The sequence below is a fragment of the Mycolicibacterium pulveris genome, assembly GCF_010725725.1.
GTDB lineage: Bacteria > Actinomycetota > Actinomycetes > Mycobacteriales > Mycobacteriaceae > Mycobacterium > Mycobacterium pulveris.
In genome coordinates, this window is sequence record NZ_AP022599.1 from 1,928,075 (window position 1) to 1,984,123 (window position 56,049).

A 56,049-nucleotide genomic window follows, 5' to 3' on the forward strand; every position below is an offset into this window, starting at 1 on the left:
GCGCGGCGCCGCGGCGCCCACCCGGGCCATCAAGTCGAAGAATGCGCGCCCGCGCTGATCGGCGAAGGTCAGGTAGGCGTCGGGATTCCACATGCCGTCAGTGTCGCCGACCGCGTTACCATGCGGAAGTGACCACTTCGGATACCGCCCCGGTGGATCCGCCCATTCCTGTTCCCGATGTTCCCGGCGACGACGCCGGCGCACGCGGTTTGCCACGCCGCGTCGACCTCACGTGGCGTCAGCGCCTGATCGTCGACTCCTCGGCGGCGGCCGACCTCGCGTTGCGCACGGGGATCGCCTCGATGATCGGCGCATCGATGCTGCCCACGATCGTCGGCGCCGCGTTAGGGTCTCACTCCCGCGCGGAGCGCGACCACTTGCGCTTCTACGGCGAGCTGGCCGGCGAAAAGGACCCCCGGCTGTCGTTTCCCGCGCCGACGGTCACCCCGCGGATCTCGTCGCGACCTGCCAATCCGGTCGCGGAGTGGATCGCCAAGGGCCAGGTCCACAACATCCGGTTCAACAGCAGCTTCGAGGCGGTCAACCCCGCCTTGCGCGAGCAGTGCCGTGCCTATCAACGCAACAACGTGGTGCACGCTCAGCACTGGCGCCACGACGACGGGCCGCATCCGACGCTGTGCCTGATCCACGGTTTCATGGGATCGGCCTACCTGTTCAACGGGTTGTTCTTCTCACTGCCGTGGTTCTACCGGTCCGGCTACGACGTGCTGCTGCTCACGCTGCCGTTCCACGGCCGCCGCGCGGAGCGGTTCTCGCCGTTCTCCGGATACGGCTACTTCGCGCACGGCTTCGCAGGTTTCGCCGAGGCGATGGCCCAGGCCGTGCACGACTTCCGTTCTCTGGTCGACTATCTGGAGTACACCGGGGTGGACCGCATCGCGCTGACCGGCATGTCGCTGGGCGGCTACACCGCGGCATTGCTCGCCTGCGTCGACGACCGTCTTCAGGCGGTGATTCCGAATGTCCCGGTGGTCACCCCGGATCGCACGGCCGAGGAGTGGTTTCCGGCCAACCAGGTCATGCGGTTACGCAACCTACTTGCCCGCACCGACGACGAACTGTCTGGCGCCGCAACGATGTATTCCTCGCCGTTGAACTACGCGCCGTTGGTGCCCAAGGACCGCCGTCTGATCATCACCGGTCTCGGTGATCGGCTGGCTCCGCCCGAGCAGGCCGAGATGCTGTGGAAACACTGGGATCGCTGTGCGTTTCACTGGTTTCCGGGCAACCACGTGTTGCACGTCAGCCAGCCGGACTACTTGCGGCGGATGACCCGCTTCATGCGGCCGTTCATGCTCGGCTGAGATCGCCGGACGAGCCGACCCGCCAGTCGATTCGCTGCAGCAGCCCCTCCGGCAGCGGGCCGGCCGGGGTGCCGAGCCGCTCCGCGGTCCGCGGGTCCAGCGCGTTGAGCAACGGTCGCTGGATGCCCGGATGCGCGACGAGGCCCGGTAGCGGTACACCGCGAACCGCCTCTGGGGTGCGGAAGGCACACACCGCGGTGACGGTGGGATGTGTTGCGGTGCCGCTGAACTCCACCGCGGTCCAGGTTTCGGTCGGCCGTGACCACACGTCGCCGAGCCGGTCGCCGAACCGGTCGTCGACCGGAATCCCGTAGGCCGATACCACACCGCGCTCGTCGTGCACGCCGCGCCACCTCTCCCGGCCCGGACCCGCCGGCGGTTCGGCCACGTCGACGATGCTGGCGGTCAGCCCGGTCTCGCGCAGGTGATCGGCCAACCGTCGGCCGACGACCTCGGTGGTGGCCAACAGCGGCAGATCCGGCGACCGGGCCATCAACGCGGTGAGGTTGTCGGCGGCGTTGAGCGTCATGCTGATCCACGTCGTGCGGACACCGGCCTGGTCCCGGCTGGTGACACGCACCTTCTGGCAGCGGACCCCGAACCGCTCGACGTATCCGGCCACCAGCGGCAATGACAGTCCCACAGCGTCGGGATCCTCGACCCGCAACAGCACCGTGGCTTCGTTGGAGGGTTGCGGCTTGGGCGTGGAGTGGTTTCGGCGCCACATGCCAAGCCGTCGCGCGATCCTGGTCGTCAGGAAAAGCCCACGCCACCTGGCGAACACCACAATCACCACGCCCGCGGCCACCCCGAGTACCCAGCGCTCGGTGGTCGACTCCCATGGATACGCCATCGCCGCGGCGACAATCGCCACCAGCGCCAACGCCAGTCGAACGGTCACGTCGAAGTCCTCCCAGATATGGACTGTGCCACGGTGTTTCGCTTACGGTGCGCGGCGACCACCGCGGTGACGGCGGCGGCCACGGCCAGCACACCGGTGCCGACGAACGCGACCGTGCGCGGTGTGGGATCGGCCGGCGGCGGCTGCGGCGGCGCGGCAACGGGTTTCGGTTCGGCCGCCGCTCCGTCACCGGCACCGCTGACGTCCCATGTCAACGCCGCGACCGGGTCGACCAGGCCCGCGCCGGTCAAGTTCGACGGCGCGCGAGCGGCGCCTTGGGCGCTGGCCGTCAGCCGGTCGATCACCTGTTGCGCGGTCAGCTCGGGAAATCGGCTGCGCACCAACGCGGCAGCGCCTGCGACGTAGGCCGAGGCGAAGCTCGAACTGTTGAGGCCGAACAGTTCGCCGCGGTCGTTGGGCAGGGCGTTGGCCAGGCCCCCGCCTTCGGCGTTGCCGACGGAGGCGATGTTCTCGCCGGGTGCCGCGATGCCCACCCACGGGCCGGCCATCGTGAAATCGGACGGCTGCCCCGCGGTGTTCACCGATCCCACCGACAGCACGAACGGCTGCCACCAGGACGGGATCGACACCGACGTGACACCGGCCCAGTTACGTGGGTCCTCAGGACGCCCGGGATCGGAAAGCGGATTGGACGGACATGCCGAGCCGGGATTCAATCCGGCCCGGTTGTTGCCCGCCGCGGCGACGATCACCGCGTCCTTGTCGACCGCGGCGTAGCGCAGCGCCGCACCGAGGTCGTTCTGGTCGACGGTCTCGTTCGCAGGCAGGCAGGTGACCGCGGAGATGTTGATGACGCGGGCGCCCAGGTCCGCCGCGCGGACGACGGCCCGGGCCAGCGTCGCCACGTCGTGAGCGACGCGCGCGGTGGCCGGGTTCTCACCGGTGTCGCGCGGCGCGAACCGCGCCGAGGTCGAACGGATGGCCAGCACCCGCGCACCCGGCGCGACACCCGAGAACCCGTCGGGGCCGGGTTGGCCGGCGATGATGCCGGCCACCAGTGTCCCGTGTCCGTCGCAGTCGGACCGTCCGTCGGTGGACTCGACGAAGTCGCCGCCCGGCTCGACGTTCGGCAGCCGCGGCCCGGGCTGCACCCCGGTGTCGATGACCGCGACGAGTTGGCCCTCCCCGCGGCTGAACGTCCACGCGTCGTCGAGGTCGAGCATCGCCTGGTTCGGGCTGACCGCGCCGGGGTCGGTGCCGGGCAACACCCCGCCGGCGACGCACGCGCCACGCTGAGCCATCGGCTGCACCGGCCCTGGGCTGCCGGACGGCGCCGGCAGCGCGGGGTCGATCTCCGGTGGGCTGATCGCCAGCGCCGCAGGACAACTCAGCACCGCGACGGCCAGCGAGACCGTCGCGGCGACGACGGCCCGCAGCGTGGTACCGATCACCGAAGCCTCATCGGTTCAGCACCCAGGCGAACAGCCCGACCAGATAGGCCAACACCGGGATCAGCGAGGCGTCCACGGCCGAGGCCAGGAACCCGACCAGGCGCCGCATCGGCAGCGAGTAGGTGTCCGGCGAAGCCACCCGCGGGACCAGTGCGGCGAGCACCAACACCGCCGTGGACGCGGCCAACGCCGCGAGCGCCCACCACGCCGCGGTGTGGCGGCCGTCGGCGACGAACACGACCAGGAACGCGACCGCCATGAGGAACGGCTGGCTCAGCAACCACGCCTTGCACGGGGCCGAGTCCCACACCCTGGCCTTCAGCACCGTGCCCAGCGCGACCGCCCCGACGACGTACCACGCCCAGTTCGAGACGCCCTGCGGTGCAGCCAGTATCACCGCGCCCGCGGTGATCAGCACGACACCGCCTGCGATGAAGCCGGTCTGGTGCGAGTCGCTGATCCGCACCCGCCGCGGCAGGTCGCGAAGCACGGCGATCGACGGCGCCGACGGGGCGGGGTCCCCGGGGGCGGGGATCACCGGCACGGGCAGCCGCGCCCACAGCGCCGACAGTTGCGGCGCCTGCACGATCACCAGCAGCGCCAGCACGATCAGCACCGAGCTGATCACGACCGAGTTCAACGACCAGATCGAGGCGGCTGCCGCGGTGATCAGCGCACCCAGCCCGACGACGCCGGTCGCGGTGAACAGCGCGATATGACGCTCGGCGACGGTGATGGACACGATCGACCACGCCGTGACACCGGCAGCGGCGAGCAGCACCTGCGACGGCCCGAACTCCCCGGGCACCGCCAGCGCGAGCGCCGCGGCGATCGGCGCCAACGCCGTCACCGACATGGCCGTGGCGAACCGGGGGAACAAGGCCCTGGTCAGAAGGGCGGCAAGAACCGCCACGATCGCGATGCCCGCGGCGGCGAAAAGGCCCGCGTCGCCTCCGATGACGATGCGATGCAGCGTCGCCAGCCCGGTGGCGACCAGGGTCAGTCCGATCACCGCGATGCCCGCGCCTCGGGCGATGTGCGCCGCACCCCAGGGCTTTTCGCGCGCCGCGGAGAAGATCACCGACGCGTCGCCGATGTCCTCGACGATGCGCGGCGCCGCGGGGCCCGCCGGGATGGGCTGCAGGGCGAGCAGATCGCCGTCCACGACGCCGACGGTGTCCAGTGTCGCGTCGAGGCTGAACGGTGCACCGCCGATCGGCGCGAGCGAGAGCGGCGCAGGTGCGTGTTTCGCGTCGCCGTCGTCGGGCATCGCCATCCGCCGCACCGCGGGCAGGATCTCGCGCAGCGGAAGTTCGGTGGGCAGCACCATGTCGGTGATGCGGCCGCTGTCGCCGTCGCCGACGGCGAGTACGGCGACGCGAACGATCGACATCGCCTTCATCGCGGTGCTGCCGTTCAATGAACTGGGTGACGCCATGTCTGGTGTTCCGTTCTCTGGTCGAGATCGAAGTCTCGGGTCAACTGCAACTGCGGGAACCACGCGCCGTCGGGCAGCGTCGCGGTCAGCCGCTCGATCGCGGTCGCGATCGCAAAGGGAGTGCCGGGGGTGAACGTCGACACCCATTCGCCGTCGAAGGCACGCGACGGGTACACCAGCACGCGGCCCGCGCTGGTGTCGACGACGCTAACCCCGACGTCGGTGCTGACGCGGTGCCCGTCGCGATGGTCACCGGCCACGATCTCGACGTAGCTGCGGTCAGGTGCGTAGGCGGCCTCCACCACCGGTAGGGCCGATGCCGGAAGGCCTAGGAAGTCAACGACTTCGGCCAGTGTCGCGCCGTTGCGCACCTGCTCGTCGGCGCGGGCACCGATGCGCGCGGGGATGGTGAACTCCTCGAAGGTGGCCGGCGACCGCCCCGAAAGCCCCGCGGTCAACACCGGTACCAACGCCTGCGGATGGTCGACGTCGAGCGCGGTGAAGGTGACCAGCCCCTCACTGCGCAGCGCCACGATCGTGGCATCGTCGTGACCCCGCGCGACGTGTCCGCGCAGCATGTTTCCCGCTCCCCTGACGAACCGCAGCTCCAGCCAGCGTCGCGGCCGACATGTCGCGGTGATCCATTGCCGGACAGCGGGATTGACGACCCCGTCCCCGGTCATCAGCCCCAGCTCCATCAGCTCCGCGGACAGCCTGGTCTCCACCTCCCTACGTGCCGCGGGGTCGCTGTAGGGCGGCGTGATGGCGAGCACCCAGGGGAAGCTCCCGACGTTCAACAGGTCGGCGATGAACCAGGCCTGCTCCGCGGTCAGTTCGGCGGCGTTAGCGGACACCGACGGTCAGCCACCCCACTTGGCGCCTTCGGCCGCGTCGCGGGCGCTCATCGACATGGTGTTGGTCTCGTGGGTGGCCGCCATCGCACGATATGCGCGGACCAGCTCCTCGAGCGCGGCGTTCCACTGCGCCTGCCACGCCTGATAGGTCATGCCGGTGTCGCCCTGCCAGGCGGCGGCCAGCGCGGCTTGCTCGTTGGCGATGTCGGCGCCGATGCCGTGCATCGCGCCGGCGTAGCCGGACATCTCCCCCGCATGCGCCAGCATCGCGGGGTAGTTGTACATGATCTGGGACATCAGATCCTGCCTCTCGTCGGTTCGTCGATCAGATGGCGGTGTAGGTGCTCGCCGCGGCGGCGTCTTCGGCGACGTAGGTGCCCGCGGCGTCGCCGAGGTTGACCTGCGCGATGTCGAGCAGCGAGTTGATCTTCGCGGAGACCTCGATGAACCGGGCGTGCGCGGCCTGGAACGCGGCGCTCGATTCGCCCATGTGGAACGCCTGGGCCGACTGGGCGGCCTGTTCGGCCTGGGCCATCGTGCTGCGCATCAGCGCCGCCTTGGCGGCGAACGCGGCCTCCGATGAGACCAGCTGCGGGATATGAGCATCCAAGAGGCTCATGGCTTTTCCTTTCGGTTTGTCGTCGTCGGACGGTTGTGCTCGGTCGGTCTTCTCAGGTTCGCGACCCCCCTTCGGGATCCCAGTCGCCGGGCAGCAGCGGTTCGGTCGGCCCGCCGCCGAACGGGTCCCCGGCCAGTTCGGTCAGGCCGGTCGCTTGTTCGGTCTCGGGTTTGGTTGCCGCGCCCGTGAAACCGACTGCACCCGCGCCCTTCTCGGAGGCGCTCATCCGCGGCTTGGCAACCGGCTCCGGCGGTGTGTCCTCGGGGTCGGGTTCGTAGTCCATGTAGGCGTCGGCGTACTGGCGTTCGTGCACCGGCGCCGCACGGCGCCGCCGCGCCTTACGTTTCGCCAGCGACGACGCCGCAGCCGAGGCCGCCGCCGACGCGGCGATGTCAGAGGCGGGCGCCTTGGCTCCGGTCCCTTCCCGCAGGGTGGGGGTGAAGCCCTCGTCGGGGCCGGGGCCGGCCACGGCGTAGGGCACCGCCGGGGCCGTGGCCGCCGCGGCCGCCCCGCCGGCGGGTGCCGCACCCGCGGCCACGGATGCGGCAGGAGCCGCAGGCGCGGCGGGCACGGTCGGCGCGACCGCCGCCACCGGCATCGGGTCGGCGCGCTGCGCGGGGGCGGGCGCCGACGCGGGTGCCTGCTGCGGGGCGGGGGCGGCTTCGGGCACGGGCGGCGCCGGCGAATTGAGGTACTGGTGCAGGAAGTACCCGCCGATGCCCAGCGCCAACGGCGCCATCCACGTCGTCAGCAGCAGGTTCGGATAGGTCACCGACGCACCCACCCATGAAACCGCTTGGTAGGCAACGGCGAACAAGAACGGACCGTAGGCCACCAGGGTCGGGCCCGGGTTGGTCAGCAGCCCGACGATCAGCTGCTGGGTGTTGCCGATCGGGTCGGCCATGAAGTTGATGATCGGTTCGAACAGCTGATAGGTGTACTGCCCGTAGGCCTGGAAGATCTGTCCGACGAACCGCAGCAGCTGCGCGATGATGTCCGAGTTGGCCAGCGCCGAACCGGAATCGGCCGCGGTCAGCTGCGCCAGGGACTGTTGCGCCGTCGCCGCCGAGGCACCGGCCTCCCCCACCCCGGGGGTGAGGACGAAGGGGGCGGGCGGCGTGGTCGGCGTGGCCGCCACCGCTGCCCCCGCCACCGCCTGATACGTGCTCATCGTCGTCGCGGCCTGAATCCACATCCGGACGTAGTCGGCTTCGTTCAGCGCGATCGGAATCGTGTTGATACCGAGGAAGTTGGTGGCGACCAGCACGGCGTGGGTGGCGTGGTTCATGGCCAGCTCAGCCAACGTGGGCATGGTCACCAACGCCGTCGAATACGCGGCCGCGGCGGCCTCGTGCTGAGCGGCGCTCGCCGCGCTGTTGGCGCTGGCCTGGGCGAGCCAGGCCAGATACGGGGCGTGCGCCGCGAGGTACTGCTCGGCGCTGGGCCCCTCCCAGGCACCGCTCTGCACGGCACCGAGCAGACTGGTCAGTTCCGCTGCGGCAGTGGAGTACTCGGTGGCCAACGACTGCCACGCCCCCGCGGCGGCCAACAGCGAGCCCGGTCCGGGGCCGCTGCTCAGCATCGCTGAATGCACCTCCGGAGGAAGCGCCATCCAAATGGGGGCGGTCATGGTCAGCTACCCGACACCAGATACGACGCGGCGGCCATCGCATCGCCGGCGGCGTAGCTTGCCCCGGACTCGCCGACGCCGACACCGGCACGTCCGAGCTCCTCGACCCCTTGGGCCGCCATCGTGTTGTGGGCCGCTCCGTGGGAGCTGAAGCCGGCGGCGGTCTGCAGCGAGACCGCGTCGGCGGCGGGCGGCACTACGGCGGTGACAAGAGGTGCGGCCGCGGCGTGGGCGGCGGCCAGCCGTGCGGTCAGCCCCTCGACGGCGGCGCTGGCCGCGGTCAGGCCTTCGGGAACAACGCGCAGGGTCATCGGTTGAACTCCCTTCCTGTGTCTCTCGGATTGCCGGCAACCGCGTCTGCGAGGGGGTTGACGAGTTGCAGGAATGTGGCGTCGTCACCGTCGTCGTCAAGCAGCATCGCCCGACCGGCGGGCAGCCGGCGGAACCGATGGCCCCTGATCTTGCCGCTGTCCTGCGGGTTGCCGGACAGCATGAGGATGGCGGCCTGCAGCTCGTTGAGCCGGCGCAGCAGCGGCGCGGTCATCAACGCGTGCGCCGAGCCGGTGGCGCGGGCGGTGACGACGACCCGCAGCCCCAGTTCGCTGGCCTGCGAAAGCAATCCGAGCAGCGGCGTCCACGGCCGTTGCCCGACGAACGGGCCGCTGACGGCGGGTGCGTCGGGGATCTGGTCGACGTCGTCGACGATCAGGTAGTGGGTGTGGCCGTTCTCCCCTGACCGATGGCTCCACTCGGCGAGCTGCTGCGGCGTCAAACCCGAGGGCGGGCGCCGCTTTTCGAGGAGGCCGGCCAAACCGAGCATGGCGGGGGTGACCCGGTCGATGTTCGGGGTGTATTCGTTGTCGGCGAACAGCGGTTCGTCCACCAGATGCAGGCGCCGGTCGATCACGGTGAACGCCACCTGATCGGCGGTGGAGTGCTCGCGAATCGTCCGGATGAGGTGCCGTAGCAGCGTGGTCTTGCCCGATTTGCTGTCGCCGAACACCATCAGCAGCGGGTTGCCGGCGAAGTCCACCGCCACCGGCGCCAGGTCCTCCTCGCGCTGGCCGATGACCACCCGCTCGGGCGCGGGATACAGCGGCGCGACCGTCTCGGGGGCCAGATCGTGCGGAAGCAGCCGCACGGGTGGCGCGGTGACGCCCGGGTGGCGGGCGTTGATCACCGCGATGTCGGCGAGATCCGGTTCGGCGAACAGGAAGTGTTCGGCCCCCATCGTCAGGCCGCGGCCCGGTTGATCGGCGGGCACCGACTCGGCGGGCCGACGCAGCGCACCGGTGATGCGCACGTTGCTGTCGCGCGGGTCGGACAGCTTGAGTTCCAGCCGCAGACCGAGCCCGTCACGCATGGCCAACGGCACCTCGAGCCAGTTCGGCGTCGTTACCACGACGTGGATGCCGTAGGCCATCCCGGTGTTGACCAGCTCGGTGACCTTGGCCAGCAACGGGTTCCGCGTGTTGAACATGTCGGTGTTGTCACGGCTGAAGGCGTACAGGTTGTCGATGACGAGAAACACCTCGCCGTACTCGTCGCGCTCACCCGAACCGTTGTGTCCGCGTGCCTGGCGGGCCCGCAGCAGCTGTTCCAGCTCGCCGAAGGTGCGCCGGATCCGCTCGGGTTCCAGCGGCGACGCCACGCTGCCGACGTGGGCCAGGTCCTCCAACGGACGCAGTTGGCCCCCGCCGTAGTCCAGGCAGTAGAACGTGACCTCACGCGGTGAGTGCAGCGCGGCGGCCGACAGGATGAAGGTCTGCAGCGCGGTCGTCTTGCCGGATTTCGGCCCGCCGTGGATCAGCACGTTGGCCGCTGCCGACGTCGCGTCGAAGATCAGCTGGTCGCGGCGCATCGCGAACGGCCGGTCGATTTCGCCCAGCGGCCAACGCCATTGGCCTTCGGGCACGCCCGCGCGAGCCAACAGCCCGTCGAGCGGGATGGGCTCGTCCAGCGGTGGCAGCCACAGCTGGGGCGCCTTGGGGCCGTAGTGCTCGAGCTGATCGCCGATGGTGGCGATGAGCTTGCGCGGCGGCCGATCCTCGTGCGCGGCGGGTTCTACGACGGTCACGGTGTCGCCAGGAGCCTCCACGTGCGCCGCGGTGAACAGCTGAGGTGTCGGAACCGACTGCACCACAACCGATTTCTCGACCCTGGGTGGATCATAGATGCCGTCGACATAGGTGCTGCGGAACTTGACCGGCGCTGCGCCGGGGTTCGGCACCAGGTAACCCTCGCCCTTGTGCTCGGGACCGGCCTCGATGTGGAATGCGTCCTCCACGCCGATGATCTGGCGGCTGACGGCGGGGCTGGCGACCTTCAGGCCGATCCGGTACGACGTGTTCTTGTCGATGTCTTTGATCCGCCCCACATCCAGCGTCTGGGACGCGAACAGGATGTGGATGCGGAACGAGCGACCCTTGCGCGCCACGTAGTCGAAAAGGTCGGCGTACTCGGAGTGGTCGGCCAGCATCAGCGAGAACTCGTCGGCGACCACCAGCAGTGTGGGCAGCGGGGGCAGGTCGTGGCCCGCGGCTATCGCCGCCTCGTATTCGAGCACCGAGCTGAACGCGCTGCCCTGCACCCGGCGGCCGGCCTCCATCAGCAGCTGTTCGCGTCGCGCCACCTCGCCGCGCAGGGTGTCGGCGAAACGATCCGCCAGCGAACGTTTCTCGGCCATGTTGGAGATGACCGCGACCACCTGGGGGAAGTTTCGGAAGATGTCGGCGCCGGCCTCACCCTTGAAGTCGGCGTAGATGACGATCAGCCGGTCGGCCGAGTGGGTGGTCAACAGCGACAACAGGATCGACATCAGGGTCTGCGACTTGCCCGATCCGGTCATGCCGATCATCAGCCCGTGCGGGCCCATGCCGCCTTCGGCCTCGTCCTTGAGGTCGAAGATCAGCGGGTCGCCGGTCGCCGTCACGCCGATGGGCACCCGTAGCTCTTCGTCACGCGGCCGCGGCGCCCACAGGCTGGCCACGTCCAGCGCGGCGGCGTCGGGGATGCCGAGCAGCGTGGTGAACGTCGCCACCCCGGCGTTGCTCGTGCGGGCGTGGTTGGGGTTGGAGTCCCACCGCGAAAGCCGCCGCGCGACGTGGCGCGCGGTCGCCACGTCGAGCCGGTCCGCGGCATCGACACAGGGCTGCCAGCCACCGCTCTGCCAGCGCTCGAGCCGGCCGTCGACCAGGCGCAGGAACGGCCGCTCCGGGTCGACGTACTGCTCACGGTGCGGGGGTTCCGTGGAACGGTGCACCACAGTCACCCCTGACAGCCCGCCGCGGGGCACCAGCGCGGCGGGATCGACATCGGCATCGTCGACGACGATCAGCAGGTGTTTGACGCCGGTCTCCGCCGTCGCGCCGAACGGGGCCCGGTCCTCGAGCGCCGGCGCGAGCAGCGACCGCAGTTCGGCCACGTCGCCGCTCAGATAGCGGGCCGGGCCGGCACCGTCGACGGCTCCCGGAACGTCGTTGTGCGGCAACCATTTCAGCCACGACCATTCCGGGTCTTCGATGTGCGGTGACAGCAGCGCCACCCCGAGCACAGCGGGGTCGTGCCAGGTCACCGCCTGGGTGATCCAGGCGCGCAGCGCTGCCCGGACGTCATCGGGTTCGCCGAGCACGCTCAGTCGCGACACCTTGGCCAGGTCCAGACCCGACGGCACCGCACGCACAGTGCGCTGCACGTCGAGCAGGCCGCGCAACGTGGTGTGCGAAACCGGTTCGAGGTCGATCTCGTTCGCGATGTCCTTCACCCGCAGCGCCGCGTTGAGCGGCGCATCGTGTAATCCGGTCCGTACCACCAGGAAATCGGGGTCGCCGGGGTCGCGTTCCCATTGCCGCCGGGTGCCGGGGATGTCGGCGAGCAGGGTGGGATCCGGATGCGACCACTCCAGGGCCGCGCGCTGTTCCGCTGCGTGCGCGCGCACGTTGTCCCGCACCACGGACAGGTAGCGCAGGTAGTCGGCTCGCTCGGCGTCGACCTCCTCGGTGCGCATCTTGTTGTCGGTTCCGCGGTAGAGCGCGGTCGCCGCCAGCAGCAGGACGAACGGGAAGAACAGTGTGGTCGGCGAGATCAGCCGCATGCCGGTGGCCACCAGCGCCACGATCATGCCGACGATGAGGATGACGATCAGATAGGGCAGCACCCGGCGCAGCAGCGACGGCGGCACCAACCGCGGCAGCTCCGGCGGTGGCTCGATGGTGATGGTGCCCTTGCGCATCGGCGGCGGTGGGATCCGGCGGCGCGCTTCGAAGATGAGCCGGCTCACGCGTCGTCCTCCCCCCGCTCTTCGGCGCGGTGCTTGCGGGTTTCGCTCACGGGGACTCCCTCACGACGGCAGGTCGGGGGTCGGCGGCCAGCCCGTCGTGGGCCAGCAACGCGTCGGCGGACGACAGCGTCGGGCCCGGTGCGAACTGGCTCAGCATCGACCAAGGTATCGGCAGCGCCGGCGGGTTGAGCCCGAGCGCGGCGAGGGTGTCCTCGTCACCGTCGGTGTCGAGGCCGTACCGCACCCCGGTGTCGGCGAGCCAGAAGTACGCGCCGCCGCTCTCGACGAGGTAGCCGCTGCCCGGGGTGATCACGACGCGGTCGGCGGTCCCGCCGGATCCGGCCCCCACCAAAGGTACGCTGTGCAGCTCTTCGGAAACGGGAAGAGTTACACCGGAACGTAGTTCGAGCGTGCCACCGGTGGCGTCGGCGGGCCGGGTCCACTGTGCACACGTCAGCGGTGCGGAGTCGGCGTCGACCAGCGTGAGCTGCTGGCGCGGGTATGTCGAGTCGTCGATGACGCCGGCGACCGGAAGACGGGAGATCTGGTCGGCGCCGAGCCGGGGCGGCTGATCTAGGCCGAATGAGTTGGTGTTGCGCAGGATCGCGGCGACCACCGGCGAAATGGGTTGTAGCCCTTCGCTGAGCACCGCGTAGTGGCGCAGTGTGTTGTCCGCGTCGTAGGACGCGACGACGGCCCCGACCGGCGCGGCGACCGGCATCTCGAAGCGAGGCGGCTCACCGGCCCCGGGGATCGCGGGCGCGCTCAGCATGGGGGCTTCGGGTATCGCGTTGAACAGGCCGGGCGCGATGGGGCGGGCATCCGGTGTGGCGACGCCGAACCCGAGCGCGCTGGTGACGGCGCGGTCGTTCAGATCGATCGGGCTGCGCCTGCCGTTCCACAGCAGCCAGGTGCCCGCCTTCGGCCCGTTCGCGTTGGTGACCAGTACGGCCTTGCCGTCGGCCAGCACACCCGCCCGTTCGCCGCCGTCGGTCAGCGGGCCCGCGATCAGCGTCACACCTGTGGCTGGTCCCGAAATACCGTCGCACACAGTCCAATCAGCGTCGCGCGCGGCATTCTGCACCATGCGTTCCGGCGCACCGGGAATGCCGACCAAGTTGCCGCGCGGGAACTGGTCGAGCTCGCCGCTCTTCACCATCGTGGGGTTGTCGGGACGGCCCGCGATCAGCCGGGCGGACGTCAGGTTCAGCACCGGGTGCAGGGTGTCGCCCAGGCGGACGTAAAGCGCGGACGTCGTGCGGTCGGCGAGGATCGCGTCGTTACCGGGCTCGCCTCCAGGCCTGATGAGCGAGAAGACGAAGCAGCCGGCCAGCCCGGTGATCAGCACCAGCGCACCGACCAATACCGAACGCGACTGGGTGCGCAGCGGATCGACGAGCATGCGGGTGTCGTGCAGCGCGACACCGGATGCGATGCGGCGCATGATAAATCGCCATCCCGAGACCTGATGGCGGGTGACGAAGCCGCGTCGGTAGACGACATGGTCCGGGTTGTGGTTGGTCGGTGTGCGCGAGCTGAATCCGCGGCGGTCCGCGCCGTGGTTGTCGGGAGTGCTCATTCGGGCACCGTCAGGCCGAGTCCACGCAGCAACGGCATCGCTGATCTGGTCACGTCCTCGTCGGTGATCGTCATCAACTGTTCATCGGTGAACTCGACGGAATCGGAGTGATCGAGCCGGTATTCACGTTCCTCCTCGGAGCGCTCGACCAGGTTGCGGACGAAGCGACCGTTGCCCGCGATGTCCAGGTTGCGTCGGGCCACGCCGTTGGAGTCCGGCGTGGTGCCCTCGGCGAGCTTCGCGAACAGCGACTCCATGTGGGCGAGCGCGGCCGGTTCGAAGATGCTGTCGCGCTTCTCGGCCATGCGGACCGCGATCTCGACGAGCTCGTGCGGTGTGTACGAAGGGAAGTCGATGCTGCGGGTGAATCGGGACCGCAGCCCCTCGTTGGTGTCGAGGAACGCGTCGAGATCCTTGCGGTAGCCGGCGATGATCACGACCAGCCGTTCACGGTCGTTCTCCATGCGCGCCAGCAGCGTGTCGATGGCCACCAGCCCGAAGTCGTTCTTGGCGCCGGTCGACACCAGCGCGTACGCCTCGTCGAGGAACAGCACGCCGTCCAGCGCGTTGTCGATGATGGCGTTGGTCTTGGCCTCGGTCTCGCCGATGTGCTGACCGATCAGGTCGGCACGATGGACCTCGCGTACCGTCTCTTTTCTGAGAATGCCCAGGCCGCAATAGATTTTGGCGACGACGCGCGCGATCGTCGTCTTACCGGTGCCGGGCGGTCCGGCGAACACCAGGTGGTTGGTGCGGTTGGCGACCGTCAGCCCGCGTTCCTGGCGGCGGATCGCCATGGCGACCGAGCTCTTGAGCCGGGCCACCTGATACTTGACCTCTTCGAGACCGATGAACTCGGCGAGTTCGGCCTCGGCCTCGACCAGCAGGTGTGCCTTGCGTTCCTTGGCGCCGGGGTCGACGAATTCGCTTTCGTCGGGCTCGGTCTGCGGATCCCACGGGTCGGTGCGCGCCTCGATGCGCGCCGCCGTCGTCGGCACGATGCCATACGAGCTGTCCGACAAGGCCAGCTCGACCTGTTCGTTCTCGGGGTTCGCGGCGTAGAGCTCGGCCAGCACGTCGGCCGCGTCGAGGTCCTCGCCCTGTGCGCGCAGCGACAGCGCCTTGACCAGGGTGCCGTCCACCGTGGCGACGTCGATGGGGCCGGCCGGCTCTTCGAGATAGGACAGCGCGGGGGCGAACATGCCCAGCCGGGCCAGCGATGTGCCGAGGGCGGTGCGCACCGCGTGGGCGTAGGTCTCGTCCAGCGTCGAGTGGTTGACGATCGGGCTCAGCAGCCGCACGACGTCTGACCAGCGCTCGGTGCGGTAGTACATCGCGACCCGCACCCAGCGGGCCTGTTGCCAGTCGGGCCGTTTGGTGATGAGCGGTTCGACGAGCTCGTCCGCGCCGGCGAAATCGCCTGCGTCGCTCAGCGCGACGGCGTAGGCCAGCGCGAAGTCGTCCGCCGTGGCCGCGCTGAACTGGAGGTACAGCCCGGTGTCGTAGGTGAACGCCAGATCGCCTTCGGCGAGCTCGATCTGACGCTGCAGCACCCCGGCCGTCTCGACGGTCCGCCACACCGCCTCGATGACCCTGATGCTGGTGTCCCCGGCGGCGGCCAGTCCCGTCCAGGCGTCGCACTGCTCGTGGGCGATGCGGGTGAGTTCCGCGAACCCCGCGCGCGCGGCGGCGAGGTCGGTCGGACGTCGCCGGTCGTGGACGGACAGTCCCAGATCCCGGCAACACGTGGCGAACCGGCTGACGACATCGCGGTCGACCCGGGCCGCAGCGGCAATTCCCGTCGAAAGGGGCATGCCCCGTCGTCTCCCTCAAGCCTCGATATGGCAACGCAAACTTCGGCTGAAGTTAGCATTGCATAAGCTAACTTGTCGAGACGTACGGTCCGGCCGCCGCAGTGAGAGACCTCACCCTTTTATCGCACTGACCAGGCAAATCGTGTTCGTCATCAAACCCGCTTCGGAGTCGGGCGGTGGAACGGGCCTGCCGCTCGCGCGCAGCGCCTCGGGTAGCGGCGTCGGGTGCGCGCGCCAGCCACGCGCGCCGAACCATTCGGCGGCGGGTTCATGTTGTTCGTTGTAGACCAGCGTGAAGAAAGCGTTCTCGCCGCCTGCGCGCTCCTCTTCCCGCTTGGCCTCGAACGCGGCGGAGTCCATCGGCGAGGCCTCTTCGACGGCGACGTGGCTGCCCGCCGCCGACAGCGCGTCGATACCGCTGAACAGTTGCCGCTGCGCTGTGGCGGGCAGATAGATCAGCAGCCCCTCGGCGATCCACGCCGACGGTGCCGATGTGTCGAATCCGTTGTCGCGCAGGGCCTGCGGCCAGTCCTCTCGGAGATCCATCGCGACTTCGCGGCGGTCGGCCTTCGGCGTGTGCTCGGCGAGCACCTCACGCTTGAACTTCAGCACCTCGGGTTGGTCCAGTTCGTACACCGCCGTGGCGTCGGGCCAGTCCAGCCGGTACGCGCGGGAGTCCAGGCCGGCGGCCAGCAGCACCACCTGGCGCACGCCGGCGGCGGCCGCGGCGCGGAAGTAGTCGTCGAAGTACTTGGTCCGAACGCCCTGGAAGTTCACGAAGTCGACACCGAAGTCGGACTTCAGCGGATGGCCGGGGGCGGCGCCGTCGAGCAGGGCGGCCCACTGCCCGCCCACCGCGCGACAGAAGATCTCGGCGAACGGGTCGACGGCTACCGGGTCGGGCTTCTTCGCCTCCAGCGCCCGCGCCGCGGCCACGAACAGGGCGGTGGAGCCGACGCTGGTCGTAATGTCCCAACTGTCGTCGTCGGTGCGCACACTGCGGTTATACGCCCCCGGCGGCTCACACCAGCGGGCGGCCGGTCCGGATGCGCCAGTCCAAATCCTTGAGCAGCACGTTGAACGGGAACTGCCGGACGAACCGCGGCAGCAGGTTGTTGACGGTGCGCAGCACCGCGATCACCCGGTGGAAGCGGCGCTGCTTGTCGGCGTTCCACTCGATCTTCATCTCGTCGCGGAACCGCTGAGGCAGAAAGCCCCCGGTGATCAGCAGGTTGAACTCGTCGATCCGGCGCTGGATGGGGCCCGGCAGCTTGACCCCGCGGATGCGGCCCGCGGCGATCGGCCACAGGTACTCGCGCACCGCGTCGTCGATGTGCACCTTCTCCAGCGACTCCTGCCAGTACTTGTCGAAGGCCGCGCGGTCCTTCGGCCACATGTCCTCGGGGACCTGCAGCGTGGTGCCCAGCGTGATGCCCTCTTGGTAGTGATGCTCGGCCGTCTCCTCGTCCATCTCACCGACGAAGAGCCGGTAGACGTCGACGCCGCCCTTGTACAGGCAGGCCCCCACCCACAGCTGCAGGTCTTTGTCGAAGGCGTTGTACTTCACCGGGCTGTCGTCGAGCGAGTACACCTGGGCGTGGGCCCGGTTGACCGCACGCCGGAAGGCGGCCTTCTGCTCGTCGGTGCCCTGGGTCGCGACCGCGAGATAGGTGAACGTGGTGCGCGCCCGCTTGATCGGATGGCGGTCCACCCGCCCGCTCTCGACCCGGCTCTCCATCACGCCGTAGCCGACGCCCGGGCGGGCGAGCTGCATGATCACGTTGGCCGGGCCCGCCAGCAGCGCGATGCCCATCAGCCCGTCGTCGAAACCGGCTCCGCGCCTGGGTTTGGCGACCGGGGCCGGCCGGGGCGCATCGCTGACCGCCCGCTCGACGTGCTGGATCGGCTCGCTGACCGTCATGCTCACCCCTGTTCGGCAATTGTGAGAACGTCTGTTTCCTAATATTGCCGCAACCGTTCGACTGGTGTCAAGATGTTGGGCATGGCACCGGTCAGGCCCTACCGCGGCGTCGACGCCGCCGATCGCCTCGCCGGGCGCCGACGCCGGCTGCTCGACGCAGGCCTGGATCTGCTGGGCGCCGCCGATCAGGACCCGGCCGAGCTGACCGTGCGTGCCATCTGCGCGCAGGCCGGGCTGGGGGTGCGCTACTTCTACGAGAGCTTCTCGGACAAGGACGACTTCGTCGGCGCGGTGTTCGACAGCGTGGTCGCCGACCTCGCCACCACCACGCAGGCCGCCGTCGCGTCGGCACCGCCCGAGGAACAGGCCCGTGCCGGCATGGCCAACATCGTGCGCAGCATCACCGCCGACGCCCGGGTGGGCCGGCTGCTGTTCAGCGTCGAGTTGTCCAACACGGTGATCGTGCGCAAGCGCGCGGAGTCGACGGCGCTGTTCGCGGGGCTGCTGTTTCAGCACGCCGGCGCGCTGGGCGCCGCAGACGACGACCGCATCAGGGCCAGCGCGCATTTCGCGGTCGGCGGGGTCGGTCAGACGATCAGCGCGTGGCTGTCCGGCGACGTGGATCTCGAGCCCGACCAACTCGTCGAGCAGCTGGCGGCGACCCTCGAGGTGCTCGCGGGCCTGACCTAACCCGCCCCGAGATCGACGTTCTGGCGAGTTTCTCTCGCACTTTCCCGCCCGTTTGTCCCTTTGGGCGAGAAGCGGCGGTCGGCTGCGGTCTTTGGGGCGGTCGTCGTGTCCTGTTCGGTGAATTCCTTGGTCCAGCAGGCGAACTCGAGGGTGATGCCGTCGGGGTCGTGGAAGTAGAACGACCGCACGTACACGCCGGGATGCACGGTCGGCGACACCTGCATCTCGCTCTCGTCGTGGTTGAGCACCGGGCCGACGCGCACTCCCTTGTCCTTGAGCTTCTGGCGATACTCGTCGAACTTCTCGGCAGGCACGTGAAACGCCAGGTGGTTCATCGTGCTGACCGCGCTGACGATGTCCCCGATGCCGGGAATGGCCGCAGGCGAGGAGATGCCCGGAACCCGGTCCGGCGCGTCGGCGAACCAGAAGAACGCCACACAGTCGCCGTTGCCGGCGTCGAAGAAGAAGTGCTGCCCCATGCCGCCGGGCAGGTCCAGCGACTTGATCAGCGGCATGCCGAGCACATTGCTGTAGAAGTCGACGGTCTTCTCCATGTCCGAACAGACCAGCGCCACATGGTTGATGCCGCCGAGCTCGAATTCGGAGTTGGGGTTGTCGGGCTTGATCATGCCGCGCCTCCTCGGGCGAACCTCTGGCCAAGAACGCAAACTGAATCTAACATCAGGTTCAGTTTCGAGCAATGGCCCGCGAAGGAGTCCGCCCGAATGACCATCACGCCGCGCATGCCGCTACCGACCGTGCGCGGCAGGCAGACCAAGGCGGCCATCGACGCCGCGGCCCGTTCGGTGATCGCGCGCAAAGGCATTCTGGCCACGACGATTTCGGACATCGCCGCCGAGGCGGGCCGGTCGACGGCGTCGTTCTACAACTATTACGACTCCAAGGAGGCCATGGTCCGCGAGTGGGCCGTGCGGTTCCGCGACGAAGCCAGGGAACGCGCCCGCGCCGCGACCCAACCCGGGCTGACCAACTGGGAGCGGTCCTACCAGGCGGCCGCCGCGCACTGGACCACCTACCGCCACCGGCTGGCCGAGATGATCAGCGTCTCCCAGCTGGCAATGGTCAACGACGACTTCGCACAGTACTGGCAGGACATCTGCGCGCTGCCGATCGGCTTGATCACCAAGATGATCAAACACGCTCAGCGGCAAGGCTTCTGCCGCAACGACGATCCCCACCTGACCGCGGTGGCGTTGGTGTCGATGCTCAACCAGTTCTGCTACACGCAGCTGTCGGGCGACGGGAAGGACCCCGACGACGAGGCGTGCATCACCACGCTGGCCAACATCTTCTACCGGACGATCTACTTCAAGGGGCTCACATGAGCAGAACGGCGAGCGCCGGCGCGCCGGGCGTCACCCGCGAGTTCATCGGACTCGATTCCTCGACCGCCCGGCGGGCGGGTGCGGGCGGACATCCCTGCCAGGGCCTGTACCACCGCGGGGTGGGACGCAAACCCAAGGTGGCGATGATCGCCACGCATTACCAGATCGATTTCTCCGAACACTATCTCGCCGACTACATGGCCACCCGCGGCATCGGGTTCCTGGGCTGGAACACCCGCTACCGCGGCTTCGAGAGCAGTTTCCTGCTCGATCACGCACTGGTCGACATCGGCGTCGGGGTCCGCTGGCTGCGCGAAGTCGCTGGGGTGGAAACGATTGTGCTGCTCGGCAATTCCGGCGGCGGGTCGCTGATGGCGGCCTACCAGGCGCAGGCGGTCGACCCGCATGTCACCCCCCTGCTCGGAATGCGGCCCGCGGCCGGCCTCAACGAGCTACCGCCGGCCGACGGCTACATCGCCAGCGCCGCACACCCCGGCAGGCCGGACGTGCTCACCGCCTGGATGGACGGCGCGGTGGTCGACGAGAACGACCCTGTCGCAACCGATCCCGACCTGGACTTGTTCAACGAGGACAACGGGCCACCGTACTCACCGGAGTTCGTCGAGCGTTTCCGCGCGGCCCAGATCGCCCGCAACCACGCGATCACCGACTGGGCCGAAACCGAACTCAAGCGGGTGCGCGCGGCCGGCTTCTCGGACCGCCCGTTCACGGTGATGCGGACCTGGGCGGACCCGCGCATGGTCGACCCGACCCTGGAACCAACCAAGCGTCCGGCCAACATGTGCTACGCCGGTCTCCCTGTGAAGGCCAACCGCTCGGCGCACGGCATCGCCGCGGCGTGCACGCTGCGCAACTGGATCGGCATGTGGAGCCTGCGCCACGCGCAGACGCGCGCCGAACCGCACCTCGCCCGCATCGACTGCCCCGCACTGGTGATCAACGCCGAACAGGACACCGGCGTGTTCCCGTCGGACGCCCGGCGTATCTATGACGCGTTGGCAAGCACCGACAAGACACTGTGTTCGGTCGACACCGACCATTACTTCACCACGCCGGGGGCCCGCAGCGAGAAGGCCGACCTGATCGCCCGATGGATCGCGAAGCGATGGCGCTGACTGTCGGCTCTTCGCGAGAGCGCTCATCGCTGACAATCCTTGCCCACTTCTCACCGGGCGACAAAGTCACCGAATTCCTCGCGCCGCACACCGATTGGCTCGACATCCGCTACTGCGCGGAGGACGACGACGACACGTTCTACCGCGAGCTGCCCGACGCCGAGGTGATCTGGCACGTGCTGCGCCCGATCTCCGGTGCCGACCTCGAGAAGGGCAGGCGGCTGCGGCTGGTGCACAAGATGGGCGCCGGCGTCAACACCATCGACGTCGACACCGCGACCCGACTGGGTATCGCGGTGGCCAACATGCCGGGGGCCAACGCGGCGTCGGTGGCCGAGGGCACCGTGCTGCTGATGCTGGCCGCGCTGCGCCGGCTGATCGAACTGGACCGGGCCACCCGCGAAGGCCGGGGCTGGCCGTCGGACCCCGGCCTCGGCGAGACGGTACGCGACATCGGCGGCTGCACGGTCGGGCTCGTCGGCTACGGCAACATCGCCAAGAGGGTGGAGCGGATCGTCGTCGCGATGGGCACCCCGCCGGCGGAGGTGCTGCACACCAGCACCCGAGACGACGGACATCCCAACTGGCGCCCGCTGCCCGAGCTGCTGGCCGCCAGCGACATCGTCTCGCTGCACCTGCCGCTGACCAACCAGTCGCTGGGCCTGCTCGACGCGACCGCGCTGGCGCGGATGAAACCCGAAGCGGTGCTGGTGAACACCTCGCGCGGCGCGATCGTCGACGAGATCGCGTTGACCGAGGCGCTGCGGGCCCGCCGGATCGCCGCGGCCGGCCTGGACGTCTTCGCCACCGAACCGGTCTCACCGGACAACCCGCTGCTGGCGCTGGACAACGTGGTGCTCACCCCCCACGTGACCTGGTACACCGTCGACACGATGCGCCGCTATCTCACCCACGCCGTGGACAACTGTCGACGGCTGCGCGACGGGGAGGAACTGCTCAACGTGGTCAACCCGGTCGAGGGGGTGACCGATTAACGCGCCGCCGCCGCAGCCGCGCACCGTGCGCAAGGTCGGCGTGCGCCTCGTGCCGTTCTTGATGGCGCTGTACTTCGTCAACTATCTGGACCGAACCAACCTCGGCATCGCGAAGGCCAGCATCAGCGAGGACCTGCAGCTGTCGGCGACCATGTTCGGGTTCGCGGCGGGCATCTTCTTCATCGGATACGTACTGGTGGAGGTGCCGTCGAACCTCGCGCTGCATCGGATCGGTGCCCGGCGCTGGCTGGCCCGCATCGCGGTGTCGTGGGGAATCATCGTGGTGGCCATCGGGTTTGCGCCCAACGCCGCGACGCTGCTGGTGCTGCGCTTTCTGCTCGGGGTGGCCGAAGCCGGGTTGTTTCCCGGCGTGATCTTCTACCTGAGCCGCTGGTTTCCCGCCGCGTACCGGGCCCGCGTCGTCGCGATGTTCATGCTGGCCACCCCGATCGCCGCCGCCGTCGGCACGCCCCTGGCGGCCTGGTTGATCCACGTCGGCGACGACATGTTCGGCGCGGGCTGGCAGTTCATGATGATCTGCTGCGGCGTCCCCGCGGTGGTGCTCGGGGTGGTGTGCTGGTTCTACCTCACCGACCGCCCCACCGACGCGCACTGGCTCACCGGCGAGGAACGCCGCTGGCTGGTCGAGGTGATGGCCGCCGAGGAGAATGAGGTCACCGAGCGCTTCGGCTTCTCGCTACGACGCGCGCTGGGCAGCCCACCGGTGTGGGCGCTGGCGGTGGTCTATTTCGGCATCGCCTACGGCCTGTACGCGCTGGCGTTCTTCCTGCCGTCGATCATCTCCGGATTCCAGCAGAGCTTCGGGTTGACGCTGTCGATCCTGCAGGTCGGGATGATCACCGCGATCCCCTATGCGTGCGCGGCGATCGGGATGTACGTGTGGTCGCGGCACGCCGATCGCACCGCCGAACACGTGTGGCATGTGGGAATCCCCGTGCTGATCGGGGGACTGACCATCCCGGTCGCGCTGTACCTGGACGGTCCGGTGCCGGTGATGATCGCGGTCACGGTGGTCGCGGTCGGGGTGTTCGCCGCGATCCCCAGTTTCTGGGCGTTGCCGTCGCGGTTTCTGACCGGCGTGGCCGCCGCCGGCGCGATCGCGTTGATCAACTCCCTGGGCAACCTCGGCGGCTTCGCCGCGCCGTATGTGACCGGCGCGCTGGTGGACCTCACCGGCAGCGAGCGGGCCGGAATGTGGGCGGTCGGCGCGGTGATGGTGCTGTCCGCGACGGTGATGGTCGCATTACGCGCGACGCCCGCCGGTGACCGACGGCCGCAAGGTAGCCTCGGTCCCAACCCACCGGTTAGTTTGGGGTCAGAAGACACGAGGGAAGGCAACCATGCCGATCGCAATCACGACTGAGCACAACGACCTCGCCGACTCGGTGCGGTCCCTGGTGGAGCGGGTGGCGCCGTCGGAGGTGCTGCACGAAGCTCTGGAGACGCCCATTCCCAACCCGCCGCCCTACTGGAAGACGGCGGCCGAGCAGGGCCTGCAGGGCGTGCACCTCGCGGAATCGGTCGGCGGACAAGGGTTCGGCATCCTCGAGCTGGCCATCGTGTTGGCCGAGTTCGGCTACGGCGCGGTGCCCGGGCCCTTCGTGCCGTCGGCGATCGCCAGCGCGCTCATCTCGGCGCACGACGCCGACGCCAAGCTGCTGAACGACCTCGCGTCGGGCAACGCGATCGCGACCTACGCCATCGACTCCGGGCTGACCGCCACCCGCCACGGCGAGGACGATTCGGCGAGCCTGGTCATCCGCGGCGAGGTCCGCGCGGTGCCCACCGCCGCGCAGGCCTCGGTACTGGTGCTGCCCGTGGCCGGGCTCGAGGAAGGCACCAGCGGCTCCAAGTGGGTGGTGCTCGACGCCGACCAGCTCGAGATCGAACCCGTCAAGAGCGTCGATCCGCTGCGCCCGGTGGCGCACGTGCGCGCCAACGCGGTCGAGGTCGGCGACGACCGGGTGCTGCACAACCTGAACCCGACGCTGGCCCGCGCGCTGATCACGACGCTGCTGTCCGCCGAGTGCATCGGGGTGGCCCGCTGGGCCACCGATACCGCGTCGGAGTATGCCAAGATCCGCGAGCAGTTCGGCCGCCCGATCGGGCAGTTCCAGGCCGTCAAGCACAAGTGCGCGAACATGATCGCCGAGACCGAGCGGGCCACCGCAGCGGTCTGGGACGCGGCCCGCGCGATCGACGAGGCGCGCGAGGGCGGCGAGAACAGCGCGCAGGAAAGCGCTTTCGAGTTCGCCGCGGCCGTCGCCGCGACGCTGGCCCCGGTGGCCGCCCAGACCTGCGCCCAGGACTGCATCCAGGTACACGGCGGCATCGGCTTCACCTGGGAGCACGACACCAACGTCTACTACCGGCGGGCGCTGGTGCTGGTGGCGTCCTTCGGCCGTCTGGCCGACTACCCGCAGCAGGTGGTCGACGTCGCGACCAGCACCGGGATGCGCGAGCTCAACATCGACCTCGACCCGGAGACGGAAAAGCTTCGCGACGAGATCCGCGCGGAAGTCGCTGCGCTGAAAGCAATTCCGCGTGAAGAACGCAACACCGCGATCGCGGAAGGCGGCTGGGTGCAGCCGCACCTGCCCAAACCGTGGGGGCGCTCGGCCGGGCCGGTCGAGCAGATCATCATCGCCCAGGAGTTCGAGACCGGACGGGTCAGACGCCCGGCCATGGGCATCGCGGCCTGGATCATCCCGTCGATCGTGGCGTTCGGCACCGACGAGCAGAAGCAGCGCTTCCTGCCACCGACGTTCCGCGGCGAAACGATCTGGTGCCAGCTGTTTTCCGAGCCAGGGGCCGGCTCGGACCTGGCCAGTCTGACCACCAAGGCCATCAAGGTCGACGGCGGCTGGCGGATCACCGGGCAGAAGATCTGGACGACAGGCGCGCAGCACTCGCACTGGGGTGCGCTGCTGGCACGCACGGACACCAGCGCTCCGAAACACAACGGCATCACCTACTTCCTGCTCGACATGAAGAGCAAGGGCGTGGAGGTCAAGCCGTTGCGGGAGCTGACCGGTAACGCGATGTTCAACACCGTGTTCCTCGACGACGTCTTCGTTCCCGACGACATGGTCCTCGGCGAGGTGAACCGGGGCTGGGAGGTCAGCCGCAACACGCTGACCGCCGAGCGGGTTTCGATCGGCAGCAGCGAGCCGCCGTTCTTGGCCAACCTCAACGGGTTCGTGGAGTTCATCAGGGACGGCCAGTTCGACCAGATCGAGCAGAACCACGCCGGTCACCTGATCGCCGAGGGCTACGCGGCCAAGGTGCTCAACATGCGCTCGACGCTGCTCACCCTCGCCGGCGGCGACCCGATGCCCGCCGCGGCCATCTCCAAGCTGTTGTCGATGAAGACGGGCCAGGGCTACGCCGAGTTCGCGGTGGCGTCCTTCGGTACCGACGGCGCGATCGCCGAGCCCGGTGAGATCCAGGGCAGGTGGCTGGAGTACCTGCTCGGCAGCCGGGCCACCACGATCTACGGCGGCACCACCGAGGTGCAGCTCAACATCATCGCCGAGCGGCTGCTCGGGCTGCCCCGGGATCCGTAACAGCGCCGAAAATGGCTTGGCTGCGGGGGTAGCCTGACGTCATGAGTGCCCTCAAAGCCCGATTGGCCGCCGCCGCGGCCGCGGTCGGGGTTCTCGTGGCGCCCTCGATGCTGGTCGATCAGCCCGCGGCGCAGCACGAAGCCGCACCCTGCTACAACGGCATCGTGCCGGGAAACCCGTGGGCGACGTCGTGCAACTTCGGCCCGCGCCCGCCGAAAGTGCGCGGCGGACTGCCCGATCAGACCGCGGTGATCGCCTGCCGCGGCTGGCCCGGCTGCCTGTCCTGGTACATCAACGGCCCGTGATGATCGTTTAGCAACGGCGGCTACGGAAACTCCTTGAACATGACCAACGACGTTGAGAAGCGGTTCGACCGCCCAGGTGCGTTTCGAGCTGCCGCCACCTACGCCGCTGTTGTGGTCGTGATCGCGGCTGCCGCGTTCGCGATCTACGCGTTCATCGACCGGACGTCGGTGGTCGGAGCCTCGACCGTGCCCGCGATCCTGCTGGTCGGCGGTATCGGCGCGTTCGTCAGGACCTACAAACTGTGGAAGGAAAAGACCGGCGGCTGGGTGGCGTGGCAGGGCGCCGGCTGGTTCCTGCTCATCCTGATGCTGGTCTGCCTGTCCGTTCCCGGCGCGGCGTTGATGTCGTCCAATTGAGCTGACCGCGAGAAGACGCGAAAACCCCTAAAACACCCCATTTTCGGGGGTGCTCACGTCTGCTCGCCGGGGTCGTCGGCGCCGCCGACTCAGGTCTTATCGTCGGCGCCGCCGACGGGCATCTCCCGGAGCTCGCGTTTGAGGATCTTGCCGGTCGGGTTGCGGGGCAGCTCATCGAGGAAGACCACCTCACGCGGCACCTTGTACCGCGCCAGGTGATCGCGTACGTAGTGCTTGATGTCGTCCTCGCCGATGTCGGCGCCCTCGGCCTTGACCACGAAGGCCCGCAGCCGCTGGCCCCACTCCTTGTCGTCCACGCCGAGCGCGGTGGCCTCCACGACATCGGGGTGACCGCTGATGAGGTCCTCGACCTCGGCGGGGAACACGTTCTCGCCGCCGGACACGATCATCTCGTCGTCGCGGCCGCTGACGTAGAGCAGGCCGTCCTCGTCGAAATAGCCGACGTCGCCGGAGGACATCAGCCCGTCGACGATCTGCTTGTGGCCGCCGCCGGTGTAGCCCTCGAACGGGAAGAAGTTGCCGACGAAGATCCGGCCGACCTCGCCCTGCGGCAGTTCCTTGCCGTCGTCGTCGAGGATCTTGACCTTGACCCCCTTGACCACGGGCCCGACGGTGGCCGGGTTCTTCTGCAGATCCTGGGGCCGCGCGATCGTCGCGAACGCGATCTCGGTGGAGCCGTACAGGTTGTAGACGACCGGTCCGAGTGCCTCCATGGCGCGGGTGGCCAGCTCGGCGCCGAGCTGCGAACCCGACACGAACACGATGCGCAGCGACGACAGGTCCGGTTTGCGCTCCATGCCCTCGAGGGTGTCGAGCATGCGCGACAACATGACCGGCACCACCACGATCGCCGTCACCTTGTGCTTCTCGATGTCCTCGAGCACGGTGGCGGGTTTGAAACGGCGCCGCAGTACCAGCGTGGTGCCCAGCATCATCGCGATGGTGGCGTGCAGGAACCCGAGCGCGTGAAACATCGGCGCGGGGAGCGACGTCACCTCGTTGGCCTTGAACGGCACGTGCGAGAGCACCCCGCCGATCGGCGCCAGCGTGGGCGGTGTGCTTCGGTTGGCGCCCTTAGGTGTTCCGGTGGTGCCGCTGGTCAAGATGATGACCGACGAGTGCTTGGTGGCCTTGGGCGCCGGCCGCGAGGTGCTGCGGGCGATGACGTCGGCAAGCGTCTCGTCGGTGCTTCCCGACGGCTCCTGTTTATCGGGGTTCTTGCCGAGCGCCCGCAGTTTCCCAAGGGGCGGTTCGGCTTTGGCGACCGCAGCGGTGTACTCGTCGTCGTAGATGATCAGCTTGGCGCCCTCGCGCTCGGAGACCTCCTTGATCTGCGGGCCCGAGAACTCGCTGTTGAGCATGATGACGCGCGCGCCGACGCGGGCGGCGCCGTAGAACGCGATGAGGAACCAGCGGTGGTTGCGCGCCAGGATGGCGACCCCGTCGCCGCCCTTGACGCCCATCGCCAGCAGTCCGTTGGCCACGGCGTGTGCCGCGTTGTCGAGTTCGCCGAAGGTGATCTCGCCGTCGTCGTCGATCACCGCCGCCCGGTCCGGGGTGCGGCGCGCGTTGAGCGCCGGGATCATCCCGAACTCCCCCCAGCGCCGGATGTCGGCAACCATCGCGGCGATGTTCTGCGGCGGCTCGAGCCTGAACGCTCCGGCACCGAACATCTTGATCAAGTAGTGCAATTCAGCCGAACCGCGTTCGAGAAGCTGCTGCGCTTTGGCGGCGGCCTGCATCGGGACATCTGTCAGCTTGGGCATACCGCCACAATATGTGACTTACGTCGCACGGCGGCCGGAATGCTGTGCGGAACTACCATGGCGGCATGGCCGGTCCGCTCGCGCTCGAGGTGGACGGCCGGCAGGTCCGTGTCACCCATCCGGACAAGGTGATTTTCCCGGATCTCGGCGTCACCAAGCTCGACCTGATCCACTACTACCTCGCGGTCGCCGACGGTGCCCTGCGCGGCGTGGCCGGCCGGCCGATGATCCTCAAGCGGTTCGTCAAGGGCATCACCGAGGAGGCGGTCTTTCAGAAACGCGCACCCGCGAACCGACCCGATTTCGTCGACGTGGCGGAGCTGAAGTACGCGTCGGGGACCTCGGCGGTAGAAGCGGTCATCTCCGACGCGGCCGGGCTGGTGTGGGCGGTGAACCTCGGCTGCGTCGACTTCAACCCGCACCCGGTACGTGCCGACGACCTGGCCCACCCCGACGAGTTGCGCGTCGACCTGGACCCGATGCCCGGGGTGACGTGGCGGCAGATCGTCGACGTGGCGCTGGTCGCCCGCGAGGTGCTCGAGGACCACGGTCTGACGGCGTGGCCCAAGACCTCGGGGTCGCGCGGCTTCCACATCTACGCGCGCATCCAGCGGAGGTGGCCGTTCAAGTTCGTCCGCCTGGCCGCGCAGGCCGTCGCGCGTGAGGTCGAACGGCGGGTGCCGGAACTCGCGACCGCCCGCTGGTGGAAGGAGGAACGCGAGGGGGTGTTCGTCGACTTCAACCAGAACGCCTTCGACCGCACGGTCGCCTCGGCGTACTCGGTACGCGCCACACCGGACGCGCGGGTGTCCACCCCGCTGCGGTGGGACGAGGTACCCGACTGCGACCCGGCGGCGTTCACCATCGCGACCGTGCCGCAGCGGTTCGAGGCGTCCGGCGACCCGTGGGAGGGAATGGACGATTCGCCCGGTTCACTGGACCCGCTGCTCGACCTGGCCGACCGCCTCGGCCCCGCCGAGAAGGCGCCGCGCGGAGCAAAGAAGGGCACGGGCCGGCGGGTGTCCTCGAAACCCCTCATCGAGATCGCGCGGACCAAAACCAAGGACGAAGCGCTGGCAGCGCTCGAACAGTGGCGCCGACGTTACCCGTCGGTAGCCGAAAAGCTCCAGCCCGCAGATGTTCTCGTCGACGGTATGCGCGGGCCCAGTTCGATCTGGTACCGGGTCAGGATCAACCTGCAACATGTACCGGAAAAGCAGCGGCCGTCGCAGGAACCGTTGCTCGCCGACTACAGCCCGTGGGAGAACTACTCGGGCCCGCAGTGGCTGCGCCGCGACTGACGATTTGCTGCTCCGGCCGAAAACGGCTTCTTACCAAAGTATTAGCCACCGCTCCCGGTTGCCTTAAATTGGCCGCCTACCTTGGTCTTCAAGTTGAGGACCTCGAGAGGAGGCAGTGGTGTACGGAAATCCGTCATTCGACTGCGCTGGGGCCCAGATTCACGCGGTTTGTCGGCAACTGGCCACAGTGGTCACCATCGACGGTGTCATCGACAACGACAACATTGAGCGGGTGACGGCGTTCGCCAAGCGCTTCGTGCTCGCCGAGAAGGCCTTCCTGCTCGACCTCAGCGGTGTGACTTCGTTTACGCCGCAGTGTGTTTCACTGCTCTACGCCCTTGACGAAAGCTGCTACGACGCCGAGGTGGAATGGTCGATGGTGACCAGCGCCGCCGTGGAGAACGCACTGGGCGGTGTCGCCGCCGGCTTCCCCGTCGCGGCCTCTGTCCACGACGCCCTTCATCAATTCGCCGCGGGTATCGACGAGCGCCGCCGCCTGCTGCCGTTGCTGACCAAGAAGACCGCCTAGCGGGAAAGGCCGATCACCGTGCTACTCGATATTCGCTGGCTGGGATACCTGGTCGGCTGGCGTCATGCGCCGGCCAAACGGGAGCATGCGCTGGATCGTTGACGGCATGAACGTCATCGGGTCGCGCCCCGACGGTTGGTGGCGCGACCGCGCTCAGGCGATGACGACCCTCGTCGGTCACCTGGAGCGATGGGCACCCGAAGGCGACCAGGTCACCGTGGTGTTCGAACGCCCGCCGTCGCCGCCGATCGAGTCGTCCGTCATCACCGTCACCCACGCGCCGCGGGCCGCGGCGAACTCCGCCGACGACGAGATCGTGCGATTGCTGCTGGCCGACGAGCACCCGGCCGACGTCGTCGTCGCCACCTCGGATCGCACGCTGGCCGAACGCGCCCGGGCGGCCGGTGCGTCCGCCTATCCGGCGGAAAGGCTGCGCGACCTCGTCGATCCGCGCTAGCGACCGGCCGGCGCCCAGTCGGGTGAGCGGCCGAGGTGCAGCAGCAACCGGTCGAGGTCGCTTGTCGCCACCCCGGCATCAAGCGCGCAGGCGAACGGCGAGTTCGGTGCTGTGCGGATCTCGCCGTCGGGCACGGCCAGCGCCAGCGGCAACACGGCGCTCAGCACGTCGGCGGAGGGGGTGAACGCCACGCCGAGCGAACGGGCGACGTCCCAGCCGTGCACGACGTAGTCGACGAAGTGAAATCCGATGGCCATCGTGCCGGGAAACGTTGCGCCAGGTCCGAATTCGGGCATCGCGAAGCCGGCTTCGAGCACGCCGTCGGCATCGAACGCGGTGAGCACATCGGCGGCCGCCGCTGCGTATGCGCCTGCGGGATCGGCACGGACGGCGTCGACCACGGTCGCGGGGTCCCACACCGCCAGGTCGGCGCCGCCGCCGCGGGCCGACGCGGCGAACCCGCGGTGCTGGACGGTCATATGGGCCAACAAGTCGGCGAGGTCCCAACCCGCACACGGCGTCGGGCGGTGCAGGTCGCCGACCGTCACCGCGGCGACGACGTCGACGGACGCGGTCACGGCGTGGCGATGGAGCGGGCGGATATCGATAACATTCGTATGCATACACCTACGATATGCGTATGTAGATGATTGGTCAATGCTTAATATTTCGGTGATGTCCGAGGCCCGTCGCCCCGACCTGGGGGTGCTGCTCGCTCCGCTGATCCGGGAGCTGATCGTCGCCGAACGGCCCGTTTTGGCCGCGCACGGGCTTTCGATGTGGGGGTACAGCGTGCTGCTCGCCCTCGACAACTCGCCGGTGCGCACGCAGGCCGCGCTGGCCGCCGCGATCGGCGCCGACAAGACGCGGATCATTCCGACCCTCGACGAGCTGCAGGCCAAGGGCTATATCGAGCGACGGCCCGATCCGGACGACCGCCGGGTGCGGTTGCTCGCCATCACCGAAGCGGGCCGGGCCGTCAAGGACGCCGCGCAGGCCGACATCCAGCGCGGCGAGGAGCGGTGGCTGTCGGTCCTCTCGCCCGAGGAGCGAAGGGTGTTCCTGCGCGCGCTCGCCAAGATGACGCGTGTCGGCGGCGACCCCTAGGCTCGACGGATGAGCCGCCTCGACCGCTTCTTCGAGGTCTCGGGGCGGGGGTCGACGGTCGCGCGTGAGCTTCGAGGCGGATTGGTCACGTTCATCGCGATGGCCTACATCATCGTGTTGAACCCGATCATCCTCGGCGGCACCGACGACGTCAGCGGCGACAGCCTGGACTTCGCTCAAGTGTCGGCCGTGACGGCGCTGGCCGCGGGGGCGATGACCATCGTGTTCGGCGTCGTGGCTCGGTTGCCGTTCGCGTTCGCCGCCGGGCTCGGCATCAACTCGTTCGTCGCGACCACCCTGGTCGACTCGCTGACCTGGGCCGAGGCCATGGGCCTTGTCGTCATCAACGGCCTGATCATCGTGCTGCTGGCCGCGACCGGCCTGCGCAGGCTGGTGTTCGACGCGGTGCCGATGCCGCTCAAGCTCGCGATCACGGCGGGCATCGGGTTGTTCATCCTGTTCATCGGCTTGGTCGACGCCGGTTTCATCGCCTCCACCGGCGAGCCCTCGCCTCCGGTGGGGCTGGGCAGCGACGGCGGCGGTTCGATCGGCACGGTGCCGACGGTGGTGTTCATCGGGACGCTGCTGCTGACCGCGATCCTGGTCGCCCGGCGGATACCGGGCGGCATCCTGATCGGGCTGGCCGCGGGCACCGCGGCCGCCGTGATCATCGAGGCGATCTGGCACCTGGGCTCGGCGGCCGAAAAGCCCGGAGGGTGGTCGTTGTCGGTGCCGACGCTTTCGGGTTCACCGTTCGCGCTACCCGACCTGTCTCTGGTCGGCGCGGTCAGCCTGGACAGCTTCGGGCGCATCGGCGCGATCGCCGCGGTGATGTTCGTGTTCACCCTGGTGTTCGCGAACTTCTTCGATGCGATGGGCACCTTCACCGGCTTGTCCCGTGAGGCCGGGCTCGCCGATGAGAAGGGCACGTTTCCGAGGCTGCGCTCGGCGCTGATCGTGGAAGGGGCCGGCGCGGTCGTCGGCGGTGCCACGTCGGCGTCGTCGAACACCGTCTTCGTCGAATCGGGCGCGGGAATCGGCGAGGGCGCGCGCACCGGGCTGGCGAACCTGGTCACCGGCGCGCTGTTCCTTCTGGCGATGTTCATCTCGCCGGTCGCATCGATCGTGCCGACCGAGGTCGCCGCCGCCGCGCTGGTGGTGGTCGGGGTGATGATGGCGTCGCACCTGCGCAACATCGACCTCACGGAGTTCTCGGTGACGCTTCCGGTGGTGCTCACCGTCGTCACGATGCCGTTCTCCTACTCGATCGCCAACGGCATCGGGGTCGGCTTCATCGCCTGGGTCGTATTACGTTCGGCCGCAGGTAAATTCCGCGAGATCAGCCCGCTGCTGTGGATCGTCGCCGCGGGGTTTGGCCTCTACTTCGCCCGCGGCTGGGTCGAGTCGCTGATCGGGATGTGACCCGCGGGCTCAGCCGTCGGCGTCCGCGTCGGCGTTGCGTTTCTGCTTCTCGGCCTCGGCCAGCCCCTCCATCTGGTCGGCCTGGGCGCGCTTGTTGGCGGCGGCGACGCGCTTGTCCGCCGAATCGCTGAGCTTCACGTTGGCGGCCGCGGCGGCCTGCTGCTCGGCCCTGGAGATCTCGGCGCGTTGTTGCTGCTTGGCCGAATCCACCGACTGCTTCCGGCGCGCAGCGGTTTCATCTGCCCGCTTGCCGCCGCCGGCGATTCGTTGCTCGGCGTTCTCCACCGCCGCCCGATTGCGCCGCTGAGCACCGGTCTGCGCCTGCCTGATCTGTCGATCCTTTTCGGCGCGGGCCTGCCGTTTGGTGTGGGCGGCCTGCTCGCGAGTCTGTTTGAGCTCGGTGTTGGACTGCTTGACCCGCTCGGTGGCCGTCTCCTCCAGCTGCACCGCGCGGCGCAGCGCGTCGCTGCGCTCGAGCAGCGCGGTACCCCGCTGTTCGACCTCCGGGGCGTCGAGCACGCTGCCCACGGTGACGTCGAGCTTGCCGAGCGAACGCTCATAGAACAGCCGCGCGGGAGCCTCGGCGTCCATCTTGGCGACCACCCGATCCTCGATCACCTGCAGCGGAAACCGGGCGAGCTGGTACTGAAAGCGCAGTACCGCGAACGGAACGTCGGTGATCTTCATCGTCAGCTTCCTTCCTGGTCGCGCGGCACGCCTGCGTCCTCGGCCAGTTCCTCGGCCCGCCGGCGGGCGCGGGCGGCGTCGGCGCGGTCGTGTGCGGACGCCCGCACCGACGACCACTGATCGTCGAGCGCCTCGTCGGTTTTTGCTTGGGCGCCCAAGGTTTCGGCGCGTTCCTTCGCCCTGGCCTCCTGGACCTGGCGCTGCGCGTCGAGTTCGGCCTGTCGCCGCTGGGCGGCCAGGTCCTGGTGCGCGGCCTCGGTTACCGCGCGTTTGTCCGCGGCCCGCTGCCGCTCCGCCCGCTGCTTATCGGCCGCGGCCTGCTGCTCGACCTCGGTGCGCTCCGCGGCGCCCTCCAGGTGTGCTTCCGCGGCCTCTGTCCGGGCCTGCTGCGCCTGGGCTTCCGCCACTGATTCGGTGGTGCTGGCTTCCTTGCGCTTGCGCGCTTCGGTCTGTTCGAGCTGGCCTTCGGCGGTCAGCGAATCGTTGCCGGTGACAGCACCGGCGATCTCCTTCGCCTTGCCCTTCACCGCCGCGATCAGCCCCTTACGTGCCTGGCCGGCCTTGTTGTGCTGGGACACTGAAACTCCTCCTGAGATGTCTACCGGACGGGTTTCACCGATCCCGCCGTCGTCAAACGCGATGTGCCAAGCGCCACTACACGTGGCGTTTGTCGTCGGGTGCGTTGCGGGTGCGGCCGAGAACCAGTCCCAACGCGAGCATTCCGACGGCCAAGCCGAGGTGCAGCCAGTTGTCGGCGGTGTTGAGCGGCACGAAGTTGGCGGCGGAATCGAGGTCGATGATCAGCCCGTACAGCCACAGCACCGCGTAGACGACGCCCCCGCCGAGCAGGAAGCCGCGCGCGCCGTTGAAGGTGCCCGACAGCGCCAGCCCCAGCACGCCGAACAGCAGGTGCACGATGTTGTGCAGCGCCGAGACGTTGAACACACCCAACAGCGCCGCCTCGGAATGGTGACCCGCGAACGTCAGCGTGTCGTAGTTGGTGGTGACTCCCGGAATGAAGCCGAGGACGCCCACGAGCAGGAAAACCGCGCCCACCGCGATCGCGGCCCACTGCACCGGCGCCCTACCCGCCGTGGGCGCGGCCGCGGGGCTGCCTTGGGTACCTGGAGTTGCCATGGTCGCCGGATAGCCGATCACGGGCTGTTGAAACCCACACCCGAGGTTTGGCTGGTCGCGGCATCGGTAACTTCCGCGCCATGGATGAGGTGTGGGAATGCGTGGTCGTCGGCGGCGGCGCGGCGGGGTTGAGCGCGGCGCTGGTGTTGGGACGGGCGCGCCGACGCACCTTGCTGGTCGACGCGGGCCAGCCGAGCAATTCGGTGGCGACGGCGATCGGCGGGCTGTTGGGACACGACCGACGCCCGCCCGCCGAGCTGTATGAGATCGGGCGCCGCGAGCTCGCCGAGTATCCGAGCGTGCGCCACCGCGAAGGCGAGGTGGTCAGCGGCACGCCGGACGGCGACCGGTTTCTGCTCGAACTCGACGACGGCGAGCAGATAGCGGCCAAGCGGGTGGTGCTGGCCACCGGAATGCAGTACTGCCCGCCCGATCTTCCCGGGCTGGCCACGCTGTGGGGCAAGTCGGTGTTTCAATGCCCCTTCTGTCACGGCTGGGAGATGCGGGACAAGCGGCTGGCCACGCTGGCCGCCGGCGAGGAAGCCGTCCATTCGGCGTTGATGTTGCGGGGTTGGAGTGACGACGTCGTGGTTCTCACCGACGGGGCGGCCGAGCTTGACGACGATGCGCGACGCCGGTTGTCGGCGGCCGGGGTTGCCGTCGATGACCGCCGAGTGGTCGAACTCATCGGCAATGACGGGCGCCTGTCGGCGGTGGCATTCGCCGACGGCGACCGGCTGCCGCGGGACGGGCTGCTGGTGGAGGCACCGCTGCGGCAGCGCTCGCCGCTGGCCGAACAGCTGGGCGCCGCATGCGCCGAGAGCGGCCTCGCGCCCGACAGCGTCGCCGTGGACGATTTGCACCGAACCAGCACCGCGGCCGTGTTCGCCGCCGGCGACCTGTGCGCCGAGCAACCGTATGTGGCCGGGGCCATCGCCGCGGGTTCGCAGACCGCGATGATCGTGGTCCAGAGCCTTCTTGCCGACGAGTTTCAGCTACCGTATCCACCCGACGGCGAATAACGCTCAATCAGCTTGTGCTTGTACAACTTTCCCGCATCGGTGCGGGGCAGTTGGGCTTCGAAGACGATGGACCGCGGGCACTTGTAATGGGCCATCCGCTCTTTGAGCCAACCGATCAGCGTTTCGGCGAGGTCATCGCCGGCCAGGTCCGGGTCGGCCAACTGCACCACGGCCATGACGCGCTGCCCCATCACCTCGTCGGGAACGCCGAACACCGCCGCGTCGACGACGAGGGGATGGCTGATCAACATGTTCTCGGTTTCCTGGGGATAGATGTTCACCCCACCGGAGATGATCATGTGATGTCGCCGATCGGTGAGATACAGGTAGCCGTCCTGGTCGAGGTAGCCGACGTCGCCCACCGTGACCCAGCCCTGCGGAGTCCGCGCCGCGGCGGTCTTGGCTTCGTCGTTGAGGTAGGCGAATTCATATCCGCCCTCGTAATAGATCTCGCCGACTTGTCCGGCGGGCAGTTCGGCACCGGTCTCGTCGAGGATGTGGGGCGTGCCCATCAGCGGTCGACCGACCGATCCCGGATGGCGCAGCCATTCCTCGGCGCGGATGAACGAGATGCCCGCGCCTTCTGAGGATCCGTAGTACTCGTCGACGATCGGCCCCCACCACTCGATCATCTGACGCTTGATCTGCGGTGGACACGGCGCGGCGGCATGCACGACGCGCTCGAGGCTGGAGATGTCGTAGGCAGCGCGGGTTTCCTCGGGCAGCCGCAGCATCTTCACGAACATGGTCGGCACGAACTGGGCGTGGGTGACCCGGTGGCGCTGGATGCATGCCAACGCCTCCTCGGCGTCGAACCGCTCCATGATCACCGTGGTGGCGCCGGTGGCCTGAGCGCACATGGTCCACATCGCGGGGGCGGTGTGATACAGCGGCGCGGGGCTGAGGTACACCGATTCCGCGCCCACGCCGAGCCTTTCGAACACCGGCGTCGACGGTTTGGCGCCGCGCACGGGACCGCTGCTGTTGCGTGGACGTTTGATGCCTTTGGGCCGGCCGGTGCTGCCGGACGAATACTGGAGCAGATCGCCTTCCTCGTCGGAACGATGAGGGCTGATCGGTTGATCTGCAACGCATTCCGGGTAGCGCCACCACCCGTCGAGGCGCGTGTCGGCGATCAGCGTGACGACGGGCAGGCCGGTCGGGAGGTGATCGGCCAGTGTCGCGCAGACGTCTCGGGTGCCCGCCGAGCCGATCAGCGCCTTCGCCGCGCAGTCGGCCACCACGTATGCCACCTCGGCGGGGTTGAGGTGGGTGTTGAGCAACGTGTAGTAGAGGCCGCTTCGGCGGGCGGCCCACATCATCGCGTGGACGTGCTCGTTGTTGTCCATCAGGATCGCGATGGTGTCGCCGGCGACCAACCCGTGGCGGTGCAGCAGATGGGCGACCTGGTTGGCTCGTCGGTCGAGTTCGGCGTACGTGACCACCGTGCCGCGGGAGTTCAGGATGATCGCCGGTTTGTCCGGGGAGACTTGATCGTTCAGCCGCATCAGCGCACCATCACCGCGTCCAGGGTAGACCGCCGACCCGGGCGGCGGGGTGGTATGAGAATATCTATTCTCATATGACGTAGTGGCTCGCGGGCCGTACCGGAAAAGGACCTGGCAGATGGGTGGACCACCAGTCGATCTCGATGGAGCGCGAACACTCGTCGTCGGCGCGTCATCGGGCATCGGCCAGGCCTTCGCCGTTGCCGCCCATGCCCGCGGCGCCCGGGTGGCGCTGGCGGCGCGGCGCGTCGACGTGCTGAGCAAGACGGCCGCCATGCTGGACGGCTCCGCGCACGAACTCGACGTCTCCAAACCCTCGACCATCGAGCAGGTCGTCGACCACGTCGCCGATGTCCTCGGCGGAATCGACGTGGTCGTGTTCACCAGCGCGGTGGTGCCTTTCGCCCATATCGAGGAGACCGACGTCACCACGTGGGTGCACGCCTACACCGTCAACGCCGTCGGGGCCTCACACGTGCTGCGCGCCGCGCTGCCCCACCTCGCCGAGAATCCCGTGATCCTGGTGGCATCCAGCCACGACGTCGGCCGTCCGCGTGCCGGCGTCGCCGCCTACAACGCCAGCAAGGCCGCCCTCAACGAGATTCTGCGCGCGTGGCGCAACGAGCACCCCGACTTGCCGATCATCAGGGTCAGCGTCGGGCCGACCGAGGGCACGGAGATCCTGCGCGGCGCCGACCGTGATCTGCTCGCCGAGCTGTATCGAGCATGGGCACACCACGGTCAGATTCCCCAACAGATGTCGGCGGTCTCGGATGTCGCCGAAAGTCTGGCGTCGCTGGTGGCCGCGGCCCGTCGCGCAACAACCGTGGTACCCGAGATCGTCCACCTCGCACCGCGAATCACCAGGCGTTGAGCTCAGCGGGCCCCTGGCTGGTCCCTATCCCACCATCTGGTCCATGGACGAGAACGCTCCTTTTACCACTCGGAAATGGTTACTCTCATTCGGATACACAACTCTTCAGCGAGGATTTGTCGATGTCTGTACTACGAGTGATTCAGTGGGCCACCGGTGGAGTCGGCACCGAGATGGTCACCACGATCCTGGACCACCGGCCCGATCTCCAATTGGTCGGCGCCCGGGTGTATTCGGATGCCAAGCGCGGCGTGGACGTCGGCACCCTGGTAGGCAGGCAACCGATCGGCGTCGAGGCCACCACCGACGTCGAGGAGATCCTCGCACTTGACGCCGACTGTGTGCTCTACGCACCACAGTTCACCGACATCGACGACGTGTGCCGACTATTGGAAAGCGGAAAGAACGTCGCCACACCGTCTTTCCTGTTCCATCCGCGGCGCATCGCCGAGCACGACCGCGACCGGCTGCTGGCCGCCTGCCAGAAGGGCGGCGCCACCGTGCACGGCAGCGGGCTCAATCCGGGAAACCTGTCCGGCGTGCTGCCGCTGGCCCTGTCGGGGATGAGCCGCACCATCGAGAAGCTCACGTTGCAGGAGCGCGCAGATTGGTCGTTGTGGGAGAGCACCGAGATCACATTCGACGGCATGTGGTTCGGGCGCCCGGTCGAGGACATCACCGCGACGGGTAACGACTTTCTGGCATTCAACTCCGGTCTGTTCACAGAGCAGACCTGGTTCCTCGCCGACGCGTTGAATGCCGGCATCGACGAGGTCACCGTCAGCGTCGAGGCGGTTCCGGCGACCCGTGATCATCAGATCTTCGACCACCTCGTGCAGGCGGGCACCACGGCCGGGCAACGCTGGAGCTGGGCGGGCAGGCGAGCCGGTGAACCGCTCGTCGAGATCGAGACGCTGTGGACGGTCGGCGGCGACTATCCGCCGCACTGGCCGACGCCCAGGGATGGGTGGACGATGACCATCGAGGGCGAGCCGTCAATGCAGACGCACTTCTTCTGCCTGGCCAGCTTCAGCCGACCGGCCTCGATCGAAGAGCATGTCCGCTCCGCGCTCGTGGCCGTGGCGCTGCAGGTGGTCAACGCGGTGCCGGCGGTGTGCGCCGCGCCACCGGGCTTCGCGACCATGGCCGATCTTCCGTTGATCCGCAGCTACACGGGTTTCGGGAACTAGTCCAGCTACGCGTCAATCCCAGACCACGTCGAGACGTGGCGGCGAACGGAACATCATCCCGGCCACGAACGGCGCCTGCGCGTCGGGATCCAGCCGCAGGTTGGGCAGCTCGTCGAACAACGCGTTGAAGATCTTCGTGGTTTCCAGGCGCGCAAGATGCATGCCGAGGCAGACGTGTGCACCGTGCCCGAAGCCGATGTGGGGCTTGCGTTCCCGGTGAATGTCGAAGTTCTCAGGGTCGTTCCAGCGCGTTTCGTCGTGGTTGGCGCTGCCCAGGCTGAGCATCATCGTCGCGCCCTTCGGCAGCGCCACCCCGGCCAGCTCGGTGTCACAGGTGACCTCACGCATGAAGTTGAGCAGCGGTGTCTCCCAACGGATTCCCTCTTCAATGGCCTGCGGGAGCAGCGAGCGATCCGCGCGCACCGCGTCGAGCTGGTCGGGATGGGTGAGCAATCCGAACGCCAGGCTCGCCGTCGACCGCGCGGTGGTCTCCGCGCCCGCCGGCAGCAGGTTGCGCATGAAACCGTAGATCTGCTCGTCGGACATCTTGACGCCGTTGACCTCGGCTTTCGCGAGGATCGACACCATGTCGTCCTTGGGTGATCTGCGCTTGTCGGCGAGGATTTCGACGAAGTACTCCTTCATCTGCGCTGATGCGCGCATCGCACAGTCCATATCGGCGCGAAAGCCCAGCAGGTCGATCGCGAGGCGGTGAAAGTGCAGAACGTCCGACTCCGGTAGGCCGAGCAGCGCAGCGATCACCCGGACGGGAATCGGCGAGAACACCGCATCGACCAAGTCTGCGCGCTTGGCTTCCTTGAACTTCGCGATGGTGCGATCCACCAGCGGACCGACCAGCTCGACATCCCACCGCTTCATCGATGACCGTGCGAACGCGAACTCGTGGAGCCTGCGGTAGACGGCGTGTTCGGGCTCCTGCATCTCGAGGATCGTCGGTCCCTGCAGCGGCCGCACGACGTCTTCGTAGCAGCGCGTGCTGAACGTGATGTTGTCGGTGAAGACCGCCTTGACCGTGTCGAACGTGTACGCGGTGAACGTCGGCGGCCCGTCTCCAGAGTTTCCGGCGATGCCCATCTCGGGCCAGCCGGGATGGATGGGGCCCTGTGCGCGCAGTTCCTTGAGCAATGGATACGGCGACGCGTCACCGTCGGCGCCCATGCCCGCGTTGAACTTCTCCTGCGCGTCGCGGATCTGCTGCTCGAGGTCCTCGGTCACCGGCTCTGCCACGCAGTTCAACGTACACCCTGTTGGTTGCGGTTTGAATAGGGTAGGTTGATCGGCCGTGGAGCAATCTCGCTTCTTCAAAGCGCAACCAGGAGCACTTGATTGGCTATTCGGGTAGTTCAGTGGGCCACCGGCGCCGTCGGGCGGGCCGCGCTCGCCGAGCTCATCGAGAACCCGGATTTCCAGCTGGTGGGGGTGCTGGTTTACGACCCGGACAAGGCGGGATTGGACGCCGGTGCCCTGTGTGGCCTGCCCGCCACCACCGGCGTCGTCGCGACGACGGACAAGGACGCGATCGTCGCACTGGGCGCCGACGTCGTGGTCCACGCGGCGAGCAAGGCCCACGCCGTGGAGACGAACGCCGAGGACATCTGCCGGTTGCTGGCCGCCGGGTCCAGCGTGATCACCACGACCTCCTACAACCACCTGCCCACCTACGGCGCCGACACCGAGGCCGCCTTCGCCCGTGCGTGCGCAGAGGGCAACTCGCGGTTTCACGCCGCGGGCGAGAACCCCGGGTTCATGTTCGAACGCCTTGTCACGACGATCACCGGGCTGAGCAAGAGCATCGACCGCATCGACCTCTACGAAGCCGTCGACGTCTCGAGTATCGACAGCCGGCCCATGCTCGTCGACCTGATGGGCATGGGCCGTCCACCCGAGGACGTGAGCGCCGACTCGCCGATCATCGCCAAGCTCGACATGGCCTACCGTCAAGCGCTCAACGCCACCGCCGATGTTCTCGGTATCACGCTGTCGGACATCGCGGTCAGCGTCGAATGCACCACCCTCGACCGGCCCATCGAGATCGCGGTCGGCACCATCGAGCCCGGCCTGGTTGTGGGCCAACGGTTCTCGTGGACCGGACGATGGAACGACCGCGACCTGCTGGCGATCCACGAAGAGTGGGTGTTGACCCGCGACCTGCCGCAGTGGGGTCTGCGCCCGCTGGCCGACGGTGAGAAGGCGCCGCTCATCCGCGCCGTGATCAAAGGTGTGCCGAGTTTCGAGCTGCAGCTCGATGTCGGGTGGGATGATGTGCCGCCTGGGTTCGAGGGCGCAAACCCTGGACATTTGATGATCGGGATGAGCGCGGTGCGCGCGATCCCCTACGTGATGGCCGCGCCGCCGGGAATCGTCACAGCGCCCGTGTTCGGCGCGATCCAGCTGTAAACGCGCTCGCCCTGACTCGCGCCGAAATCTGCGCCAGGGCTGCGATTTCCGCCGTATCGCGACCCTCCGGCAGATTTCGCGGTTCAGGCTCGGCTTACCTCGCGAGCCAGGGGTTGGTCCAGGAGTCGATCGCGGCGACCTCGGCGACGGGTTTACGCCGCACCGGGTGGTGCCGGCCGACGGGCCAGCCCGCGGTGATCAGCGTGGCGATCCGCCAGTGCGGCGGGATGCCGACGAGTTCGCGCAGCTCGCGATCGCATGCGTCCTGCCACAACGTGATCGCCGCGCCGAGACCCTGTGCCCGCGCGGCCAGCAGAAAGTTCTGCACGGCCGGGAAGATCGATCCACCCTGCTGCAGGTCGCTGGCACCCGGCTGCGGCTCGACGCAGAACAGCACGCAGACCGGGGCGTCGCCGCCGACGTGCATGTGTTCGTACATCGCGCGCAGTACCCGCGCCTTCGCATCGGTCGCGTCCGCGGGCGGTGCGTCGAACCCGTAGAAGTCGGTCATCGCCTGCCATGTCTGCCGCGCGGCCGCCGAGATCACCGCGCGCGTTTCGGCCGAGCGCACCACGACGAGGCGCCACGGCTGCTGGTTTCCGCCCGACGGCGCCCAGGTGGCGGCCTGCAGACACTTCTCGATGACGGCATCGTCGACGGGTTCGCTGCGGTAGCGCCGTACCGCCGACGCGGTGCGCATCACCGTCCACAGATCGTCGGTCATCGCGGATAGGTCGGCGCCAGCGTGCCTGTCCAATGGCCGCCGCGCACCGGACCGGTGACCAGCGGCAGGTCCAACGTCGACAGCAGACCGGGCGGCGCCGCGATGACGGCGGGGATGGCGTTGAGCTCACGCATCACCGTGGCGTAGGTCAGACCGCGCATATTGTCTCCGCGGCCGTGCATTTCGACGTCGACGGTGTAGGTGGGCAGGCCGTCGACGATCACCCGGTATCCGCCGTGTGGTGACGGATGTCGCGGCCAGTCCGGCGCGGCGGGTTCACCCATGCGGGTGATGTGTTCGAGCACGACGCGCTCCTCACCGTCGACGACGCCGGCCAGCTTGAACCGCATGCCACCCATTGTTCCCGGTTCGATCCAGCCCGACGCCACCTCGTAACGCTCGGTCGCCAGCCACTTCTCGATCGTCGTCTTGACCTCGTCGAGCGGAAGACCCACCCCGTCGGCGACCAGCTGGACCGTCGGCGCCCACAACGCGGCCAGGCGCGTGGTGTCGAACAGCGGCGCGGGATGGTCGGGGGGATGGCCGAAACCCATGAAGTCGAACATGATCTCGGGCTGGTTGATCGGGGCGTAGTCGAGGATCTCCAGCATCGTGATCGTGTCGACCCGGCTGCTGAAGCCCGTCATCGTCAGTGCGATGACGTCGTTGGCCCAGCCCGGGTCGACACCGCTGTTGAAGAAAGTGGTTTTACCCTCGGCGCAGGCGGCCTCGATCAGTTCGACGGTTTCGGTGTCCGCGGCGGGCGGGTAGCACAGCGGCACCAGTGACGTGGTGACCACATTCTTGCCGGCTCGCAGGCAGCGTGCGATGTCCTCGGCGGCCTCGCGGTAGCGATAGTCGCCGGAGGCGAAGTAGGCGACGGCATCGGCGTCCAGGGCGAACGCCTCCTCGATGTCGCGGGTCGCGATCACGCCGGTTTCCGGCATCCCGCACAATGCGCCTGCGTCCATGCCGTCCTTGGCCTCGGCGTGCACGACGACGCCCGCCAGATCCAGCCCGGGGTGCGCGATGAGCGCGCGCAACGCGCCGACACCGACTTGACCGGGACCCCACAGGATCACCCGCGGGTTCCGTTGGGAATCTGACATGTCCACCCTTCCCGGCTGCGCCTTCCAGCCGCCGTGAGAACATACCTTCTCAATAACCGACAAGACCATTGCCACTATGGCCCAATCCGGAGGACACCATGAGCGATTACGAGTTCTTGAAGTGGGAGACGTTCGACGACGGGCAGATCGTGCGGATCTCGCTCAACCGGCCCGAACAGCGCAACGCGCAGAACCGCGGAATGCTGGTGGAACTCGACGAGGCGTTCGCCCGCGCCGAGGCCGACGACGGCGTTCGCGTTGTCATCCTCGCCGGTGAGGGTCCGGTGTTCTCCTCCGGCCATGACATCGGTTCGAAGCAGGCCCGCGCCGAGTTCTCGCCGGGTCCGGGCCAGCACCCGACGGCGGTGATCAACGGGGGAACCCGCGAGGGCGCCGAGAAGATCATGCTGCAGGAGTGGCACTACTTCTTCCAGAACAACCTGCGGTGGCGCAATCTGCGCAAGATCACGATCGCACAGGTGCACGGGGATGTCTTCTCGGCGGGCCTGATGCTGATCTGGGCGTGCGATCTGATCGTCGGCAGTGAAGAGGTACGCTTCGCCGACGTCGTCGGCACCCGGTTGGGCATGTGCGGGATGGAGTACTTCGGCCATCCATGGGAGTTCGGTCCGCGTCGCACGAAGGAGTTGATGCTCACCGGCGATGCGATCGACATCGAGGAGGCGTACCGCCTGGGCATGGTGAGCAAGATCTTCAAACGCGAGGAGCTGGCCGAGCGGACGCTCGAGATGGCCCGCCGCATCGCGACCGTGCCGACGATGGCGGCCCTGCTGATCAAGGAGTCGGTCAACCAGTCCGTGGACAGCATGGGCTTCTACAACGCGCTGCAGTCCTGCTTCAGCCTGCATCAGCTCAATCACGCCCACTGGGTCGGGGTGCGCGACGACAGGCGCGCCGTCGCCGGTGAGGAGCAAGGGGTACCGAACTGGCGCACCGCACCCCCAGTGGTGATGTCGGTGAAGGATCAAGTGCGGGCGGACGGGTGACCGCCGTCGGAGAACCGATGCCGGTGACCATCGAGGGACACCTGTTCGGCCGGTTGCCGTTCTACGACATCGTCGACACCGACAACACCGTCGTCGTCGACCTCCACCACCGGCCGGATCTGGTGAACACCCGAGGGGCCTTGCAGGGCGGTCTGGTCGCCACCCTCATCGACATCGCCGGAGGCCGACTGGCGGTCAAGCATGCGGACGTCGGCGCAGGCGTCGGCACCGCAGACATGTCGATTCACTTCGTGGCGCCGATCGTGGGCGGGCCGGCGCGAGCGACGGCCACGGTGGTGCGAGCAGGCAAGCGGTTGATCGTCGTCGCGGTCGATGTCGTCGACGTGGCCAAGGATCGGCTCGCTGCCCGTGCGACGTTGAGTTTCGCGGTGATGGCGCCAGGCGGGTCCGGTCAGCCCGCCACCGGTTTGTAGCGGGCGTCGGCCACCCGGTCCAGGGCGACGCCGGGCTCGCCGTACACCATCGCCCATCCACGCACGCGCCGGTAGTAAAGCTGGGCGTCGCATTCCATGCCGAAGCCGTAACCGCCGTGGATGTGCAGGCTGCGGTAGGTGGCGTCGCGCGCCGTCTCGTAGGCGAACGCGAACGCCATCGCGGCGAGCTCACTGGTGCGCGCTGGTTCGTCGACGAACGCACATGCCGCCTTCAGCGCCAACAACCGCGCTCCGTCGGCCGCAGTCGCGCTGTCCGCCAACGGATGTGACACCGCTTGAAAGGTGCCGATCGGCGTTCGGAACGCGTGGCGTTCCTTTGCGTATTCGACGCCGATCTCGACCGCCTTCTTGGCCGCACCGGCGAGCGCCGCCGCGGTCAGCGTGAGCCACAGATCCAAGGCTTCCGAATGCAACCGCGACGCGTCCCCGCCGTCAGCGAGCACGGCGGCGTCGTCGTCGATGTCCACATCGGCGAGGGGTAGCGATCCGAGATTCTGCACGGGGCGACGGGTCGCGCCCACTGGCGCAACGACAAGGCGCCCGTCGGCCAACGCGATGACCGCGTCGGCGACCGCACCGGCCGGCACGAGCTTCAGCGCACCGCCGCGCGCAGCACGCGGTGCGAACGTGACGAGTTGATCGCCGGCCAACACCCGGCCGAGCAGATCGGCGCCGTCGTCACCGCACCGGGCAAGCAGGCGTGCGGCGACCTGAGCCTCCACCACCGGCGCGGATGCGACGGCGCGGCCGAATTGCTCGGCGATCAGCGCCAAATCGAGTTCGGACGCACCGCCACCACCCGCGGCTTCGTCGACCGCCATGTCGACGGCGCCGGTTTCCGTCAGCGCCTTCCACAACTTGTCGTCGAAACCGAGTGGTTCGGCGGCCCGGACCCGCTCAGACGTCGACTCCCGCCCGTAGATGGCCGCGAACACCTCGACAAGCTGCCGCTGTTCGTCGGAAAGACTCAGGTCCAAAGTTTGGGTCCGTTTCCATGCGGATATGAATGCTCTCAGAATTGAGAGTAACATTATCGGCCACGCCGCCCATCAGCCTCGTGAGACAGGATCGGTTACCGTCCATGCATTTTCAGCTCGATACCGACACAGAGGCCTATCGCGCGGAGATCCGCGCCCATCTGCAGGACGTGATGACCGCCGAATTCGAGGAACGGCTGTACCGCAGCGGTGTCGCGCACGACGACGAATTCGCCAAGGGACTTGTCGACAACGGATTCTTCGCACCCACCTGGCCGCCCGAGTACGGCGGCCAGAACCGCACTGCATGGGACGAACAGGTACTTCAGGAAGAATTGATGTACGCCGAGGCGCCGGTGTACCTGTCGGAGACGACGCGGATGGTGGCCTCGATCATCCGCCAGGTGGGCCGGCAGTCGATGAAGGACCGCATCCTGGCCGGTGCGCTCAAGGGAGATCTCACGATCGCGCTGGGGTTCACCGAACCGGAGTGCGGGTCCGACGTCGCGGCGGCCACCACCAAGGCCGTTCGCGACGGTGACGAATGGATCATCAACGGCTCCAAGATGTTCACCACCAACGGGCACATCGCCGACTATGTCTTCCTGCTGGCGCGCACAAGCCCGGACAAACCGAAGCACAAGGGGCTGACCATGTTTCTGGTGCCGCTCGACGCACCGGGAATCGAGGCGCAGGCGGTCTGGACGCTGTCCGGTGAGCGCACCAACATCACCTTCTACAGCGACGTCCGAATCGGTGACGAGTGGCGCGTCGGGGACGTCGACGCCGGATGGCAGGTGCTGAGCCTGTCGCTGCAGGACGAACATGCGTCCGGATGGGGACCACATATCGCCCGCCTGCTGACCCACGCCGAGCGATGGGCCGAGACAACGATAACTGACGACGGCGTGACGCAGATCGCCAAGCCCGACGTACGGCGGCGGCTGGCGAGAGTCGCCATGGAGTACGAAGTCTCGATGCTGCTCCAACGCCGTTGCGCATGGATGGCCGAAGCGGGTCAGATACCGGTTGCCGAAGGACCGATGGCCAAAGTGTTCAGCACCGAAGCCCTGGTCCGCGCGAGCCAGGACATCGTCGAGCTCGTCGGACCGGACGCCGTGCGCAGCTACTTCGAGCCGTCCGCCCCGGAGCAGGGCCGGTTCGAATACCTGATGCGGTTCTCCGTGGGCACCACGATCTATGCGGGCACCAGCGAGGTGCAGCGCTCGATCATCGCCCAGCGCGGACTGGGTTTACCCCGTTAGCTTCTTGGGCTTGCGGGCACTGGTTCGCTTTGCCCCAGCCCTGGCGGCGACCGCCTTCGGTTTGGCCGAACCCGCGGGCGGGGTGAGCGCCTGCAGGCACCACGCCCACAGCTGGTCCTCGGTGAGCTGGGCGCCCTTGCCACCCAGATGGAACACCCCGATCTGGGCGAGCGCGATGAGCGTCGAGTTCAGCAGCGTCGTCAACTGTGCGGGTGTCAGGTCGTTGCGGACCAACCCGGCGCGTGAACACGACGTGAGGATCTTGGTCAGCAGCTTCTGGTGCGGTTCCCAGATCTTGGCGAAATCGGCGGGGCGCTCGATCTCGAGGCTGAGGTTGTAGATCGTCATCACGCGGCCACCGATCGCCTCGGACGATTCCGCGCGGGACAGAAATCCGCGGCAGAACGCCTCGAGTTGCGCCATCGGGCCGTCGGGCGCCGCCGCGGCGACCTCATGTCGGATCGCCTCGATGAACTGACTTGTGGCGTTCTCGTACAACGCCAACAACAGCTCTTCCTTGCCCGCGAAGTGTTGATAGAACGCCCGCAGGCTCAGGTTGGACCTGTCGATCAGCGTCTGGATGGTGAAGTCGGCTCGACCGGACTCCTCGACCAGCTCCAGCGCCGTCGCCAGGAAACGAGAGCTGCGGGCCAGGGCGCGCGCCCGCGCCTGGCTCAGCCGCCTCTCGATCGTTCGTTCCTGCCAACTGGCCGGCATTTCGGAGTCGGTGTCGACGAGCTCGAGATCTGGTTCGGGTTCCTGCCCGGCGCGCTTCTTGGAAGTCATGATGTCCCTGAGAATACGCGTTCTTCCGAGGCGGGGGCGACCTACCTACACGGGTATGTTGATTGCGACTCTGCGCAGGGCGTTCCCATCCCCCGGCCCCGACCCGTCGAGCGACCCCATGCGCTACCCTGGAAACGTCCATTCTCGCTTGTGGGAATCGCAGTTTCGCGTGCCGCTGTTCAAAGGAGTGCCGCATGACCGCAGACATCCTGATCGTGTCGCCGGACGACCACCTCGTCGAGCCCGCCGATCTGTGGACCAGCCGGCTGCCTGAGCGCCATCGCGACATCGGCCCGCGGATCGTCCGGCACCGGGGACGCATGGATCCGACGGTCACCTCCGATGTGTCGTTCATCGAGGACGAGAACGGTCGGGACGCCGACATCTGGCACTACGAGGACGCGATCATCCCGATCCCGCTGATCAGCGCGGCGGCCGGATACGAGATCGACGAGCTGACCACCGACCCGATCACCTACGACGAAATGCGCCCCGGCTGTTTCCGACCCAAGGACCGGCTCGCCGACATGGACATCGCGGGCATCGAAGCGTCCGCCTGCTTCCCCAACACGCTCGTCCGGTTCTGCGGGCAGCGCTTTCTCTACGGCAAGGACAAGGATCTGGCCCTGCTGTGCGTGCAGGCCTACAACGACTTCCAGATCGACGAGTGGGCGGCGGATTCCGACGGCCGGTTGATCCCCCTTGGCATCATTCCGTTGTGGGACGTCGAACTGGCCGCCAAGGAGGTCGACCGGGTCGCCGCGAAAGGGATGCCCGCGGTTTGCTTCTCCGAACTCCCGTCGCGGCTGGACCTACCGTCCATTCACAGCGGCTACTGGGATCCGTTCTTCGCCGCATGCGAACGCAACGACGTCGGCATCATGCTGCATATCGGCTCGAGTTCGTCACTGACCAAGTCCTCCCCCGACTCGCCGCACGTCGTCACCAGCGCGCTGATGGCGGTCAACTGCACCATCGCGCTGGTGGACTGGCTGTTCTCCGGCAAGCTCAAGCAGTTCCCGAACCTCAAGCTGGCGTTCGCCGAAGCCCAGGCGGGCTGGATCCCCTACTACCTGCAACGCGTCGACGAGGTCTGGGAGGACCGGCGGGGATGGGGTGGCATCCACCCGTTGTTGACCGAGCCCCCGAGCACCCAGGTGCCCGGACGCGTGTGGTTTTCCACCTTCGGCGACCCGGTGGCGTTTCGCATTCTCGACCTGATCGGCCCGGATCAGCTCATGTTCGAGACCGACTACCCGCACAACGACACGAACTGGCCGAAGAGCCTCGAGGTCGCCAACAAGGCGACCGCGGGTCTCGATGAGGAGACCAAGCGAAAGGTCTTGTCCACCAACGCCAAGAACTTCTTCGGGCTGACGTAGCCGTCTCAGATTCGGCGACTGTGCGGTTTCGTACGCGACACACCGGTGCGCGCGTATCAGAGCGCACAGTCGCGGATATCGTGGGCAGGCCTTACAGCGCTTGCCAGTTCGGTTTGCGCTTCTCCAGGAACGCCCGCGGGCCCTCGATGGCGTCCTTGGTCAAGGCCACCTTCATCCGGTAGTTCTCGGCGAGCAGTTCGGCTTCGTAGATCGGCAGCGTCAAACCCTTGCGCACGGCCATCCGCGATCCTCGCACCGCAAGCGGCGCATTGGAATTGACGATATCGGCGATCTCCCACGCCCGGTCCATGAGCGTGTCGTGCGCGACCACCTCGGTGAAGATGCCCAGGTCGTAACAGCGCTGCGCGTCGAGTTGTTCGTGCCTGCCCATCAGGATCAGCCGCATGGCCACGGGCAGCGGCAGGATCCGGGCGAGCCTGACCCCTTCCCGGCCCGATGTCACGCCGATGCTCACGTGCGGGTCCATCAGCGACGCCCGCTCGGACGCGATGGTGATGTCGGCCGTGGTGACCAGGTCCATGCCCGCACCGCACGCGATGCCGTTGACCGCGCAGATGATCGGTTTGGTCATCTGCAGCCACGGGGGTGTCGCCTCCTGCGGGGCATCCCATTGGCGCATCGAGCTGAGGATGGACTCGCCCTGGTTGTCGATCCCCGCCGCGTTCTCCATGTCGTGGTCGGCGGCCTTGTTGACGTCGGCGCCCACACACAACGCCCTGCCTGCGCCCGTGACGATGACGGTCCAGATGTCCTGCGAGCGTTCGATCTCGGCGTACACCTCGGCGAGCTCGGCGATCATCTCGTCGTTGATCGCGTTGAGCACTTCGGGGCGGTTCAGCGTCACACACGCGGTATGACCGGAGACCTCGAACGTGACGGTGTCGTAATTGCTCATCTCACTCCACAGCTGCGGTGTCACGGGCGGTCGGGCGGATGCCCAGAATCTCATGGAAGCGATCACAGTAGCGCGGCCACACCTCGGGATTGAGCAGCCGAGGTGGCATGCGCCCGGCGAAGATCGTCTGCCACTGCGTGGCGGTGGCGACCGCGATGTCGCGGGCCGCCTCCTCGGTGATGCCCGCGACGTGCGGGGTGGCGACGACGTTGTCGAGCCGCAGCAGCGGATTGTCCTGTCGCGGCGGCTCCTCGTGAAACACGTCGAGCCCCGCGCCGGCGATCCCGCCGTTGACCAACGCGTCGTACAGGGCCGCCTCGTCATGCACGGGCCCACGTGCGGTGGTGATGAAGTACGCCGACGGCTTCATCGCGGCGAACTCACGAACCCCGAACAGCCCGCGTGTCTCTTCGGTCAACGGGCAGGTGACCTGAACGAAGTCCGACCGCTCGACCAGCTCGGTGAGCCCCACGAGCGCCACTTTCTTAGCGGTGGCGGTCTTTTCGTCGACGTAGGGGTCGAAGACCAGGACCTCCATGCCGAACGGCGCGCACAACTGAACGAGCCGGCCGCCAATGGCACCGAGGCCGACGACACCGAGCGTCTTGCCGAGCAACTGTGTGCCCCGCAGCGCCAGTCGATCACCGAGCGGGCCGCCGCGCAGCGCCCGATCAGCCGCGGTGATCTTCTTGGCCAGGTCGAGCATCAGTCCGAGCGCGTGTTCGGCCACCGCCTCGGCGCCGGGACCCGAGTTGTTGCACACCGCGATTCCCGCGCGTGTGCACGCTTCGACATCAATCACGTCGTAGCCGGCGCCCGCCGAGCACACGGCGAGCAGTTGCCGGCAACGCTCCACCAGCGGCTGTCCCGCCAGCCACTGCGCACCGTCGGCAACGGAGGCGACGTCGGTTCGGGTGGCGACCTGATATCCGTGTGCGGATTCCAGTGCCGCCCAACCCTGCTCGTCAGACGCGTTGAGATCGAGCTTGACGACCTCGATGTCACCTCCGGCCAGGATGTCTGCGGCGACCGGGTCGGTCCATCTCTCGTAGACCAGCCGGGGGCGGGTTCTCATCGCTTGATTTTAGGTTTCGCCTGCGCTGCCTTGAACATATCGGCCAACTCGTCGTTCACGTTCTTGTAGTCGTTGCGCGCGATCGTGCCGTCGCGCCCCGGCACGGGGTCGTAGCCGAGCCGCAGATCCTTGTTCTCCATGTGGAAGTACTCCCGCCCGATGGGCAGGCGGCGGTCCTCGCGCGGCACCTCCATCCACGCCCGCAGGAAGCAGCGCGCCTTCTTCGGATCGGTGCTGCTGACGAAGTCGGACCGCGAGTGGCACATCGCAAAGTTGTTGGCGACCGCCGCTTCACCGGACTCCAGGCGGAACTCCACCTGCTGTTCGACGAGGATGGTGCGCAGCAACTCGATGGCTTCGCTCTGTTCCGGGGTGAACTCGCGACCGAGTGTGTACATCGCGGGCAGGATGCTGCTGTAGGTGAAGTTGATGCAGATCCGTCCGTCGATCTGGGAGAACACCGGCACGTCGTACGGAGTCACGTCCGGTTGGTCGTCGGGTTGCTCGCTGCGCCGGTGATGCGGGAAGCCCTGGTAGAGCACGGGCAGCAGGTCGGGACGTTCGTCGAGAATCCGGTTGTGCGCGGCGGGCCCGCTGGCGAACTGGCTTTCACCGCCCCGCGCGGCGGGGTAGACGCACAGCAGCGACAGGATGTCCGCCGCGTCGTTGTGCATCGCGAGCTCGGCACTCGACTTTGTTCCTCGGGCGGGCTGCACGCCGTTGGGCAGCACCTCCTCCTGGACCCGCACCATGCGGTGCCCGAAGGAGTTGTTCGACACCAGGTAACCGAGGTGCGTGCAGAATGCCCAGTAGATGCGCTCCAGTTCGTCGATCGAATGCTGTTCGACCGGGAATCCGCGCACGCACGCCAAGCCCTTGCCGAACATCACTTCCCGATACAGCCGGGCGAGATCGTCGTCGAGATCGGGATGCCGGGCGTCCTCGGGTGTGATGTCGTCGCGGTCCTTGTGCGCGGTCTTGGCCAGGATGGACTCCAGCGCGGCGACGTTGCGCGACGACAGGTCGAACGCGAAGTCCTCCTTGCTCGTGAAATCGGCGCCGGTCCACGCCATCGGGTGGGTGACTTGCTCGGTGTAGATCGCGGTGGGCATCCGTCCTCCTGTTGTGGTGCCGAGACTTTCGGTTATCGGCTCGCCGTGTCGCTCTCGAGCTCACGCAGGGCGTGCGCGCGGGCAGTGGCCGCCTCGGTCATCATCCCGACGTCGGTTCCAGCCGAGATGAAGCGCAACCCCAGCCCTGCGAAGCGTTTCAGCAGGTCAAGGGACTTTATCCCGGCTACTCCCAGCGCGACACCATGTGCGCGACAGGCCGCTGCGACCGAGTCTACTGCACGATGGAAATGCTCATTCTCATATTGCCCGTGGATGCCCATCTCGGCGGTCAGGTCGCTGGGACCCAGCAGAATCATGTCCACGCCGTCCACGGCCGCGATCTGGTCGCACGCCGCGACCGCGTCGGGCGTTTCGATCATCACCGCCACCACCGTGCGGCGTTCGAGGTCAGCGGTGAGCTCGGTCGCAGGACGCGGCGCATAGCCGCTCACCGCGTTGAATCCGGAGATGGACCGGTGACCCACGGGCGGAAACCGCGCGGCGTCGACAATCGCCTGCGCTTCTCGACTCGAGTCAACATGCGGCACAATCACTCCCACCGCTCCACCGTCGAGGACGCGGGCGATGACACTCGGGTCGTGCGACGGCACCCGAACCAGCGCCGGGATGCCGGCACCCAGGGCGGCGACACACAGCATTTGCGCGGTCTCGAGCGAGCACGAAGTGTGCTCCAGGTCGACATACACGGCGTCGTAGCCACAGGCGGCCGCGATCGCCGGAACGTCGGGGGTACGGGCGTTGAGCAGCGCCAGACACAACACCAGACGATCGCCGCTCAGGGCGTCTCGCAGCGATACCGGCACCAACTCACGGTAACCGACTGAGAACGGGGATTCCACTATCTCGTTAACGCCATTATCACCTGTGGTAACCATTACGTATGCCCCAAAACCGGGTCGCGGTCGTCGGTGCCGCACTGTCAGATTGCGGACGAACGCCCGACAAGACCGCAGTGGCGCTGATGGCCCAAGCCGCACGACGCGCCCTGGCGGACGCGGGCCTGACGAAGGACGACGTCGACGGCCTCGGCGCCCACGGCACGCTGCTGCCCCCGGTCGAGGTGAGCGAGTACCTGGGCCTGCGGCCGGCGTGGGTCGACGCCACCAACGTCGGCGGATCGTCGTGGGAGGTCATGGCCGGGCACGCGGCGGCCGCGATCGCCGCGGGCGAGATCGACGTCGCCCTGCTGACATACGGTTCGACCGCCCGCTCCGACGTCAAACGCCGGGTCCGGCCCTCGGCAGCGGCGCTGAGCACCGGCGGCGCCATGCAGTTCGAAGCGCCCTATGGCGCCACGCTGATCGCCAAGTACGCCATGGCGGCCAGACGCCACATGATCGAATACGGCACCACCGAAGACCAGCTGGCCGAGGTCGCCGTCGCCGCGCACGAGTGGGCGGCCATGAACGAGAACGCCTTTGAGCGGGACCGGATCACCGCTGCGGATGTCGCTTCGGCGCCGATGCTCGCCGACCCGTTCACCGCCAAGCACGTGTGCCTGCGAACCGACGGCGGTGGCGCCGTCGTGCTGGCCGGCGAGCGGGTGGCCAAGGACTGCGCCAAGGAACCGGTCTGGATCCTCGGCGCCGCCGACGCGGCATCGCACGTGAGCATGAGCGAGTGGGCCGACTTCACGACATCCGCTGCCGCACTGTCGGGTCCACGCGCGTTCGCGCAAGCCGGGGTCAGCCCGGCCGACATCGACGTCTGCCAGCTCTACGACTCGTTCACCTCGACGGTCCTGCTCACGGTGGAGGATCTCGGCTTCTGCGCCAAGGGCGAGGGCGGTCCGTTCATCGCCTCCGGGGCGCTGCGGCCCGGCGGTGCGCTGCCCACCAACACCGACGGCGGGGGCTTGGCGTCCTGTCACCCGGGTATGCGCGGGATGTTCCTGATGGTGGAGGCGGTCCGGCAACTGCGTGGGGAATGCGGGGAGCGTCAGGTCGACGGCGCACGGTTGGCCTGCGTTCACGCGATGGGCGGCTTCTTCACCCACAGCGCGACGATGATCCTCGGGAGGCAGTGATGGGCACACCCGTTGGCCCGAACCGGCCGACCGTCGACATCGACAGCGAGGCCTGGTGGGCCGCGATCCAGGACCGCAGGCTGATGGTAAACCGCTGCGGCTCATGTGAGCGAAACTCCTTGTATGTCCGCCCGTTCTGCCCCCACTGCTGGAGCGAGGATGTGAACCTGGTGCCCGCGAGCGGACGGTCACGCCTCTACACGTGGAGCGTGATCCGCCAGAACGCCGCACCTTTCGACGCGGACCTGCCCTACATCGTTGCGATGGTCGACCTCGAGGAAGGGCCCAGGCTGATGACCGTGGTCACCGACTGCCCGGTCGAACAACTGTGCGCGGGAATGCAACTCGAACTCGCCTTCCGCGAGGACACCGACGGATTCGTCGTACCGGTCTTCCGGCCGCTCGCATGACGAGGTCCGCCGCGCTACGCGAGGCGATCGGCCACGACCCGCGGGCGCCCCTTCGAACCTGCATCCAGCGAGTTGCGTTGCACCTTGCCGTTGGCGTTGAGCGGTAACGGCTCGTCCCAGAACACCAGTTCCTCGGGCAGCTTGTACTTCGGCAGGCCCCCCGCCATCAGCACCTCGGCGACGTCGGCCAGCGCCAGTCGAACACCGTCGTCGAGCACCATGGCCACCGCGAGCCGCTCCCCGGTGGTCGCGTCGGGTACGGAATACGCCGCGCAGTCCCGCACACCGGAGATGGCGGCCACCGCCTCCTCGACCTCCGCCGCCGGGATCTTCATGCCGTTGCGGATGATGATGTCCTTGATGCGCCCGATGATGCGCACCCGGTTCCCGGTCATCTCGGCCACATCGCCGGTCCGGAACCAGTCCCCGTCGAATGCGTCGGCGTCGTCCTCGCTGTCCGTGTAACCCAGGAACGCATGCGGACCCTTGATGCAGCACTCGGCCGGGTCGCCCGCGGATCCGACCCGGATGTCGACATCCTGCAGTGCCACACCATCATCGGCGTGACGCACCGCTCTGCTCTCGGTTCGCAGCCCTGACGTGCTGACCGGCACCTCTGAGGATCCGTACGCTCGCATGACGACGATTCCGAAATCGTCCTCGACCCGTTCGACGATGCGCCGGTCGAGCATGGTTCCGCCGAGATACACCGCGCGCAGCGGCACGTCCTTCCCGCGGGCGACCGCCTCGTCGAGCAGCCGGTCCAGAAGCCGGTCCGGTCCGCCGTACCACGTCGCCTCCGACGCCAACAGAAGATCACAGGTGGCGACGGGATCCCAGCGGTCTTCTAGCACCACGGGCACGGCGAGCATCGGCCCGATGAACAACGCCTGCAGCACACCGGTGACCGAGGCGAGCGGGCTGATGAGAAAGATGCGGTCGTCGGCACCGAGGCCGGCCGCGGCGATGTAGTTCGCCGACGCCTTGGCCAACGTGCTCAACGAATGGATGACCCCCTTGGGCCGCGACGTCGTGCCGGACGTGTAGAGGACGAAGGACGGTTCGTCCGCGGGCCGCATCGGCCTGGCCGGCGGCGAAGCATCCCGCGCGCTCAAGATGTCGATCCATCGGCAGGCGTCGCGCAACTCCGCCTCACC

General features: G+C 68.0%; 55 protein-coding genes (2 of these 55 only partly in view). 24 read left to right on the forward strand and 31 right to left on the reverse strand.

Translation table 11 applies throughout. The features are described from left to right. A protein-coding gene (locus tag G6N28_RS09360; protein ID WP_163899655.1) for a trans-aconitate 2-methyltransferase crosses the window boundary here: on the reverse strand, window positions 1–93 show its beginning. Its footprint begins 669 nt before the window's first position; only the first 93 of its 762 coding nucleotides appear in the window; it begins with the start codon at window positions 91–93; its stop codon lies off the left edge, out of view. Window positions 94–128: 35 nt separating this feature from the next. Between G6N28_RS09360 and G6N28_RS09365 the strand changes: the two genes are divergently transcribed. Next, the gene (locus G6N28_RS09365) at window positions 129–1,325 is read left to right on the forward strand and encodes an alpha/beta hydrolase family protein (RefSeq protein ID WP_235674526.1); all 1,197 of its coding nucleotides are present in this window, start codon (window positions 129–131) and stop codon (window positions 1,323–1,325) included. On the opposite strand, the gene eccE is transcribed toward G6N28_RS09365, so the two are convergent. The 13 genes from eccE to G6N28_RS09430 all read right to left on the reverse strand — a co-directional run bounded on the left by eccE (window position 1,312) and on the right by G6N28_RS09430 (window position 17,772). Continuing rightward, window positions 1,312–2,226: a type VII secretion protein EccE gene (eccE, locus tag G6N28_RS09370; protein WP_163899659.1), complete on the reverse strand. Its 915-nt coding sequence runs from the start codon at window positions 2,224–2,226 to the stop codon at window positions 1,312–1,314. The two genes, G6N28_RS09365 and eccE, sit on opposite strands and share 14 nt — an antisense overlap. Further along, window positions 2,223–3,635 carry a type VII secretion-associated serine protease mycosin gene (gene mycP / locus G6N28_RS09375; RefSeq protein WP_163906038.1) on the reverse strand — a complete coding sequence of 471 codons (1,413 nt, stop codon included), beginning with the start codon at window positions 3,633–3,635 and terminating at the stop codon, window positions 2,223–2,225. The genes eccE and mycP overlap by 4 nt, the downstream gene beginning before the upstream one ends. Window positions 3,636–3,645: 10 nt before the next feature. Continuing rightward, window positions 3,646–5,076 (reverse strand): type VII secretion integral membrane protein EccD, encoded by a 1,431-nt coding sequence (eccD, locus tag G6N28_RS09380; protein ID WP_276001013.1) that lies wholly within the window; start codon window positions 5,074–5,076, stop codon window positions 3,646–3,648. Then, window positions 5,055–5,930, reverse strand: a complete 876-nt coding sequence (locus G6N28_RS09385) for an ESX secretion-associated protein EspG (protein ID WP_163899662.1) — start codon at window positions 5,928–5,930, stop codon at window positions 5,055–5,057. Before G6N28_RS09385 ends, eccD begins: the two co-directional genes overlap by 22 nt. 6 nt (window positions 5,931–5,936) lie before the next feature. Further along, window positions 5,937–6,227 (reverse strand): WXG100 family type VII secretion target, encoded by a 291-nt coding sequence (locus G6N28_RS09390; protein WP_163899664.1) that lies wholly within the window; start codon window positions 6,225–6,227, stop codon window positions 5,937–5,939. 28 nt (window positions 6,228–6,255) lie between these two features. Then, window positions 6,256–6,549, reverse strand: coding sequence for a hypothetical protein (locus G6N28_RS09395; protein ID WP_046753626.1), 294 nt, complete (start codon window positions 6,547–6,549; stop codon window positions 6,256–6,258). Window positions 6,550–6,601: 52 nt separating this feature from the next. Continuing rightward, window positions 6,602–8,179: a PPE family protein gene (locus G6N28_RS09400; RefSeq protein ID WP_163899666.1), complete on the reverse strand. Its 1,578-nt coding sequence runs from the start codon at window positions 8,177–8,179 to the stop codon at window positions 6,602–6,604. Between the two features lie 2 nt (window positions 8,180–8,181). Beyond that, complete coding sequence (locus tag G6N28_RS09405; protein WP_046750424.1) at window positions 8,182–8,490, reverse strand: PE family protein; 309 nt, start codon at window positions 8,488–8,490, stop codon at window positions 8,182–8,184. Next, the gene (gene eccCa / locus G6N28_RS09410; protein WP_163899668.1) at window positions 8,487–12,458 is read right to left on the reverse strand and encodes a type VII secretion protein EccCa; all 3,972 of its coding nucleotides are present in this window, start codon (window positions 12,456–12,458) and stop codon (window positions 8,487–8,489) included. The genes G6N28_RS09405 and eccCa overlap by 4 nt, the downstream gene beginning before the upstream one ends. A gap of 46 nt (window positions 12,459–12,504) precedes the next feature. Then, entirely contained in the window at window positions 12,505–14,037 is a 1,533-nt protein-coding gene (gene eccB, locus G6N28_RS09415; protein ID WP_163899670.1) for a type VII secretion protein EccB, read from the reverse strand. Then, window positions 14,034–15,851, reverse strand: coding sequence for a type VII secretion AAA-ATPase EccA (gene eccA / locus G6N28_RS09420; protein WP_163899672.1), 1,818 nt, complete (start codon window positions 15,849–15,851; stop codon window positions 14,034–14,036). Before eccA ends, eccB begins: the two co-directional genes overlap by 4 nt. A gap of 111 nt (window positions 15,852–15,962) precedes the next feature. Beyond that, window positions 15,963–16,847, reverse strand: a complete 885-nt coding sequence (locus tag G6N28_RS09425) for a class I SAM-dependent methyltransferase (protein ID WP_163899674.1) — start codon at window positions 16,845–16,847, stop codon at window positions 15,963–15,965. A gap of 25 nt (window positions 16,848–16,872) precedes the next feature. After that, window positions 16,873–17,772, reverse strand: a complete 900-nt coding sequence (locus tag G6N28_RS09430; RefSeq protein ID WP_163899676.1) for an oxygenase MpaB family protein — start codon at window positions 17,770–17,772, stop codon at window positions 16,873–16,875. Between the two features lie 81 nt (window positions 17,773–17,853). Here G6N28_RS09430 and G6N28_RS09435 point away from each other — a divergent pair, with 81 nt between their 5' ends. Further along, the gene (locus G6N28_RS09435) at window positions 17,854–18,462 is read left to right on the forward strand and encodes a TetR/AcrR family transcriptional regulator (protein ID WP_163899677.1); all 609 of its coding nucleotides are present in this window, start codon (window positions 17,854–17,856) and stop codon (window positions 18,460–18,462) included. Here G6N28_RS09435 and G6N28_RS09440 read toward each other — a convergent pair. Then, a complete protein-coding gene (locus G6N28_RS09440) occupies window positions 18,459–19,091 on the reverse strand; it encodes a VOC family protein (RefSeq protein WP_235674527.1) in 633 nt (210 codons plus the stop codon). The two genes, G6N28_RS09435 and G6N28_RS09440, sit on opposite strands and share 4 nt — an antisense overlap. A gap of 96 nt (window positions 19,092–19,187) precedes the next feature. Between G6N28_RS09440 and G6N28_RS09445 the strand changes: the two genes are divergently transcribed. The 7 genes from G6N28_RS09445 (at window position 19,188) to G6N28_RS09475 (ending at window position 26,188) form a co-directional block, all read left to right on the forward strand. Further along, window positions 19,188–19,808, forward strand: a complete 621-nt coding sequence (locus tag G6N28_RS09445) for a TetR/AcrR family transcriptional regulator (RefSeq protein ID WP_163899679.1) — start codon at window positions 19,188–19,190, stop codon at window positions 19,806–19,808. Continuing rightward, complete coding sequence (locus G6N28_RS09450; RefSeq protein WP_163899681.1) at window positions 19,805–20,944, forward strand: alpha/beta hydrolase; 1,140 nt, start codon at window positions 19,805–19,807, stop codon at window positions 20,942–20,944. Before G6N28_RS09445 ends, G6N28_RS09450 begins: the two co-directional genes overlap by 4 nt. Further along, window positions 20,920–21,939: a 2-hydroxyacid dehydrogenase gene (locus G6N28_RS09455; protein ID WP_179962048.1), complete on the forward strand. Its 1,020-nt coding sequence runs from the start codon at window positions 20,920–20,922 to the stop codon at window positions 21,937–21,939. The genes G6N28_RS09450 and G6N28_RS09455 overlap by 25 nt, the downstream gene beginning before the upstream one ends. A gap of 61 nt (window positions 21,940–22,000) precedes the next feature. Further along, complete coding sequence (locus G6N28_RS09460; RefSeq protein WP_163906045.1) at window positions 22,001–23,323, forward strand: MFS transporter; 1,323 nt, start codon at window positions 22,001–22,003, stop codon at window positions 23,321–23,323. Continuing rightward, window positions 23,301–25,526, forward strand: a complete 2,226-nt coding sequence (locus tag G6N28_RS09465; RefSeq protein ID WP_163899683.1) for an acyl-CoA dehydrogenase family protein — start codon at window positions 23,301–23,303, stop codon at window positions 25,524–25,526. The genes G6N28_RS09460 and G6N28_RS09465 overlap by 23 nt, the downstream gene beginning before the upstream one ends. Before the next feature lie 41 nt (window positions 25,527–25,567). Beyond that, on the forward strand, window positions 25,568–25,831 hold the full coding sequence (locus G6N28_RS09470; RefSeq protein ID WP_163899685.1) for a hypothetical protein: 264 nt from the start codon (window positions 25,568–25,570) through the stop codon (window positions 25,829–25,831). Window positions 25,832–25,870: 39 nt separating this feature from the next. Continuing rightward, on the forward strand, window positions 25,871–26,188 hold the full coding sequence (locus G6N28_RS09475) for a hypothetical protein (protein ID WP_163899687.1): 318 nt from the start codon (window positions 25,871–25,873) through the stop codon (window positions 26,186–26,188). 89 nt (window positions 26,189–26,277) lie between these two features. Here the strand turns inward: G6N28_RS09475 and fadD2 are convergent, their stop codons facing one another. Next, a complete protein-coding gene (fadD2, locus tag G6N28_RS09480) occupies window positions 26,278–27,975 on the reverse strand; it encodes a long-chain-fatty-acid--CoA ligase FadD2 (protein ID WP_163899689.1) in 1,698 nt (565 codons plus the stop codon). A 65-nt stretch (window positions 27,976–28,040) separates the two neighbouring features. Between fadD2 and G6N28_RS09485 the strand changes: the two genes are divergently transcribed. From G6N28_RS09485 to G6N28_RS09495, 3 genes are all read left to right on the forward strand, one after another. After that, window positions 28,041–29,276, forward strand: coding sequence for a DNA polymerase domain-containing protein (locus tag G6N28_RS09485; RefSeq protein WP_163899691.1), 1,236 nt, complete (start codon window positions 28,041–28,043; stop codon window positions 29,274–29,276). Window positions 29,277–29,463: 187 nt separating this feature from the next. Beyond that, entirely contained in the window at window positions 29,464–29,805 is a 342-nt protein-coding gene (locus G6N28_RS09490; RefSeq protein WP_308207200.1) for an anti-anti-sigma factor, read from the forward strand. A gap of 85 nt (window positions 29,806–29,890) precedes the next feature. Then, window positions 29,891–30,262 (forward strand): NYN domain-containing protein, encoded by a 372-nt coding sequence (locus G6N28_RS09495; protein WP_163899695.1) that lies wholly within the window; start codon window positions 29,891–29,893, stop codon window positions 30,260–30,262. Here G6N28_RS09495 and G6N28_RS09500 read toward each other — a convergent pair. Next, on the reverse strand, window positions 30,259–30,885 hold the full coding sequence (locus tag G6N28_RS09500) for a TIGR03086 family metal-binding protein (protein WP_163899697.1): 627 nt from the start codon (window positions 30,883–30,885) through the stop codon (window positions 30,259–30,261). The genes G6N28_RS09495 and G6N28_RS09500 overlap by 4 nt on opposite strands. A gap of 49 nt (window positions 30,886–30,934) precedes the next feature. On the opposite strand from G6N28_RS09500, the gene G6N28_RS09505 reads away from it, so the two are divergent. Continuing rightward, complete coding sequence (locus tag G6N28_RS09505; RefSeq protein WP_163906047.1) at window positions 30,935–31,369, forward strand: MarR family winged helix-turn-helix transcriptional regulator; 435 nt, start codon at window positions 30,935–30,937, stop codon at window positions 31,367–31,369. Between the two features lie 9 nt (window positions 31,370–31,378). Further along, window positions 31,379–32,791 (forward strand): NCS2 family permease, encoded by a 1,413-nt coding sequence (locus G6N28_RS09510; RefSeq protein WP_163899699.1) that lies wholly within the window; start codon window positions 31,379–31,381, stop codon window positions 32,789–32,791. 9 nt (window positions 32,792–32,800) lie between these two features. Here G6N28_RS09510 and G6N28_RS09515 read toward each other — a convergent pair whose 3' ends face one another. The 3 genes from G6N28_RS09515 to G6N28_RS09525 all read right to left on the reverse strand — a co-directional run bounded on the left by G6N28_RS09515 (window position 32,801) and on the right by G6N28_RS09525 (window position 34,615). After that, a complete protein-coding gene (locus tag G6N28_RS09515) occupies window positions 32,801–33,478 on the reverse strand; it encodes an IF2 family translation initiation factor (RefSeq protein WP_163899701.1) in 678 nt (225 codons plus the stop codon). A 2-nt stretch (window positions 33,479–33,480) separates the two neighbouring features. Then, window positions 33,481–34,056, reverse strand: coding sequence for a CsbD family protein (locus G6N28_RS09520; RefSeq protein WP_163899703.1), 576 nt, complete (start codon window positions 34,054–34,056; stop codon window positions 33,481–33,483). A gap of 76 nt (window positions 34,057–34,132) precedes the next feature. Further along, a complete protein-coding gene (locus G6N28_RS09525; protein ID WP_163899704.1) occupies window positions 34,133–34,615 on the reverse strand; it encodes a DUF4383 domain-containing protein in 483 nt (160 codons plus the stop codon). Between the two features lie 80 nt (window positions 34,616–34,695). Between G6N28_RS09525 and G6N28_RS09530 the strand changes: the two genes are divergently transcribed. Next, window positions 34,696–35,637, forward strand: coding sequence for an NAD(P)/FAD-dependent oxidoreductase (locus G6N28_RS09530; protein WP_163899706.1), 942 nt, complete (start codon window positions 34,696–34,698; stop codon window positions 35,635–35,637). On the opposite strand, the gene fadD4 is transcribed toward G6N28_RS09530, so the two are convergent. Further along, window positions 35,607–37,145 (reverse strand): fatty-acid--CoA ligase FadD4, encoded by a 1,539-nt coding sequence (gene fadD4 / locus G6N28_RS09535; protein ID WP_163899708.1) that lies wholly within the window; start codon window positions 37,143–37,145, stop codon window positions 35,607–35,609. The two genes, G6N28_RS09530 and fadD4, sit on opposite strands and share 31 nt — an antisense overlap. 118 nt (window positions 37,146–37,263) lie before the next feature. Between fadD4 and G6N28_RS09540 the strand changes: the two genes are divergently transcribed. Together G6N28_RS09540 and G6N28_RS09545 are read left to right on the forward strand one after the other, a co-directional pair. Beyond that, window positions 37,264–38,019, forward strand: coding sequence for an SDR family oxidoreductase (locus tag G6N28_RS09540; protein ID WP_163899710.1), 756 nt, complete (start codon window positions 37,264–37,266; stop codon window positions 38,017–38,019). 122 nt (window positions 38,020–38,141) lie between these two features. Next, on the forward strand, window positions 38,142–39,209 hold the full coding sequence (locus tag G6N28_RS09545; RefSeq protein WP_163899712.1) for an NAD(P)H-dependent amine dehydrogenase family protein: 1,068 nt from the start codon (window positions 38,142–38,144) through the stop codon (window positions 39,207–39,209). Window positions 39,210–39,221: 12 nt separating this feature from the next. Here the strand turns inward: G6N28_RS09545 and G6N28_RS09550 are convergent, their stop codons facing one another. Next, window positions 39,222–40,457 carry a cytochrome P450 gene (locus G6N28_RS09550; protein WP_163899714.1) on the reverse strand — a complete coding sequence of 412 codons (1,236 nt, stop codon included), beginning with the start codon at window positions 40,455–40,457 and terminating at the stop codon, window positions 39,222–39,224. Window positions 40,458–40,556: 99 nt separating this feature from the next. On the opposite strand from G6N28_RS09550, the gene G6N28_RS09555 reads away from it, so the two are divergent. Further along, the gene (locus G6N28_RS09555; RefSeq protein ID WP_163899716.1) at window positions 40,557–41,627 is read left to right on the forward strand and encodes an NAD(P)H-dependent amine dehydrogenase family protein; all 1,071 of its coding nucleotides are present in this window, start codon (window positions 40,557–40,559) and stop codon (window positions 41,625–41,627) included. A 94-nt stretch (window positions 41,628–41,721) separates the two neighbouring features. On the opposite strand, the gene G6N28_RS09560 is transcribed toward G6N28_RS09555, so the two are convergent. Together G6N28_RS09560 and G6N28_RS09565 are read right to left on the reverse strand one after the other, a co-directional pair. Next, the gene (locus tag G6N28_RS09560; protein WP_163899719.1) at window positions 41,722–42,351 is read right to left on the reverse strand and encodes a nitroreductase family protein; all 630 of its coding nucleotides are present in this window, start codon (window positions 42,349–42,351) and stop codon (window positions 41,722–41,724) included. Then, complete coding sequence (locus G6N28_RS09565; protein ID WP_163906049.1) at window positions 42,348–43,433, reverse strand: NAD(P)H-dependent amine dehydrogenase family protein; 1,086 nt, start codon at window positions 43,431–43,433, stop codon at window positions 42,348–42,350. The genes G6N28_RS09560 and G6N28_RS09565 overlap by 4 nt, the downstream gene beginning before the upstream one ends. A 125-nt stretch (window positions 43,434–43,558) precedes the next feature. On the opposite strand from G6N28_RS09565, the gene G6N28_RS09570 reads away from it, so the two are divergent. Beyond that, on the forward strand, window positions 43,559–44,467 hold the full coding sequence (locus G6N28_RS09570) for an enoyl-CoA hydratase (protein WP_163899721.1): 909 nt from the start codon (window positions 43,559–43,561) through the stop codon (window positions 44,465–44,467). A gap of 17 nt (window positions 44,468–44,484) precedes the next feature. Next, window positions 44,485–44,901 (forward strand): PaaI family thioesterase, encoded by a 417-nt coding sequence (locus tag G6N28_RS09575; protein ID WP_163906050.1) that lies wholly within the window; start codon window positions 44,485–44,487, stop codon window positions 44,899–44,901. Here the strand turns inward: G6N28_RS09575 and G6N28_RS09580 are convergent. Then, entirely contained in the window at window positions 44,880–45,899 is a 1,020-nt protein-coding gene (locus G6N28_RS09580; protein ID WP_163899723.1) for an acyl-CoA dehydrogenase family protein, read from the reverse strand. The genes G6N28_RS09575 and G6N28_RS09580 overlap by 22 nt on opposite strands. Window positions 45,900–46,003: 104 nt before the next feature. Here G6N28_RS09580 and G6N28_RS09585 point away from each other — a divergent pair, with 104 nt between their 5' ends. Continuing rightward, window positions 46,004–47,164: an acyl-CoA dehydrogenase family protein gene (locus G6N28_RS09585; protein ID WP_163899725.1), complete on the forward strand. Its 1,161-nt coding sequence runs from the start codon at window positions 46,004–46,006 to the stop codon at window positions 47,162–47,164. On the opposite strand, the gene G6N28_RS09590 is transcribed toward G6N28_RS09585, so the two are convergent. After that, complete coding sequence (locus G6N28_RS09590) at window positions 47,153–47,950, reverse strand: TetR/AcrR family transcriptional regulator (protein ID WP_163899726.1); 798 nt, start codon at window positions 47,948–47,950, stop codon at window positions 47,153–47,155. The genes G6N28_RS09585 and G6N28_RS09590 overlap by 12 nt on opposite strands. Window positions 47,951–48,144: 194 nt before the next feature. Here G6N28_RS09590 and G6N28_RS09595 point away from each other — a divergent pair, with 194 nt between their 5' ends. Continuing rightward, window positions 48,145–49,332: an amidohydrolase family protein gene (locus G6N28_RS09595; protein WP_163899728.1), complete on the forward strand. Its 1,188-nt coding sequence runs from the start codon at window positions 48,145–48,147 to the stop codon at window positions 49,330–49,332. A gap of 91 nt (window positions 49,333–49,423) precedes the next feature. Here the strand turns inward: G6N28_RS09595 and G6N28_RS09600 are convergent, their stop codons facing one another. The 4 genes from G6N28_RS09600 to G6N28_RS09615 are packed head-to-tail and all read right to left on the reverse strand — an operon-like array spanning window position 49,424 to window position 53,331. Next, window positions 49,424–50,248: an enoyl-CoA hydratase/isomerase family protein gene (locus G6N28_RS09600; RefSeq protein WP_163899730.1), complete on the reverse strand. Its 825-nt coding sequence runs from the start codon at window positions 50,246–50,248 to the stop codon at window positions 49,424–49,426. A 1-nt stretch (window position 50,249) separates the two neighbouring features. Next, window positions 50,250–51,323 (reverse strand): hydroxyacid dehydrogenase, encoded by a 1,074-nt coding sequence (locus G6N28_RS09605; RefSeq protein ID WP_163899733.1) that lies wholly within the window; start codon window positions 51,321–51,323, stop codon window positions 50,250–50,252. Then, window positions 51,320–52,435, reverse strand: coding sequence for a TauD/TfdA family dioxygenase (locus tag G6N28_RS09610; RefSeq protein WP_163899735.1), 1,116 nt, complete (start codon window positions 52,433–52,435; stop codon window positions 51,320–51,322). Before G6N28_RS09610 ends, G6N28_RS09605 begins: the two co-directional genes overlap by 4 nt. Before the next feature lie 32 nt (window positions 52,436–52,467). Then, window positions 52,468–53,331, reverse strand: a complete 864-nt coding sequence (locus G6N28_RS09615) for an HpcH/HpaI aldolase family protein (protein WP_179962182.1) — start codon at window positions 53,329–53,331, stop codon at window positions 52,468–52,470. A 5-nt stretch (window positions 53,332–53,336) separates the two neighbouring features. Between G6N28_RS09615 and G6N28_RS09620 the strand changes: the two genes are divergently transcribed. Together G6N28_RS09620 and G6N28_RS09625 are read left to right on the forward strand one after the other, a co-directional pair. Beyond that, on the forward strand, window positions 53,337–54,482 hold the full coding sequence (locus tag G6N28_RS09620; protein WP_163899739.1) for an acetyl-CoA acetyltransferase: 1,146 nt from the start codon (window positions 53,337–53,339) through the stop codon (window positions 54,480–54,482). Then, on the forward strand, window positions 54,482–54,892 hold the full coding sequence (locus G6N28_RS09625; protein ID WP_163899741.1) for a Zn-ribbon domain-containing OB-fold protein: 411 nt from the start codon (window positions 54,482–54,484) through the stop codon (window positions 54,890–54,892). The genes G6N28_RS09620 and G6N28_RS09625 overlap by 1 nt, the downstream gene beginning before the upstream one ends. 14 nt (window positions 54,893–54,906) lie before the next feature. Here the strand turns inward: G6N28_RS09625 and G6N28_RS09630 are convergent, their stop codons facing one another. Then, a protein-coding gene (locus G6N28_RS09630; RefSeq protein ID WP_163899743.1) for a class I adenylate-forming enzyme family protein crosses the window boundary here: on the reverse strand, window positions 54,907–56,049 show its 3' portion. The gene runs 417 nt beyond the window's last position; only the last 1,143 of its 1,560 coding nucleotides appear in the window; its start codon lies beyond the right edge, outside the window; it ends in the stop codon at window positions 54,907–54,909.

What these genes read in the sequence shown, in the direction of transcription:
- G6N28_RS09495 (WP_163899695.1), top strand. Translation starts at nt 29,891, where the DNA reads ATGCGCTGGATCGTTGACGGCATGAACGTCATCGGGTCGCGCCCCGAC.
- fadD2 (WP_163899689.1), bottom strand. Translation starts at nt 27,975, where the DNA reads ATGCCCAAGCTGACAGATGTCCCGATGCAGGCCGCCGCCAAAGCGCAG.
- G6N28_RS09590 (WP_163899726.1), bottom strand. Translation starts at nt 47,950, where the DNA reads ATGACTTCCAAGAAGCGCGCCGGGCAGGAACCCGAACCAGATCTCGAG.
- G6N28_RS09470 (WP_163899685.1), top strand. Translation starts at nt 25,568, where the DNA reads ATGAGTGCCCTCAAAGCCCGATTGGCCGCCGCCGCGGCCGCGGTCGGG.
- G6N28_RS09530 (WP_163899706.1), top strand. Translation starts at nt 34,696, where the DNA reads ATGGATGAGGTGTGGGAATGCGTGGTCGTCGGCGGCGGCGCGGCGGGG.
- G6N28_RS09560 (WP_163899719.1), bottom strand. Translation starts at nt 42,351, where the DNA reads ATGACCGACGATCTGTGGACGGTGATGCGCACCGCGTCGGCGGTACGG.
- eccD (WP_276001013.1), bottom strand. Translation starts at nt 5,076, where the DNA reads ATGGCGTCACCCAGTTCATTGAACGGCAGCACCGCGATGAAGGCGATG.
- G6N28_RS09435 (WP_163899677.1), top strand. Translation starts at nt 17,854, where the DNA reads ATGGCACCGGTCAGGCCCTACCGCGGCGTCGACGCCGCCGATCGCCTC.
- G6N28_RS09615 (WP_179962182.1), bottom strand. Translation starts at nt 53,331, where the DNA reads ATGGTTACCACAGGTGATAATGGCGTTAACGAGATAGTGGAATCCCCG.
- G6N28_RS09445 (WP_163899679.1), top strand. Translation starts at nt 19,188, where the DNA reads ATGACCATCACGCCGCGCATGCCGCTACCGACCGTGCGCGGCAGGCAG.
- G6N28_RS09390 (WP_163899664.1), bottom strand. Translation starts at nt 6,227, where the DNA reads ATGTCCCAGATCATGTACAACTACCCCGCGATGCTGGCGCATGCGGGG.
- G6N28_RS09400 (WP_163899666.1), bottom strand. Translation starts at nt 8,179, where the DNA reads ATGACCGCCCCCATTTGGATGGCGCTTCCTCCGGAGGTGCATTCAGCG.
- G6N28_RS09460 (WP_163906045.1), top strand. Translation starts at nt 22,001, where the DNA reads ATGGCGCTGTACTTCGTCAACTATCTGGACCGAACCAACCTCGGCATC.
- G6N28_RS09465 (WP_163899683.1), top strand. Translation starts at nt 23,301, where the DNA reads ATGCCGATCGCAATCACGACTGAGCACAACGACCTCGCCGACTCGGTG.
- G6N28_RS09500 (WP_163899697.1), bottom strand. Translation starts at nt 30,885, where the DNA reads ATGCATACGAATGTTATCGATATCCGCCCGCTCCATCGCCACGCCGTG.
- G6N28_RS09405 (WP_046750424.1), bottom strand. Translation starts at nt 8,490, where the DNA reads ATGACCCTGCGCGTTGTTCCCGAAGGCCTGACCGCGGCCAGCGCCGCC.
- G6N28_RS09440 (WP_235674527.1), bottom strand. Translation starts at nt 19,091, where the DNA reads ATGATCAAGCCCGACAACCCCAACTCCGAATTCGAGCTCGGCGGCATC.
- G6N28_RS09515 (WP_163899701.1), bottom strand. Translation starts at nt 33,478, where the DNA reads ATGAAGATCACCGACGTTCCGTTCGCGGTACTGCGCTTTCAGTACCAG.
- G6N28_RS09620 (WP_163899739.1), top strand. Translation starts at nt 53,337, where the DNA reads ATGCCCCAAAACCGGGTCGCGGTCGTCGGTGCCGCACTGTCAGATTGC.
- G6N28_RS09610 (WP_163899735.1), bottom strand. Translation starts at nt 52,435, where the DNA reads ATGCCCACCGCGATCTACACCGAGCAAGTCACCCACCCGATGGCGTGG.
- G6N28_RS09455 (WP_179962048.1), top strand. Translation starts at nt 20,920, where the DNA reads ATGGATCGCGAAGCGATGGCGCTGACTGTCGGCTCTTCGCGAGAGCGC.
- eccA (WP_163899672.1), bottom strand. Translation starts at nt 15,851, where the DNA reads ATGCCCCTTTCGACGGGAATTGCCGCTGCGGCCCGGGTCGACCGCGAT.
- G6N28_RS09485 (WP_163899691.1), top strand. Translation starts at nt 28,041, where the DNA reads ATGGCCGGTCCGCTCGCGCTCGAGGTGGACGGCCGGCAGGTCCGTGTC.
- fadD4 (WP_163899708.1), bottom strand. Translation starts at nt 37,145, where the DNA reads ATGCGGCTGAACGATCAAGTCTCCCCGGACAAACCGGCGATCATCCTG.
- G6N28_RS09540 (WP_163899710.1), top strand. Translation starts at nt 37,264, where the DNA reads ATGGGTGGACCACCAGTCGATCTCGATGGAGCGCGAACACTCGTCGTC.
- G6N28_RS09585 (WP_163899725.1), top strand. Translation starts at nt 46,004, where the DNA reads ATGCATTTTCAGCTCGATACCGACACAGAGGCCTATCGCGCGGAGATC.
- G6N28_RS09395 (WP_046753626.1), bottom strand. Translation starts at nt 6,549, where the DNA reads ATGAGCCTCTTGGATGCTCATATCCCGCAGCTGGTCTCATCGGAGGCC.
- G6N28_RS09475 (WP_163899687.1), top strand. Translation starts at nt 25,871, where the DNA reads ATGACCAACGACGTTGAGAAGCGGTTCGACCGCCCAGGTGCGTTTCGA.
- eccB (WP_163899670.1), bottom strand. Translation starts at nt 14,037, where the DNA reads ATGAGCACTCCCGACAACCACGGCGCGGACCGCCGCGGATTCAGCTCG.
- G6N28_RS09430 (WP_163899676.1), bottom strand. Translation starts at nt 17,772, where the DNA reads ATGACGGTCAGCGAGCCGATCCAGCACGTCGAGCGGGCGGTCAGCGAT.
- G6N28_RS09575 (WP_163906050.1), top strand. Translation starts at nt 44,485, where the DNA reads ATGCCGGTGACCATCGAGGGACACCTGTTCGGCCGGTTGCCGTTCTAC.
- G6N28_RS09570 (WP_163899721.1), top strand. Translation starts at nt 43,559, where the DNA reads ATGAGCGATTACGAGTTCTTGAAGTGGGAGACGTTCGACGACGGGCAG.
- G6N28_RS09595 (WP_163899728.1), top strand. Translation starts at nt 48,145, where the DNA reads ATGACCGCAGACATCCTGATCGTGTCGCCGGACGACCACCTCGTCGAG.
- G6N28_RS09510 (WP_163899699.1), top strand. Translation starts at nt 31,379, where the DNA reads ATGAGCCGCCTCGACCGCTTCTTCGAGGTCTCGGGGCGGGGGTCGACG.
- G6N28_RS09545 (WP_163899712.1), top strand. Translation starts at nt 38,142, where the DNA reads ATGTCTGTACTACGAGTGATTCAGTGGGCCACCGGTGGAGTCGGCACC.
- G6N28_RS09600 (WP_163899730.1), bottom strand. Translation starts at nt 50,248, where the DNA reads ATGAGCAATTACGACACCGTCACGTTCGAGGTCTCCGGTCATACCGCG.
- G6N28_RS09450 (WP_163899681.1), top strand. Translation starts at nt 19,805, where the DNA reads ATGAGCAGAACGGCGAGCGCCGGCGCGCCGGGCGTCACCCGCGAGTTC.
- G6N28_RS09625 (WP_163899741.1), top strand. Translation starts at nt 54,482, where the DNA reads ATGGGCACACCCGTTGGCCCGAACCGGCCGACCGTCGACATCGACAGC.
- G6N28_RS09605 (WP_163899733.1), bottom strand. Translation starts at nt 51,323, where the DNA reads ATGAGAACCCGCCCCCGGCTGGTCTACGAGAGATGGACCGACCCGGTC.
- G6N28_RS09525 (WP_163899704.1), bottom strand. Translation starts at nt 34,615, where the DNA reads ATGGCAACTCCAGGTACCCAAGGCAGCCCCGCGGCCGCGCCCACGGCG.